Below are 50,096 nucleotides of genomic sequence, written 5' to 3'. Positions count from 1 at the left end.
CAACGCCGTACGCATCTCCGCACTGCGCAGCATCGGCGGCCTGCAGGACTCCATCACCGAGGACATGGCCACCAGCCTGGTGATGCACAGTGGACACAACCCGGAGACCGGCAGGCGCTGGCGCTCGGTGTACACGCCCGACGTGCTCGCCGTCGGCGAGGGCCCGTCCTCGTGGACCGACTACTTCACCCAGCAGTACCGCTGGTCGCGCGGCACCGACGAGGTGGCCGTCACGTCCTTCGGCAAGGTCGTGCGCCGGCTCGGCGTACGCCGTTCGCTGCACTACGGGCTGCTGCTGTCCTACTACCCGCTGACCGCCCTGGCCTGGCTGCTCGGCGCCGCGAACGCCGCCTGCTACCTGGTACTGGGCGCCAAGGGCGTGCAGGTGCCACAGGAGGTGTGGCTGATGCTCTACGTCGACGCGGCCCTCTTCCAGATCGGCCTCTACGTCTGGAACCGCCGGCACAACATCAGCCCGCACGAGGAGGCCGGCTCGTCCGGCCTCGCCGGCATGCTGGTGTCCACGCTGTCCACGCCGATCTACGTGTCGTCTTTCGTCGGCGCCGTGCTGCGCCGGCGCAGCAACTTCGTGGTGACCCCGAAGGGCGACTCGGCCAGCCCGGACCGGCCGCACACCTTCCGGCAGAGCCTGCGCTGGGCGGCCTTCTTCGCCGCGCTGCTGGTCATCGCCCCGTTCGCCGGGCATGTGCACGGCGCGATGTGGGCGTGGCCCGCCCTCAACCTGTTCATCTGTCTCCTTCCGCCGGCCATCTGGCTGGTACAGGGCCGGCGTCGCCGCGGGGTCCCGCCCCGCCCCGCCGGATCCGACCGCCCCGGTGCCGACGTCGGCGCCACGACCGAGCCCGCCATCAAGCCCGTGGAGTCGTACGCATGAGTCCTCGTCCCCGTCCGACCGCGGCCCGCCGCCTGCTCAGCGGATTCGTCGCCCTGCTGGTCCTGACCGTCGTGGTCGTCGTCAACCGGCCCATGGTGGCCTTCGGCGCCGACACCCTGCACGAGTTCCAGATCAACCGGCTGTCCTACACGCAGAAGTACGGACACTGGTCGCGCCTGCCGGTGCCGGCCGACTTCCGGGTCAACGCGATCCACGCCGCCCTGCTGCGCACCGGCAAGGTGCTGATCGTCGCCGGCAGCGGCAACAACCGCGACAACTTCGAGGCCGGCACGTTCCGCACCGTGCTCTACGACCCCGCCCACGACAAGTTCACCGAGGTGCCGACCCCCACCGACGTGTTCTGCGCCGGGCACACCTTCCTCGCCAACGGCAACCTGCTCATCGCCGGCGGCACCAAGTCCTACGAGGTCCTCGAGAAGGACATCGACCACCCGGCCGGCGTCATGAAGATCAAGAACGAGTCGGCCGTCGGCGGCAACCGGTTCTTCCCCAAGGGCACCCGCCTGACCGGCAAGAACGGCCTTGTATACCTGACCCGTGCCGACGTGACGGTTCCCGCCGCCACCACCATGAAGCACGGCGACGCCGTGATGACCCACGCCGGCGAGGCCGAGGTCTGGGTCGACGCCGAGCTCGCCGGCGACACCGCCATCGTGCGGGGCCCGGCGCAGTACACCCTCGCCGGCCTCACCGGCGCCGATCGCCGCAACCTCTACGGCCTCGCTGACAAGATCACCCGGGAGAAGCAGGAATACGGCGGCGACAACACGTCCTACGAGTTCGACCCCGCCACCGAGCGCTACCTGCGCACCGGCGACATGGTGAAGCCGCGCTGGTACCCCACCCTGGCCGAGACCCCGAACGGTGACGTCCTCGCCGTCTCCGGCCTCGACGGGTTCGGCCGGATGCTGCCCGGCAACAACGAGCGCTACCTCACGGGGCAGCGGCGCTGGGTCGACGCGCCCGAGCTCAAGCGGGTCTTCCCCACCTACCCCGCCCTGCACCTCATGCAGGACGGCCGGCTCTTCTTCTCCGGCTCGAACTCCGGCTACGGCTCGGACACCGAGGGCCGCACGCCCGGTCTCTGGAACCTGACGAACAACAGGTTCCAGGTCGTGCCCGGGCTGCGGGACGCCCGGATGACCGAGACGAGCTCCTCGGTGCTGCTGGCACCGGCACAGGACCAGAAGGTCATGATCTTCGGCGGCGGCGAGGTCGGCGAGTCACCCGTGTCCACCGCCCGTACGGCCATCGCCGACCTCGACGAGCCGGCGCCGAAGTACCTGCCCGGCCCCGACCTGCCGGCGCCCGCCCGCTACCTGAGCACCGTGCTGCTGCCCGACGACACCGTGCTGACCACCGGCGGCTCGTCCGGTTACCGCGGCGGCGCGTACCGCGGCAAGACCCGCAGCGACCTGTTCAACACCCAGATCTACGACCCCGTCGACAACCGCTTCGCCGGCGCCGCCGACTCCACGATCGGCCGCAACTACCACTCGGAAGCGATCCTGCTCCCCGACGGCCGGGTCATCACCATGGGCAGCGACCCGCTGTACGACCCGACCGGCAAGAACCCCGGCACGTTCGAGCAGCGCGTCGAGGTCTACTCCCCGCCGTACCTGTACAAGGGCGACCGTCCCACCGTCGACGGCGGGCCCAGCTCCGTACAGCGGGGCACGACGGTCACGTTCGCCACCGCCGACGCGGCCGTCATCCGCAGCGCCCGACTGATGCGCCCCAGCGCCGTCACCCACGTCACCGACGTCGACCAGCGCTCCGTCGCCCTCGACATCACCCACGCACCGGGCGGGCTGGCCCTGTCCATCCCGAAGGCCAAGGGTCTCGTCCCCTCCGGCTGGTACCTGCTCTACCTCGTCGACGACAAGGGTGTGCCCTCCGTCGGCCGCTGGGTGCAGGTGCTCTGATCCATGCCCCGCCACGCCCGAGTGCCGCCACGCGTCCGCCGGCCACCGTTGTTGGTGGCCGCCCTGTGCGCCGTGCTGCTGCTCGGCGCGGCCGCCTGGTTCGTCCCGGGAGGGGACGGGACGAACCAGGCCGGCGGGCCGGCACCGGATCCGTCAGGGTCCGGTGCCGCCCCGGCCGGCCGGCTCGCCGGCTGGCCGCTGTTCGTCGAGCGGTCCGGCCTGGCCACCGATCACCTGCGTAGCCTCGAGGCCGCGAAGCGCACCGGCGAGGCCGCGGCGATCCGCCGGATCGCCGACCAGCCGACGGCCGCCTGGTTCGCCGACGACGCGCCCGGATACGCCGACCGCGCCGGCCGGCTGGTACGCGAGGCCGACGCCGCCGGGCAGGTCCCGGTGATCTCCGTGTACTTCGTGCCGGGGCGCGACTGCTCGGGACAGTCCACGGGCGGCGCCCCGGATGCCGCCGCGTACCAGCGGTGGGTCGGCGCCATCGCGGGCGCGCTGGCCGGTCACCGGGCGATCGTGGTGCTCGAGCCGGACGCGGTCGCCCAGGCCGCCGAGGGCTGCCTCGACGCGACCGCGGCGGCCGCCCGCTACCGGCTGCTCGGTGCCGCCGTCGACGCGTTCCGGGCCGTGCCCGGCGTGCGGGTCTACCTCGACGCCGGCAACCCGACCTGGATCGAGCCGGACCGGATGGCCCCGGCCCTGCGGGCCTCGGGCATCGACCGGGCGCACGGATTCGCCCTCAACGTCGCCAACTTCGAGCACACCGCCGACAACATCGCGTACGGGACCAAGCTGTCGGGCCTGCTCGGCGGCGCGCACTTCGTCATCGACACCAGCCGCAACGGCAACGGGCCGGCACAGCGGGGCGCCGGCGACCGGCACTGGTGCAACCCGCCCGGACGCGCCCTGGGCGCGGCGCCCACGGTCGAGACCGGACACCCGCTCGTCGACGCCTACCTGTGGATCAAACGGCCGGGCGAGTCGGACGGCGCCTGCACCGCGGGGGCCCCGGCGGCCGGCCAGTGGTACGAGCGGTACGCCCTGGAGCTGGCGGGTCACCGGGGCTGACCCCGGTAGCGGTGACGAGGCCCGGTCTGCCGCGGGGCTGACCGGTCGCGGCTTATGCCGCCGAGCGTAGAAGGACACTGCCTCCCGACCATCCGTACGGGTGACGGCGATGCCCGGCACCTCGGAAGACCCGCCCTCCCTGGGGTGCAGGCCTTCGTCACGACAGCGGCAGCGGTACGCCGATCGGGCAGACCACACCGCCCATGTCGCTTACCGGCTGGCGGCGCCACCACCGCTACCGTGTGCGATGCCCTGTCGACTCTACGTAGGAGATCCGCGATGGCCCTCCCCGGCATCACTCCGATCGCTGCCGCCGCCCTGCTCGCCTTGACCGCATGCAGCGCCGGCCCTGAGCCGACCGCGGCACCCCCGCCCGCAGTAACCACCGCAGCCATCCCGGCCACCGCCATGAGCTCGCGGTCAGCCGCCGCATCACCCACGCCGTCACCGACCCCGACAATGACCCGCAAGCAGGCGTGCACGCAGGCCGCCGAAGCCGCGGTTGACTGGGTGCACCTGATCTCCCGCTTCTCCGAAGACCCGTCCGGTGCCAGCACCGACGCTTCCGAGTTCGAGGACCTCTCAACAAAGATCGGGGAGGCGCTGCCTCACCTGCCCAAGGACACCAAGGCCGCAGCCGAGAAGCTCATCGACCCCCTTGACGCCATCTACGGCGTCCTGGTCACGGGCGAGAACACCACGATCGAGTTGGAGAACGCCCGTAACGCCGTCCCTGATGCAATGCAGTGCGCCGGCAAGGGCAGCCTCAAGGGCTACCAGTCGCAATGGGAACAGTGACTCGACGCAGATGCGGGCCGGCGACGCCCCGTACCGGGTGGACCGGGCCGGTCACAGCCGGGAGTTCGACACTCGGGCAAGCCAGGCTGCGAAGGGTGAGTGGTGACGAGGCCCGGGGATATGGCCAATCCCCGGGCCTCTGGATACCACCGAATTGCACACACCAGCACGTTTAAGGGCCTGGATCATTCGTCACGACATCGGGTTTTGCCATTAAACTACCGCCGCTCGAAGCGCGGCGGACCGGACTTGAACCGGCATCCGCTGTCATCGTCCGTACCCGGTCGACCTGGTGATCGGTGGTGAATGCTGACATTGGAGCGATAGTCTGAGTCTCATACCGGCTGCCTCTGCCAGTTGGGCTACCCCCGCGCGGTGGTGCGGGGGGCGGGACTCGAACCCGCACTGTCACCGGTGGATTCAGCTTCAGCCTCAGCTGTCAGCTTTCGCGCCGTTTCCGGCGCACCCCCGCGCTCCCACGGGGGAATCAGTGGCGGCTACCCGAACAGGTAGCCGAAGACGGCCGCGCCGACCCGCTGGTCGGCGACCTCCGTGTTGTTGGCCTCCTCGCGCGCGAACTTGACCGCGGTCTGCAGCGCCAGCACCCGGTCGAGGATCTCGTTGACCCGCTTGGCCGGCAGCGCGCCCGAGAACTTCACGGTCGTCCAGTAGCCGACGGTGACGTCCTCGTAGTAGACCTCGACCTGTGCGGGGTGCTTCTCGGTCGCCTCGGCCTTGACGTGGTTGCGCGGCACCTTGCGGGTGCGGTTGGTCCGCACCGGCTCCGTGCGCCAGCTGTCCGTGGAATCGTCACGCAGCCAGGACTCGGCCGCATCGAGCACGGGCAGCTTCTTCACGAACGTGTGGAGGTCGACGAGCTGCTTCTCCAGGAACAGCAGGTACGTCACGGGCACCTGGGCGGCGATGGTGCGTCCGTCGACCACCACGTCGGCGCGGGCCACGCAGTTCGTCCAGTCCTTCGTCGCGGTGACGTCGAACAGCCGGGTCAGCGTGCCCGCGACACCGCGCAGGATGTCCTCGGCCTTGATCTGCACCCGCGTCGACTCGGCGGGCAGCTGCTCGCCCTCCTCGTCCTTCGGCTGGTACGTCCGGGAGATGCCGGCGAGCGGGCCGGTCTTCTGCACGGCGTGGTGAGCCTCGCTCAGGTCGGCGAACGACTTGCTCTTGACGCCCTTCTCCACGGCGATGATCTGGTTGAGCTTCGGCACGGTGTCCCCTTTCGGCGTGGGGAACCGTAGCACCCGTCGATCATTGTCTCCGACCCCTTTTCCACCGCATTCCGGGGTTGCGACGGAACATCGGCGGCGGCCGGCGCCGTACGATTCCGTACATGTTGGGAGTGCACTTCGCGATCACGCCCGGCCAGGAGCGCGCCCTGCTCGAGGCGGCCGACAGCGGCGACAATGACGCGGTCGCCGGGCTCATCGAGGACATCGAGGAGTCCTGGGACGACGACCAGCTGAAGGTCGACACCGACAAGGCCTGGGACGCGATCCACCGCTGTCTGACCGACGGCACGCTCGATCCCGACGGCGGCGAGTACCCGCTGTCGCATGCGGTGCTCGGTGGCCGGCACCTCCACGACGACTACTACGCGGTCTACGTCAAGGCCGCCGAGGTGCGGGACCTGGCGCCCGCCCTGCACGACATCGACCGTGAACGGCTCCGGCGGCGGTTCGAGGCGATCGACGACCCGGACTACCGCGGCACGCTGGACGACGACGACTTCGGTTACACCTGGACGAACTTCGTCGACGTCCGGGCGTTCTACGACCGCGCCGCCGAGGGCGGGCTCGCGGTGCTCTTCACCGCCGCCTGAGGCGGGCGATTCCAGCAGGTGGACGCCGGGATCCGGTTCTGGACGGTGCAGTGGCGGGAGCTCGGGGTCCTGCTCGCCCCGGCCGCGGGACCTCGTGGTTCTCCCCCTGGTGGATCCGGCGCAGGCTCACGTAGGCCTGCGGGTGCGCGGCCTTGAGAGAATGCCCGGATGAGCAGCGCGGACGGTGTGGTGCAGGTGGCCGAGGCCCGCGGAGCGGACGCGGTGACGCAGTCCGCCGGGATCTGGGCCCGCGCGAAGGCACGCCGCGACGACGACCCGGAGCCGGCCGGCGTCGAGGAGACCGTCCCCGGCATCCAGCGACGCCTCGCCATCGACGGGGCGAGGCTGCTCCTGGCCCGGAGCGACGGCCACCCGGTGGGTTTCGCCGTGTTCGCGCCCCGCCCGCAGGCTCTGGAGCTCTTCTATCTCGGCGTGGACCCTCCGGCCTGGGGCGGCGGCGTGGGGAGCCGGCTGCTTGTCGGCGTGGCGGACCACGCGCGGGCGATCGGCCGGGAGCGGCTCGAGCTGTGGGTGATCGACGACAATGAGCGGGCCATCCGCGTCTACGAACGATCGGGCTGGGCCGGCACCGCGACGGTGAAACGGGATCCGTCCTCGGGACGGCTCGAACGGCGTTTCGTCCGGCATGTTCGCTGATCTGTGGGTGGCGCCGCCGACGCTGTGCTCGTCCGGCTTGTCGCGGTACTCCTCGATCGCGGCGGTCAGCGCGGTCGCCAGGTCCTCGATGCTGAGCGCCGGCTGGTTCGGCTTGTCGGCGACCTGCTGGGCGATGTACGGCACGTGGACGAAACCGCCCCGCTTTCCGGGGAACTCGCGATCGATCATGTACAGGATCTGGTACCGATGTGATTGCAGACGTAGGTACCGGCGGTGTTCGAGACGGCGGCCGGGACGCCGGCCCGCCGAATGGCCGTGACCATCGCCTTGACCGGCAGTGAGCTGAAGTAGGCCGGCGGGCCGTCGGCGCGGATCGGGGTGTCGATCGGCTGGTAGCCGTCGTTGTCGGCGATGCGCCCGTCGTCGAGGTTGATCGCGACGCGCTCCGGGTTGACCCCGAACCGCCCGCCCGCCTGCCCGACGCTGACCACCACGTCCGGATCGTGCTCCACGATCACGTCCCGGACGAATTCCGGCGAGCGGGCGAACGACGTGGGAATCCGCACCTTGACGATCTCGGCGTCCGCGACCCTCTCCGGCAGGCGCTTCACCGCCTCCCAGGACGGGTTGATCGGCTCGTGCTCGAACGGATCGAAGCCGGTTACCAGGATTCTCATGGCGTCTTCCCTCGTAAGTGGTTGCGCGGGATCAGAAGAAGATCGCGCCGATCGCACCGCCGGCGGCCACCGTGGTGACCGAGAGAACCAGGTTCGGCACGAAGTAGCTGTGGTCGACCAGCTTCGTTCCCAGCTTCGTGGTTCCCGAGAGGTCGAAGTTCGCTCCCGCGATCTGCGGGCCGCCGGTGGGCAGCGCGTAGACGCCGGCCAGGCCGATCGGGACCATCGTCCGCGTCGCGACCGACTGGCTGGTCGTGAGCGCCACGACGATGAAGACCGAGACGGCGAAGGAGGGCCGAAGGCCGGAGAAGGAGGGCCGAAGGCCGGAGAACAGCCCCAGCACCACGATCAGCAGGACGCCGGTCAGGAACGCCAGGGCGGAGTTGCGCCCCTGCCTGGTCGCCGTCAGGCCCGCCGAGACCGGAGAGGCGGCGAGCGCGATGCCCGACTGTACGACCGCGACCGTCATCGGCCGCGACGGGTGGATCCCGTGCCGGTAGGACACGTCGTAGATCACCGGCATCAGGGGGTAGAGGATGTTGCTGGTACCCGCTCCGATGGTGAAGGCGAACGCGGTCAGCGGCGCGATCAAGGTGATCTGCCGCGGGTGGCGCTCGATGATGTGCGCGGCTTCTATCTCGATCCCCCTCGGCCCGCGCCGCCTACCGTTGGGCACACGATCACGCCCGCGCCACGCGCGGGGATCATCCGAAACGGATGATCGATCGGCGAACCCCGGCCCGGGGCATCGTGCCGCTCAGTACGGCGTGGGGATGTGCCGGACCATCAGGTGATCGGCGTCGTAGCCGTGCGCCTTCTGCCGTTTCGGCAGGCTCACGTCGCGGTGCACCAGCGGGGTGTAGGGGATGCTGCTCAGCAGGTGGCTGATGACGTTGAGCCGGGCCCGCTTCTTGTCGTCGCTGTGCACCACGTACCAGGGCGCCCAGGGCGTGTCCGTGGCGCGGAACATCTCGTCGCGGGCGCGGGCGTAGTCGTACCAGCGGCTGTACGACTGAAGGTCCAGATCGGACAGTTTCCAGACCTTGCGCGGGTCGTTGATGCGGCTCTCCAGGCGGCGGGTCTGCTCGTCGGGTCCCACCTCGAGCCAGTACTTGAGCAGGATGGTCCCGGAGTCCACGATGGCCCGCTCGACGTCGGGTGCGGCCTTCAGGAACTGCTTGACCTGGTCCTCCTCGCAGAAACCCATCACCCGCTCGACGCCGGCGCGGTTGTACCAGCTCCGGTCGAAGATGACCACGTCGCCGGCGCCGGGCAGGTGCGGCACGTACCGCTGCAGGTACAGCTGCGACCGCTCGCGCTCGCTCGGCGCGGGCAGGGCGACCACCCGGAACACCCGGGGGCTCACCCGCTCGGTGATCGCCTTGATGGTGCCGCCCTTGCCGGCCGTGTCGCGTCCCTCGAAGAGGATGCAGACCTTCGCACCGGTGCTCTTCACCCACTCCTGCATGGCGACGAGCTCGCCGTGCAGGCGGCGCAGCTCGCTGAGGTACTTCTTGCGCTTCATCGGGGGTTGCGGCTTCTCGCCGTCCCCACCGGACACCAACTCGGCCAGCAGGCCGGTCTCGTCGGCCCGGTGGTCGGTGGTCGGCTGGTGCTTGCCCATGTCGCTCCTTCGTTGATCAGCCGGCTGCCGTCGCGTCGTCCGGCCGCGCGCGCTGCGGTTCGACGGCCCGGCGGACGTCGAGCTCCGCCCGGGGCGAACGCGAGCGACGGATCCACTTGACCGTCTCGACGACCGCCGGCAGCGCCAGCGCGAGCCCCAGGCAGGCAAGCCACTGCGGGCCGGTCAGCGGCTGGGTCAGCATGCTGTGCCGCAGGTAGTCGACCTGGGTGGCCAGTGCGACGAGGAAGACGGTGATGAGGCCGATCGCCGTTGCCTTGAGGATCGGCGGGCCCAGTCCGGTGGCCGGGTCCCGGCGGTTGGTCAGCGCGTTGCAGACCGTGCCGAGCCCCATCACCACGAACGACATGGTCAGCGCGGCGCTGGGTGCGGTCGTGCTCGGCTCGTCCGGGCCGGCGACGAGCGGCACCAGGGCGGCCACGAACAGCACGGAGGCGTAGAGCAGCCAGAGCAGGACGGCGCCGCGGTTGGTGATGGTGACCCGCGGATCGCGCGGCGGCCGCTTCATGACCTCGGGATCGCCCGGGTCGACGGCGATGATGATCACGCCGACCACGGTCGCGCAGAACAGCAGGTAGAGCACCATCGACGGGGTCAGCGCCACGCCCTGGTTGATGTTGAACGCGGTGGCCGCGACGAACAGCAGCACGAGCCCCAGCAGCTGCGTCATCTGGAACCGGACGTACGCCACGATCTTGTCGTAGACCCGCCGGCCGATCTCGACGGCGTGCACGAGCGTGCCGAAGTTGTCGTCGGTGAGGATCATCCGGGCGGCCTGCTTGGTGACCTCGCTGCCGCTGCCCATCGCCACGCCGATGTCCGCCTGCTTCAGCGCCGCGGCGTCGTTGACCGCGTCGCCGGTCATCGCGACGATCAGGCCCTGCTCCTGCATTGCGCGGGCGAGCCGCAGCTTGTCCTGCGGCGAGACGCGGCCGAAGACGTGCAGCTGCGGCAACCGCCGGGTCAACTCCTCGTCGGAGAGGGCCTGCAACTCGGGACCGCTGATCCCGCCCGGCCCGAGGCCGAGCGTCTCGCCGATGGCCTGCGCCGTGACCGCGTGGTCGCCGGTGATCATCCGGACGTCGATGCCGGCGCGCAGCGCGATCGCGACGGCCTGCTTGGCCTCGGCGCGCAGCGGATCCACGATTCCGACCATGCCGACGAAGCCCAGCCCCTCGGTGAGCGACATCGGGTCGGCGGCCACCGCCGGGAGTTCGTCCGGCTCGATGAACCGCGCGGCGAACGCGAGCACCCGCAGGCCCCGGCCGGCCATGCGCTGGTTGGCCGCCTCGACGGCGCCGCGGGCGTCCGCGATCGGCGACCGCGCGTCGCTCAGCGGCCCACCGGCCCAGCCGCAGCGGGCCAGCACGACGTCCGGCGCGCCCTTGACCAGTTCGATCACGCGTTCGGTGCCGTCCACCTGGATCCGGTGGAAGGTGGCCATGAACTTGTAGTCGGAGTCGAACGGCACCTCGGCCAGGCGGGGATAGGCGCGCCGGGTCTCCTCGGCGTCGACGCCGAGCTTGGCCGCGAGCACCACCAGGGCCGCCTCGGTCGGATCGCCGACCACCGCGCCGTCGTCGCGCACCGTGGCGTCGCTGTCCAGGGCCACGCCCATGGCCAGCCGGGTGAAGTCCGGCACCGGCGTACCGGCGACCGACGTGATCCGGCCGGACTTGCGGTAGCCCTCGCCCTCGACGGAGTACCAGGTGCCGTCGGCGTAGATGACCGACACCATCATCTCGTTCATGGTGAGGGTGCCGGTCTTGTCGGTGTTGATCACGCTGGTGGCGCCCAGCGTCTCCACGTCGGTGAGGTTCTTGACCACGGCCTTGGCCTGCGCCAGGTCCTTGGCGCCGGCGGACAGCAGGCCGGAGACGAACGCCGGCATGCCGGTCGGGATGGCCGAGATGGCCATGGCGGTGCCCAGCAGCATCAGCTCGTCGAGCCCCATGCCGCGCAGCCAGCCCACCACGACGATGAAGGCGACCGCCGTCCAGGCGACCACGCCCAGCACTTTGGTGAGCGAGTCGAGTTCGCGCTGCAGCGGCGACCGCGTCCGGGTCACCCCGGTCAGCAGGGTCGCGATCTGGCCCATCTGGGTGCGCATCCCGGTCTCGGTGACCACCATGGCGGCCGTTCCGCGGGTGACCGAGGTGTTCTGGAACGCCATGTTGGCGCGGTCGCCGAGCGCGACGTCACCGGGCGGCAGGGTGGCGGCGTTCTTGGCCACCGGCGCGCTCTCCCCGGTCAGCGCGGCCTCCTGGGTCTCCAGGGTGGCCGCGCGCAGCAGGCGCCCGTCGGCCGGCACCAGGTCGCCGGCCTCGAGGTGCACGACGTCGCCGGGCACCAGGTCGACGGCTGGGACGATCACCGTCTCGTCGTCACGGAGCACCCGGGCCTCGGGCACCTGCATCCTCGACAGGGCGTCCACGCTGGCCCGCGCGGTCAGTTCCTGGCGGACGCCGAGGATCAGGTTCAGCGCGATGAGCAGGCCGACGATGACGGCCGTGGACACCTCGCCGATGGCGAGGCTCACCGCCACGACGGCGATCAGCATGAGGTTCATCGGGTCGCGCAACAACTGCAGCGTGATGGCCCACACCGACGGCGGCTTCTCGCGGGCGATCTGGTTCGGTCCGTACCGCGACAGCCGGGCGGCCGCCTCGGCGCGGCTCAGCCCGTGCCCGGCGTCGCTGCCCAGCGCGGTCAGCACGGCGGCGGGGTCCCGTGCGTACCAGGTCTGCTGCCCGCCGGTCGTCTCGGACGGATTCTGCTCGATGATGCTGGTGCCGTTGGTCACTGAGGTGCCCCCTCGCAGTGTCGGCAGGGTGGGTCCCACCGGCATGCCCGCCAAGAGTCACCCGAAAGTGGCGGGCGCTCCTCATCCGGCTGGGATGGTTTCCGGACCGGCCGGAAGGGCGGATCATCGGCGGGGCGGGCACCGGGATTCCGGCGCCGCTCCCCCGCTGATGCCCGGTTCCCGGCCTACTCGGCGCTGGCGTTCTTCGCGTCCTGCTCGATCGCGGCCGTGTCCGCCTCGAGCCGGCGGGCCTCCACCTTCGCCGCGCGCTTCATGGCCCGCTCGACCTTGGCGCCCATGTCGGAGACCGCCACGACCACCAGCCCCGCCTGGCCCTCGTCGAGATGCTCGCCGAGGTCCTTGAGGTCCTTGCGGCTCATCCCCGCCGCCGCATGGCCCGCCACGGACCCGAGCACGGCCCCACCGGCCGCGGTCGCCGCCAGCAGGCCGCCGCCGATGGCCGCGAACGGGAACAGCGCGACGACCAGGCCGGTGGCGAGCCCGACCCCGCCGCCCAGCACCCCGCCGACCCGGGTCGGCGTCTCGTGCTTCTTGACGATCTTCGTCTTGCCGTCGGTGCGCCGCTCCACCACGGCGGCGTCGTAGGCGTCGATCAGCCTCGCCTCGGTATGCAGGTCCTTCACCAGCTCGTAGTCCGCCTCGGCGGCTGCGACGTTGGGGTACACCCCGACGAAGACCATGAACGTGTCGATAGCCATGCTCGTCCCCTATCCGGCCGATCTTCCTGTCCACCGATGACAATGGCCCGGCAAAACGGACACCGCCTCACTCCCGGCAGATGAAAAGCGACAGGAGGTGACCCCGCTCGGACGACGGCGGTACCCATCGAGCACTGACTATGCTGATGCGCCTGGGATCCGTTGCGCCGGAGGTACCCGATGAGTGCTGATCTGGACGAGAAGCTGGTACGCGAGCTGGCGGAGCCGCTGGTCGCGGAGTTCTCCCCCGCCGAGCAGGGCGACCTGTTCCTGGTCCTCAGCGACGCGTACTTCGCCGATCCGCACGGGTTCACCCGCCGGGACCGGGACAAGGCCATCGGGCCGCTGGCGTTCGGCCTGCCGGAGCTGACCGTGCTGCTCACGCCGGTGCTGCTCGCGGCGATGAACGAGACGGTCCGCTACCTGGTGGAGAGCGCCGCCGCGCAGGGCACCAGGGTCACCGCCGCGGCCCTGCGGCGGCTGTTCAGGCGGGGCCCGGCCGGGAGACCGGGCCCGGAGCCGGAGCTCGTGCTCACCGCCGAGCAGTGGTCGCAGGTCCGGCAGATCGTCCAGCGGGTCGCGCTCAAGGGTGGCGTGCCCGCCGACCAGGCCGAGCTCATCGCCGCCGCCGTCGCCGGGCAGGGCCGGACGCGCGACGGATCGTGATGCCGACCGCGGCCGACCGCGGTCCGGGCACCGCGCCGACCGCATCGCTGTTGCGCTTCCTGCTGCTCATCGCCGCCGTGGTGGCCACCAGCGGACTCGCCCTCATCAGCATCTATCTCCTCCTCCCGGACAGGGCGGCCCGCCTCAGCCGGACCATCGATGCGTGCCTGGCCGACCCCGGCCGCCAGTCGGCGCTGGCCGCGGCTGACGTCGACAGAATCAACGCGGCCAGCCGGCGCCTGCAGGCGTGCACGAATCCGGTCATGCTCGATTGGGCGGCATTCGTCGGCGTGGGCCTGGTGTTGCTGTTCGGCGCGGCCACCGCCGTCTACCTCACGCATCCGTGGTGGATCGTCCGACGACGGCGGCTCAGGCGGCTGACGGCCGATCGGCAGAGCTCCCTGGTCGGTGACCTGGACCGGCTCAGTCGACAGACGGGGCTGCCCCGCACGCCGGACTGGCGACTCGCGCCGTACGCCGCAACCGCCGGCGGCCAGGCGTTCGGTCTTCCGTGGCACCGGTACGTCCAGATCGACGCCGGGCTGGTGGTACTGCGGGCGACGAGGCCCGCGGAGTTCCGCGCCGTGGTGCTGCACGAGCTGGCTCACCTGCGCAACCGGGACGTGGACAAGACCTACTTCGCGGTCGGCATCTGGAGGGCGTTCGCCGTCGTCGTGCTGCTTCCGTACCTCGTACTCATGCTGCATCCGCGCCTGCTCGCGGCGCCGCTGGACTGGCGCTGGGACGAGTTCCCGTTCGCGGTCGACCCGGTCCGCGACGCGCACCGGCTCGGTTCCCTGGCCGCGCTGACCGCGATGGTGTACCTGACCCGCAACGCCATCCTGCGGGTCAGGGAGACCCATGCGGACGCGACGTCCGCGGCGGTCGACGGCGCCGGCAGCGCGCTCTCCACGGTGCTCGGCCGGCTGCCCGCACCGCCGGCGTGGCGCCGATGGGGCACCCACCCACACCCGCAGCGCCGCCTGGACGCGGTCCGCGACCCCGGCCTGCTGTCCACGGCCGGCTTCTGGGAGCCGGCCGGCGTCGGCATCGCGGCCGGCGTGGTCTGCGCCAACGTCGGCCTCCTGGCCGGCACGATCATCCTGGTCGACAGCGGTCTGGCCGTGTCGGCGGTGGGGCTGGTCGTGGGCGGGCCGGCGGCCGGGCTGCTCGCCGCCGCGATCTGGCGGACCACGGCGCGGGATCCGGCGGCGACGCCGTCGTGGCGGACGTGGCTGCTGTACCCCGTCGCCATGGTCGGCGGCTACCTGGCCGGATCGTTGCTGAACCTGCGTGAGGCGGCCGCCTCCGGACTGTCGACGGGCCTGTCGTCATCGCTCGTCTCGACGTCGGTGCTGGCGATCGGCGCGGTGTTCCTGGCCGTCTGGGCCACGTCGGCGACCCGGGGCGTGCTCGGCCGGCCCGACCCGCCACGCTGGGCGATGCCGGCCATCGTCGCGATCACGGTCCTGGTGGGCGCGGTCTGGTTCGCCGTGTGGTTGCGCGCCGCCCAGCTCGAGGCCGGCTTCGCCGACGGGTGGGGCGGCCCGCCCGCGGCCGGCGCGCAGATCGGATGGTACGCATGGACGACGGCGATCACCGGTGCCGACTACGGGCCCATGAATCTGCTGGTGTTCAACCCGTTCACGCTGCCCGGCCTGATGCTGATGTGGCTGGTACCCGTGCTGGCCGGTCTCGGCCGCCGCCCGCGGTACCCGCTGAGCCCGGCATTCATCTGCGCCGCGACCTGCGGGACGGGCCTGGCCGTCGCCGTTGCGGCGCTTCCGTTCGCGACCAGGCGGGTGCTGCCCGGCTGGGTGCGGGCGGCGGACGACGGCGGAGTCCCCTTCGTCACCGTCTACGACAACGCCACCCTCGCCCTGGCCTCCGTCGCCGTCGCCGTCGCAATGACCGCGGTGGCGACCCGCCGCGGGCCGCACCGGCCGGTACTGGTCGTACTGACCGCCTGCCTGACGACGGTCGTCGCCGCGGCCGTGGTCACCTACGTCGCCGGTCCGGTCGCCTGCTACGCCGACGTCGCGGGGACCTCGCCGCCGAACTCGTCGTGCCTCGACGGTGCGACCGTGCGGCGGCTCAGCACCCGCGCACACTGGATAATGCTGCAGGCCGTCCTCGTCGCGGTTCCCGCCCTGGTCACCGGCAGCGCGGTCGCCGCTCTGCACCGCCGGTACCGGGCCCGGCGCCCCCCGGAAACCGCCGGTGAACCGGCGATCGCCGGGCCGGCCCGGACCCCGGTACCCGCGGCCGGCGTCGTGCTGGGGCTGCTCGCCGCGGCCATCGTGTTCCTGTCCGCGCTGATCGTGCCCACGGCCTACCGCGTCTGGCTGGAGCTTGCCCTGGGCTGACGCGGTCCTCAGCCGGCGTCGGGGCGGCGCGCAAGGCCGCTCATCTTCACGGCGGTGTAGACGGCTGCCGCGAGGGCCACGTCGGACAGCAGCATGAGTCCGATGGCGTAGGAGCCCTCGATGCCGTACACCCAGCCCATGATCAGGGGTGGCACGAAGCCGCCGAGCCCGCCGGCGGCGCCGACGACACCGGTGACGGTACCGACCTTGTCGGCCGGGGCGACCTTGCCGACGAGGGCGAACACGGCGCCGCTCGCCGCGCCCAGCAGGCCCGCCAGGCCGAGGAAGGCGATGGTGGCGACGGGCACCAGCGCCGGCTGAAACGCCTGGACGACGGCGAACGCGGCGGTACCGCCGAAGCACCAGACGAGTACCGGCACCGGGTGGAACCTGTCGGACAGCCATCCGCCGATCGGCCGGGCGACGACGGCGAGGACGACGAAGCCGGCGGTGCGCAGCGCGGCGTCGTTGGCGGTCAGACCGTAGACGGTGCCCAGGTACGCGGGCAGATAGACGCTGAAGGCGACGAAGCCGCCGAAGCCGACGGCGTAGAGGAAGCACAGCTGCCAGGTCACGGCGAGCCGGCCGACCGCGGCGGTGCGCGCCAACGCCGAGCCCGCAGGCCGCTGCCGGTCGGGCGCATCGCGGATGAACAGGAACGCCACCACGGCGTAGCCGGCGAGGATCGCGGCGACGAGCAGGAACGGGGTGTTCATCCCGTAGGCCTCGGCGAGCTTGACGGTGGTGAAGTTGGCGATGGCGGTGCCGCCCATGCCGATGCCGAAGACGCCGATGGCGAAGCCCCTGCGCGCGGGCGGGTACCAGCCGGACACCAGCGGCACGCCGACGGCGAACGAGGTGCCGCCGATGCCGAGGAAGAACCCGGTGACGATCAGCGCCGGGTACGTCGACACTACGGTCAGGGTGAGCACCGGCACGATGGTGGCGAGGCTGACGACCGGGAACATGATCCGGGCGCCGTACCGGTCGGTGAGCGCGCCGACCGGGATCCGGCCGAGCGAACCCACCACGACGGGCACGGCGACGAGCAGGGACTGTGCGGCGAAGCTGAGACCGAGGCGTTCCTTGACGCCGGGGCCGAGCGGGCCGAGCAGCGCCCACGCCCAGAAGTTGACCATGAATCCGGCGGTGGCCAGCGCAAGGTTCAGCGTGGCCGCATGCCCCGTCGTCGTCACGGGGCCGGACTTGACGGTCGTCGTCATCGCCGACCCCGGGAGTCGAGCCGGCCGGTCTTGGGACGCAAGGCCGGCGCGCGCGGCGGGCCCTCCCATCCGGGACGTGCCGGGCGTAGGCCGGGCCGGGTGTCGCGGCTGCGGTAGACGACGTACGGGCGGGTCAGATAGCCGACGGGCGCGCTGAAGGCATGCACGAGGCGGGTGAACGGCCAGAACGCGAACAGCGCGAACGCGGCGATGACGTGGATCCGGAAGCTGACCGGTACGCCGGCCATGACCTGCGGATCGGGGCTGAGGTAGAACAGTGAGCGGAACCACGGCGCGACGGTCTCGCGGTAGTCGTAGCCGTCGCCGATGACGTTGGCCCGCACCGTCGCCAGCAGCCCGAGGACGATCACCGTGGCTAGTACCAGGTACATGGCCTTGTCGTTCCTGGTGGTGGCGGCGAACACCGGGCCGGTCAGCCGGCGGCGGGCGATGAGGATCGCCATGCCGATCAGGGTGCAGCATCCGGCGACGGTGCCGACGAACACGGCCGTCAGGTGGTAGGCGTGCTCGGTGATGCCGACCGCCTCGGTCCACGACTTGGGGACGAGCAGCCCGCCGATGTGCCCGACGAGGACCATGAGTACGCCGAAGTGGAACATCGGGCTGCCCCAGCGCAACACCGCCGACTCGTACAGCTGCGAGGAGCGGGTGGTCCAGCCGAACTTGTCGTAGCGGTAGCGCCAGACGAGCCCGCCGACGAGCACGCCGACGGCCAGGTACGGGTAGACGACCCACAGCAGGGTGTTCATCGGCGACCTCCGGTGGTGTCGACGGGGCCGAACGGTTCCAGCCCGACCTGCTCGACCGGCGGCCCGGTCCGGGCCAGGCGGATCGCGGCGGCGACGTCGCCCGGCCGCGCGGGCGGCAGCATCGCCCGGACGGCCTCGATGACGTGGCGGTAGACGGAGTCCTCGGTGTCGAGGGCCTTGGCCAGCAGGTCGAGGCCGACGCGGTTCTCCCGCAGCAGCCGCCACCCGTCGTCGGCGGCGGCCGCGAGGTCGAGCACGGCCGGCAGGTAGTCCGGCAGCTCGCCGTCGACGACGCGCAGGCCGGCGGCCTTGTACGCCGCGGCGAACAGCACGAGGGCCTCACCGCGCTTGCGGGTGTCGCCGGCGGTGTAATAGGTCAGGTGCAGGCAGCAGCGGCGGCGGAAGTCGAACAGCTCCACGTACGCGGCGACGAGCCGCGCCGGATCGGTGTGGCCACGGTCGTGGGCGACCAGGCGCAGTGGATGGGCGACGGCGGCCGGCAGGCCGTCGAGTGCGGCCGTCAGGGTCGGCAGGATCGCCAGCATGTCCTGGTCCGGGTAGCGCAGCAGCAGCGACGCGGCGCGGGCGGCGACGGCCCGCCAGGCCGGCTCAGCGTCGCATGCCACGCCGGGTTCGGCGGCCTCGCTGGTCGCCGTCACGGCTCGCCTCCGTCCTTCCTCGGCGGGAACAGTCCGTCGGGGCGGCCCTTGCCGTCCCAGTTGAGCAGGTTGACCCGGGCCTCCCGGTCCTCGGGCGCGGCGACCGAGTCGGCGGTCTGCCGCTCGCGCAGCATGTGGAAGGTCTCGACCCCGATGGGCGCCGGGGTACCGGAGGACTCGCCGAACGGTCCCTGGCCGTAGGGACCGCCGCCGCCCATGCCGGGGCCGCCCTCGTAGTCGAGACTGCACTCGGTGGCGAGCTGTTCGAGCTGGTGTGCGTCCTCGGCGTGCGCGGCCGGGATGACGTACCGCTCCTCGTACTTGGCGATGGCCAACAGGCGGTACATGTCGTCCATCTGCTGTCCGGTCATGCCGACGGCGCTGGCGAGCGACTCGTCGCGTTCCTCGCCGAGGTTGATCCGCCGCTGGTAGGCGCGCATCGCGGCGAGGCGTTGCAGGACCGAGGTCACCGGGCCCGGGTCGCCGGCGGTGAACAGCCCGGCGAGGTAGTCGACCGGGATGCGCAGGGCGTCGACCGCGCCGAACAGGTTGTTCAGGTCCTCACCGTCGTGGCCGGTGTCGCGCAGGATGTCCACGACCGGGGACAGCGGCGGGATGTACCAGACCATCGGCATGGTCCGGTACTCCGGGTGCAGCGGCAGCGCCACCTCGTACTTCATGATCAGATCCCAGATGGGTGACCGCTGCGCCGCGGTGATCCAGTCGTCCGGGATGCCCGCCGCCCGGGCCGCGGCGGCGACCTCGGGGTCGTTGGGGTCGAGGAACACCGACCGCTGTGCCTCGTACAGTGCGCGCTCGTCCTTGACGGCCGCGGCCGGACCGACCCGGTCGGCGTCGTAGAGCATCAGGCCGAGGTAGCGCAGCCGGCCGACGCACGTCTCGGAGCAGATGGTGGGCTGCCCGATCTCGATGCGGGGAAAGCAGAACGTGCACTTCTCGGCCTTGCCGGTGCGGTGGTTGAAGTAGATCTTCTTGTACGGGCAGCCGGTGACACACATCCGCCAGCCCCGGCAGCGGTCCTGGTCGACGAGCACGATGCCGTCCTCGGCGCGCTTGTAGATCGCCCCCGACGGGCACGACGCGGCGCAGGACGGGTTGAGGCAGTGCTCGCAGATCCGGGGAAGGAAGAACAGGAACGCCTTCTCGTACTCCTGGCGTACCTGATCGGACAGGTTGCGCAGTATCGGGTCGCCGGCGGCGATCTCGTTGCCGCCCGCGAGGGAGTCGTCCCAGTTGGCCGACCAGGTGACCTTGGTGTCCTCGCCGGTGAGCAGCGACTTCGGCCGGGCGACGGGCGTATCGGTGCCGCCGGCGGGCGCGGTGAGCAGGTGCTCGTAGTCGTAGGTCCAGGGCTCGTAGTAGTCCTGCATGGCCGGCAGCTTCGGGTTGGCGAAGATGCTGAGCAGCTTCCTGATCCGGCCGCCGGCGCGGGGCTTGAGCCGCCCGGTGCGGGTACGGGTCCAGCCGCCCTGCCACCTCTCCTGGTCCTCGTACGTGCGCGGGTAGCCCTGCCCGGGGCGGGACTCGACGTTGTTGAACCACACGTACTCGACGCCGGAGCGGTTGGTCCACGCCTGCTTGCACGTGACCGAGCAGGTGTGGCAGCCGATGCACTTGTCGAGATTCATCACCATCGACATCTGGGCCATGACTCGCATCAGTACTCGACCTCCTGCGATCGGCGGCGGATGACGGTTACCTCGTCACGCTGGTTGCCGGTCGGGCCGAGGTAGTTGAACGCGAACGACAGCTGGGCGTAGCCGCCGATGAGGTGACTCGGTTTGATCAACAGCCGCGTCAGCGAGTTGTGTATCCCGCCGCGACGCCCGTTGACCTCGGCCTTCGGCACATCGATCACCCGCTCCTGCGCGTGGTACACGTACACCGTGCCCTCGGGCATCTTGTGGGTCACCACGGCGCGGCAGACCACGACGCCGTTGCGGTTCACCGCCTCGATCCACTCGTTGTCGGTCACGCCGATCTTCGCCGCGTCGGCCTCGCTCATCCACATCGTCGGCCCGCCCCGCGACAGGGTGAGCATGATGAGGTTGTCCTGGTACTCGGAGTGGATGGACCACTTCGAGTGCGGGGTCAGATAGCGGACGGTCAGCTCGAGTTCGCCGTTGCCGCCCAGCCGCGGCTCGCCGAACAGCTTGTGCATGTCCAGCGGCGGCCGGAACACCGGCAGCTCCTCGCCGAGCTCCTGCATCCAGTCGTGGTCGAGGTAGAAGTGCTGCCGGCCGGTGAGGGTGTGCCACGGCTTGAGCCGCTCGACGTTGATGGTGAACGGCGAGTAGCGGCGCCCGCCGTGTTCGCTGCCCGACCACTCCGGACTTGTGATCACCGGCACCGGCCGGGACTGGCAGTCGGCGAAGCGGATCTGTTTGCCCTCGTGCTCGGCGGACATGTCGGCCAGCTTCCGCCCGGTACGCCGTTCGAGGAAGCGGAAGCCCTCGGTGGCGACCCGGCCGTTGGTGGTGCCGGCCAGGGCGAGGATCGCCTCGCAGGCCCGGATGTCCGTGTCCAGGCGGGGCCGGCCGTCGGCGACGCCGCCGCGCACGGTTCCGTTGACCTGCCTGAGGAATTCGACTTCCGGACCGACGTCGACGGTGACCGCCTTGGTGGTGGTGCCGAGCCGGTCGAGCAACGGCCCGAGCGCGCCCAACTTCGCGCCGATCGCGCCGTAGTCGCGCTCCACGACGACGAATTTCGGCATCGTCCGGCCCGGGACCGCGTCGGCCTCGCCGGTCTTCCAGTCCCGCACGACCCCGCCGGGCGTGGCCATCGCGTCGGGTGTGTCGTGCAGCAGCGGCGCCGCGACCAGGTCCTTGCGTACACCCAGGCGCGGGCCGGCGAGCTCGGAGAAGACCTTGGCGATGCCGTGGAACGCGTCGAAGTCGGTGCGGGTCTGCCACGGCGGGCTGATCGCCGGGGTGAAGGCGTGGATGAACGGGTGCATGTCGGTGGTGTTCAGGTCGTGCTTCTCGTACCAGGTGGCGGCGGGAAGCACCACGTCGGAGAAGAGCGTGGTGGAGGTCATCCGGAAGTCCAGCGACAGCAGCAGATCGAGCTTGCCCTCGGGGGCCTCGTCGTGCCAGACGACGTCCCGCGGCCGCTTGTCCGGCGCGGTCTCCCGCGCGCGCAGGGACGAGTCCGTGCCCAGCAGGTGGCGCAGGAAGTACTCGTTGCCCTTGGCCGAGGAGCCGAGCAGGTTCGCCCGCCACACCGTCAGCACCCGCGGCCAGTTCCGCTCCGCGTCCGGGTCGGTGCAGGCGAACCCGAGCCGGCCGTCGACCAGCTCCCGCGCCACGTAGCCGGCGGGGTCGTCCGGATCGGCGGCCACGGCCTCGTCGGCGACGTCGAGGGGATTGCGGTCGAAGGTGGGCATCGACGGCATCCAGCCCAGCCGCGCCGACTTGGCGAGCAGGTCGGCGGTGTGCCTGCCGGTGAACTCGCCCTTGGCCAGCGGCGAGGTGAGGACCTCGGCGTTGTACTGGTCGTAGCGCCACTGGTCGGTGTGCAGGTACCAGAACGCGGTGCCGATCATCTGCCGCGGCGGGCGTACCCAGTCCAGCGCGAAGGCCAGATGCGACCAGCCGGTCACCGGCCGGCACTTCTCCTGCCCGACATAGTGCGCCCAGCCGCCGCCGTTGACGCCCTGGCAGCCGGTCAGCGTCGTCAGCGCCAGCATCGCCCGGTACGTGGTGTCGGAGTGGAACCAGTGGTTCGTACCCGCACCCATCAGGATCATCGACCGGCCGCCCGAGCGTTCGGCGTTGTCGGCGAACTCCCGGCCGATCCGCGCCACCGCGTCCGCCGGCACACCGGTGATCGGTTCCTGCCACGCCGGGGTGTACGGCACCTCCGGGTCGTCGTAGCCGGTGGGCCAGACCCCCGGCAGTCCGGGACGCGACACGCCGTACTGCGCGAGCATCAGGTCGTAGACGGTGGTGACCAGCTTCCCCGCCACCCGTGCCGTCGGGACCCCCCGGTGCATCAGCTCCGGCGTGTCGTTGTCGAAGCGCGGCAGCGCCACCTGCACCGCGGCGCCTCCCGCGCAGCCGAGCCGGGGAACGATCGCGCCGAGATCGAGGTTCCATCTGCCGGCCCCGGCCTCGCCGAACCGGTCCCCGAGCGACCCGTTCGGCACCGCCGGCGCGTCGGTCGCGGTATCCCACACCACGGGCCGGAACGCCGCCTCGGCGCCGGTCTCCCCCAGATCGGCGGCGGTGACGAACTTGCCGGGCCGGTAGCCGCCGCCGTCGACCGGCTCCAGCGTGATCAGGTACGGCAGGTCGGTGAACCGCGAGACGTAGTCGGCGAACCGCGGCGTGCTCCGGTCGACGAAGAACTCCTTGAGGATCACGTGGCCCATCGCCATCGCGAGGGCGCCGTCGGTGCCGGGCTGCGCCGGCAGCCACTCGTCGGCGAACTTCACGTTGTCGGCGTAGTCCGGCGACACCACGACGACCTTCTGCCCGCGGTAGCGGGCCTCGGCCATCCAGTGCGCGTCCGGGGTACGGGTGACGGGGACGTTGGAACCCCACATCACCAGGTACGAGGCGTCCCACCAGTCGCCCGACTCGGGCACGTCGGTCTGGTCGCCGAACATCTGCGGCGACGCCACCGGCAGGTCCGCGTACCAGTCGTAGAACGACAGCATCGACCCGCCGATCAACGAAAGGAACCGGGCACCGGTCGCGTGCGACACCATCGACATCGCCGGGATCGGCGAGAAACCCGCCACCCGGTCCGGTCCGTGCCGCGCGATCGTGTGCACATGGGCGGCGGCTACCAGCTCCTGCGCCTCGTCCCAGCTCACCCGCACCAGTCCGCCCTTGCCGCGGGCCTGCTGGTAGCGGCGCCGGCGCGCCGGGTCGGCCTGGATGTCGGCCCAGGCGGCGACGGGGTCGCCGCCCAGGCGCCCCTTGGCCTCGCGGAACATCTCGACGAGCACACCCCGCGCGTACGGGTAGCGCACCCGCGTCGGCGAATACGTGTACCAGGAGAAGGCCGCACCGCGGGGGCAGCCCCGCGGCTCGTACTCCGGCCGGTCCGCGCCGACGCTGGGATAGTCGGTCTGCTGCTGCTCCCAGGTGATGATGCCGTCCTTGACGTACACCTTCCACGAGCACGACCCGGTGCAGTTCACGCCGTGCGTGGAGCGCACCACCTTGTCGTAGGACCAACGGTCCCGGTAGAACGCGTCCGCCTCCCGCCCGCCGATCTGATGCAGCGTCCGACCGTCGGCGGACACCTCCGCCCGCCGCACCAGCCCGCCCACCGCCAGCAGCGCCCGTCCCGCACCATCGGTCGCGCCCATGTGCCTCGTTCCCCCAGCCCGTGACCCTTGTGATCACGTCTGCGCCCGCGGCGTGCCGCTGCGTCTCGACACGTGATCCGGACCCCACTGCACTCCGATCCTGCCGGAACCGCAGGGGCCGAAGGTCCCGATTCGACAGGTCGGCCGGGCCGCGGGACGTCATACCAGACCGGGCGATGAAGGGCGCCGCATTCACGCGAACGCTCCGGCGGTGGGTGCGTTCGGTAGGGTCCGGGGGATGACGGCCGTCCGGGGTTGAACGCCCGCTGGCGTTTCTCGATGTGGACGGCCCGCTCATCCCGTTCAGGGCCCGGCCGACCGCAGGCACGCGCGCCGGGAGGTCCGAGTCCGGGAACCCTCTGCTAGACCGGCTCGCGCCGCGCGACGGCCTCGATGAGGTCGCCCTCGATCAGCTCGGAGTTACGCCAGGAGAACTCCAGCGCCTGGCGGGAGACGTGTGTTGGACGCCGTCACCCGTCCACATCGATCGCCGGCGCCAGGAAGGGAATCCCCTCCGGGGTCCGCCGGATGATCTCCACGTACGGCCTGCGGATGCGGCCGTCGCGTCGAAAGATCCAGACGTCGCCGTCGTGCGGCTCCCGGAACGCGTCGAGACGCCACCGGCCGGTCGCCCTCTCGAGCGCCCACGTCTGATGGCTGACCCGCATCGTCTCCGCCGTGGCCGGCTTGACCTTGCCGTCGTGCACGGAATAGAAGTCGCAGTCGTCGAAGCGGGCGGCGACCCCGTCGAACCCTGCGGACGGAACGGCGATCTCCACATCGCCGTGCGGGCGGGTCTGCACGCCGAGAACAGATCGAGCGCCCAGCCGGCGGCCACGCACCAGGGCGGCTCGATGCCGGCGAGGCGGTCGGCGATCACCCGCGGACTCCACGCCTCCCACGCGGCGAGGTCAGGCGTCATCAACGGACCATAACCGTCGGGGCCCGGCACCGCGAAACACCCGCACGGGCGACGGCTTGACCTCAACCTCGGTTGAACTTGAACACTGGCCGGGACGCTGTCCCAGGTGAAGGGTGTTCCGTATGCGCGCGATTCAGGTGGCCTCGTTCGGCGGCCCGGAGGTTCTGACCCCCGCGGAGCTGCACGATCCGGTAGCGGGGCCCGGCCAGGTCGTCGTCGGCATGGCGGCCGCGGACGTCATCTTCCTCGACACCCTGCTGCGCAGCGGCTGGGGCCAGGACTTCTTTCCGCGGACGCCGCCGTACGTGCCGGGTGGCGGCGGTGCGGGCTCCGTGGTGGAGGCCGGCGAGGGGGTCGACCCGGCGTGGATCGGCCGCCGCGTGGTCGTGCGCGCCGAGGCCGGGTACGCGGAACGGGTCGTCGCGGAGATCGGTGCGATCGTGCCGGTGCCGGACGGGCTGTCCACCGAGGCTGCGGCGGCGCTGATGCACGACGGCGCGACGGCGCTGCTGATGGACCGGCTCGGCGGGCCGGAGAAGGGCGAATGGGTGCTGGTCTCGGCGGCCGCCGGCGGTGCCGGATCGCTGCTGGTCCAGCTGGCCGTCGAGGCCGGCGCCCGGGTGGTGGCGGCCGCGTCCAGCGACGCAAAGCTGGCGCTGGCCCGCAAGCTGGGTGCGGAGGTCGTCGTCGACTACACGCGCCCGGACTGGGTCGCCCGGGTGCGCGAGGCGACCGGCGGCGGCGCCGCGCTGGTCTACGACGGCGCGGGTGGACCGCTCGGCACGGCCGCGCTGAACGCGGTCGCCGACGGCGGCAGGTTCGTCACCTACGGCACCGCCGATGGTTTCGCCGCCCCGGACCCCGAGTCGGCCGCTCGCCGCGGCATCCGGGTGCACGCCCCGCTGCTGGACGGCCCGCCGGACCCTGCGACCGTACGCGAATATCTCGGTCTGGCACTGGAGCGTGGGGCGCAGGGACGCCTGGTGCCGGCGATCGGCGCCACGTATCCGCTGGAGCGGGCCGCCGACGCACACCGCGCGCTGGCCGCGCGCACCACGATCGGCAAGTCACTGCTGCTGATCGGTTGAACCGGGGCCGGTACCCGCACAATGGTGTGATGACGATGCCGTTCCCCTCTCCGATGGTCCCCGCGGCGGGGCGCGCCGAGGTGTTCCTGCGCTACCTCGACTTCTTCCGCGACTCGGTGCTGTCGAAGGTGTCCGCCCTGGCCGCCGACGAGCTGCGCCGCAGCCGGCTGCCGTCCGGTTGGACGCCGCTGGAGCTGCTCAAGCATCTGCGGTACGTCGAGCTGCGCTGGATCGAGTGGGGGTTCGAGGGGCGCGACGTCGGCGAGCCGTGGGGAGACCGGCGCGGAGACCGGTGGTACGTCGCGCCCGAGGAGACCCGCGATGACCTGCTGGCCGCGCTGCGTGCGCAGGGCGACCACACCCGGGACGCCATCCTCGGCAGCGAGTTGACGGCCGTCGGGGCGCCCGGTCCGCGATGGGAGGGCGCGCAACCGCCGCCGCTGGAGCGGGTGCTGTTCCACCTCCTGCAGGAGTACGCCCGCCACCTCGGGCACCTCGACATCGTCGCCGAACTCGCCGGCGGACCGACCGGCGAGTAGGCGCCGCCTTCTGGCGGGATCGGGCTGTCACGCCGGTCCCCGGCAGTATGGTCGGTAGATGATCAATGGCGCTCACGTGATCATCTACAGCCGCGACGCGGACGCGGACCGTGCCTTCTTCCGGGACACGCTCGGCTACCCGCACGTCGACGCCGGCCACGGCTGGCTCATCTTCAAGCTCCCACCGGCCGAACTCGCCATGCACCCGGCCGACGGCGAGCCCGTGCACGAGCTCTATCTCATGTGCGACGACCTCGAGGCGACCATGACGGACCTGTCCGCGAAGGGCGTCGAGTTCACCGTCGCGGTCACCGAGGAGCGGTGGGGGCTTCGCACCGCGGTGCGGCTGCCCGGCGGCGGTGAACTCGGCCTCTACGAGCCGCGGCACCCGACCATGGTCTGACGACCACCGCGGACGACGCCCGGCGGGCCCGGCTCAGGCCTGCGGGCCGTCCCAGGTCCATCGCGGGATGCGCAGGCCCGCGGGTACGTCGGCGGCAGACTCGGGGTAGCGCGCCATCGTCGTCGTGGTCGCCCAGGCGAAGTAGTCGTGCAGCACCTGGCGCAGCGGCTCCACCGAGAGCCCGGCATCCGCCAGGGCCCGGTCGAAACAGGCGATCGTGTGGAGGTCCATCTCCTCGTGCCGGCCGTTGCCGCTGTGCATCCGTACGACCGAGGTCTCGTCGCCGTAGGAGTCCGTGTACGCGGTGGGCCCGCCGAGGGCCTCGCCCCAGTATGCGGCGAGGCGCTCGGTGTGTCGCGGGTGGAAGCCGTGGCTGAACGCGTGACCGACGATCTCGTCGGCCATCACCCGGCGGTGCCACGCCCCGGCCAGCCGGAGCATGCCCTCGCCACCGCCCGCGGCCTCGTACACGCTCTGCATGACCCCAGCATGGCACCGTGACCCTGTGGGCTCAGCCCTTGGGTGCGTCGCGCAGCTCGGCGACGCTGTCGACCAGCTGACCGCCGCCCACCAGCCCGCACATCAGCGCGTGTTCCAACTGCTCGGCGGTGACGCCCTTCTCCCAGTCGACGACGTAGTCGCCGACGACGTTCACCAGCCCGTTGTCGGACACGTGCACGTACGCCTTGGGCCACAGGTTGTCGTGGTTCCACCCGTTGCAGAACCGGTACAGCATGGGCACGTCGTCCACGTCGAACGGCGGCATCACCATGACCCGCAGCTGCAGCATCTCGCCCAGCTGGCCGACGCGGAAGAAGAAGGCGGGGCTGCCCTGGACCGTCGTGACGAGCTCACCATCGTCGTCGACGAGGAAGTTGATACCGTGCGCCGTCAGAGCTTCCTTGATCATCTGCTTGCTGAAGGCTTTGGCCGGCTGGCCGGAGAATAGACGCATGCCATGATCGTAATCCGTGATCGCAATGCCGGACGAATTCGCTACGCCGGGCTCCATTTGCGGCATCCGTCCGCCGGCCCACCATTCGCCTCCCGGACCAGACCCACGATCGCAGAGTCGGGACCGCCGCTATCGGAGGCGGCGGCAGGGCGATCTCACGTGGATCGTCAGCTCGGCGACCGGGCGCAGTGGGTGGGCGCCGGCGGCCGCCGGCGAGGCGGGACGGCGCACGGCAGGCGTCAGGGCACCCGCCGGGGCGGCGCCGCATCGCCCCAGACGGCTATCTCGCCGCGGGCCAGGCACACGATCAGGTAGCCGTCCGGACCGGCGACCGCCCACGACTCGAAGTCGGCGTCCACGCCGACCGACAGCTCCGACCCGCTGGCGAAGGTGATCCGCAGCTCGCCGGTGTCCCGCGTCCACGCCTCCCGGACGACGTCGCCGAGCAGTACCGCGAGGACGTCCGAGGGATTCTCGCCCGGTTCGATGTCCACCCGGCCACCCGGCCCGTCCAGGCGGGTGAGGGTCTCGATCAGCACCTGACAGCGGCCCGAGAAGCTCAGGACGATGGCGTGACCGAGCCGCACGTACTCCAGCTTCCGCCCCACCAACCGGTCGATCGACCGCGCCTGCCGCGGACGCCGTCCCGCGTCCATGTCGGCGACCATGACTGGCAACATGCGTACCTCGATCGGCTCGTCGGACCCACTGACGGCAGGAACGTAGCCCGGGCTTTCATAAGAGAGCCTTAAAAGCGATCAAGGGCTCCGTGAATCGGAAACGGCCGTCGGTCGAAATGGTTCGGTACGGCGGTTGATCGTCTGCAGTGGCCGACTTCTGTTCCGGCATCCCCGGTGCCAGGCTCGGTGCGTTTCGGGCAGTTCGTCTCCGCCGAGGTAATCGCATTTGCGCCGAACCTCCGCGGTGGAGCCGGACGGCGGATTGTCGTACCCGCCCGGCATGATCTGGCGCACACGCAACGGGGAGGGTTCATGGCCGAGGTGGTCGTGCGCGACGAGACGATGGCCGGCCGGGCCATCGGTGAGTGGGTGCTGCCGGACCTGCCGGCGAGGGTGAGCGCCCGCGAACTGGTGCGCCTGCGGGTGCGTGAGGAGGTGGCCCGGTTCAACGCCGCACCGGCGCGGCACGACTCGTTCCGCGGGCTGGTGCGGCCGGCCGATCCGGCCCGCCCGCGGCTGGACTGGGAGGCGCAGGCCGACGCCGCGTGCGCCGGGTTCGCGAGCAATGCGTTCGTCATGATCGCCGGTGATCGGCAGATAGAGGATCTGGACGAGGTCATCGACCTGGAGCGCGCGCACGCCGTGGCGTTCATCAGGTTGACGCCGCTGGTCGGTGGCTGATGGGCGACCAGCGGGATGACGCGGCGCGGGCGCTCGCCGATCAGATCATCGGGGGCGAGAGCGGCCACGTGCTGGTCGGTCGGGACGGCGAGGTGCGCCGCCAGGCGCTGCGGCTCGTCCACGAGTTCGTGGTGCGGCACGACTCCTCCTACTTCGGCTACTTCGGCCGCGCCCTGGCGGTCGATGAGGTGCTGGACACACCCTGGACCAGGGACGACCTGGAATGGGCACTGCGCCTGCTGCTGCGCAAGGAGCCGCTGAGGACCATCTCGGACGCCCCGTTCTGGGTGCCGGCGTTGATCACCGCCGCGCTCGATCACGCCGAGCTCGACGGTCTCGAGGATCGACTGGCGACTGCGTTCGCCGCGCTGCACGAGACCGACGTCGGCGCGGCGGACGGACTGCGCCGGCTGGCCCGGCTCTACGGCACCGGGCTCGGTCACTTCAACCGGGGAGTGCCCGCCGACCTGTCGATCGCGGTGCGCCATGCCCGCGGTGACGCCGACGGCCTTCGGCCGCTGCTGGCCGACCCGCAGGTCCACGACGTGTTCCGGTTCGCCGCCGAGCTGGCCACACCGGCGCCGACGAAGGCCTGGTTGCGCGAGGCCGACGAGCGGCTGGCCGCCGCGCCGCAGGCGCAGGAGGCCTTGGGACTCCTGCTCGGCGCCTACCGCAGCGGGGCCGATCCGGTCTACGACTACGTCGACGCGCTGCTGCGCGGGCTGGTCTGGCTGCGGTCGCGCGTCCCCGGCGACCAGACCACCGCGTTGCTCTGCGACGTCGCGGCCACGGTGGCCACGCCGGTCCGGCGGGGCAGCGCTCGGCTCGTCGCGCCCAAGGCCGCGGCCGCCGTGGTCGACGTGCTGGCACAGCGCCCGGGCGACGCTCCGGTGCAGACACTGGCCCGGCTGAGCCTCACCGTGCGCAGCAGGTCGCTGCTGCCGCGGATCCGCACCGCCCTGGAGCGGATCGGCCGGGAGCGCGGCTGGACGCCCGGCGAGGCGCTGGAGCTGTCGGTGGACGACCACGGCCTCGACCGCGACGGCCGGCGCACCTGGAGCATGGGCGAGGGCGAGGAAGCCGTCGTGGCGATCGACGCCGGCCGGGCACGCCTGCGGGCGTACGGGAACGGGGTTGCGCTAAGTGCCGTGCCGCCCGCCTGGAAGGACTCGGTGGGCCCGGCACGCCGCTCGGTCACCGAGATCAACCGGACGCTGAGCGTGGAGCGGCTCCGCGTGGAGGGCCTGTTCTCGCAGGATCGGGTCTGGAACCGGGCCACCTGGGCGCGGCGATACCTCGACCACCCGATCACCGGCGCCACCGCCCGGCGCCTGATCTGGCAGGCCTCGCCGGACGGCACCACCTGGACGTCGGGGCTGCCCGAGCGGACCGCCGACGGCTGGACCCTGTCCGATCTGGACTCCCTGCCGGGCGAGGACTGGCGGGTGCGGCTCTGGCACCCGGCGCTCGTCGGCTCGGCCGAGGTGGCCCGCTGGCGCGGCCGCATCCTCGCGGCCGAGCTGCGGCAGCCGGTCAAGCAGGCGTTCCGCGAGGTCTACCGGTTGACGCCGGCGGAGGAGCAGACGAGCACCTACTCCAACCGGTTCGCCGCGCACATCCTGCACTACCGGCAGGCGAACGCGCTGATGCGCGAGCGCGGCTGGTCCGCCAACTATCTGGGCGGCTGGAGCGACGGCTACCACGGTGAGGCGAAGAAGGAGCTCGGCGGCGGCGAGTGGCAGGCCGTCTTCTTCCACGACTGGGTCGAGTCGAGCACCTGGGACCTGCCGTACTGCGCGACCGACCAGGTCCGCTTCGCCCGGCGGGACGGCCGGAGGTGGGCGATCACCCCGCTCGCCGAGGTGCCGCCGCTGGTGTTCAGCGAGGCCATGCGCGACGTCGACCTGTTCGTCGGCGTCACCTCGATCGCCGCCGACGACGACTGGCAGGACCGCGGCGAGGACCGCTTCGACGACTACCGCCGGCGGGCCGCGTTCGCCGGCCTGACCCCGGGCGGCGAGATGCGCCGCGACGCGCTGGCCCGCCTGCTGCCCAGCCTGGTCATCGGTCCCCGCTGCGAGCTGCAGGACCGCTTCCTGCGTGTGCAGGGCAGGCTCGGCGCATACCGCATCCACCTCGGCTCGGCCAACATCCTGATGGAACCCGACGACGCGTACCTGTGCATCGTCCCCGACCGCGCCAGGGCCAGGAAGGTCGCCCTGCCCTTCGACGACGACCCGGTGCTCTCCGTGATCCTGTCCAAGGCCATCATGCTGGCCGCCGACCACAAGATCACCGACCCCGCGATCACCGCCCAGCTACGCCGGAGCCGCCTCTGACCAGAACAGACCAGGGCCCCACATCATCGGTCCGGTGCACCCCGGTCCGGTCCCGGGTCGCTCGACCAACGGCAGCCACCGGCCGGTGTGACGAGCGGGTCGCCTCGCTCTCGCCGAGCCGGTACCCGCCGATCGGTGACACGACGTGTGCCCGACCTCGAACATCCGCCTGCGGATCAGCACGGCGGCCGATCACCCGCTGCGGCGGCTCGCGGCCGCGGGCGTCCGCTGTTCGATCTCCACCGATGACCCGGCGTTGTTCGACACGGACCTGTCGGCCGAGTACGCGCTCGCCGCGACGCTCGGCGTCCCGGCGCAGGCTGCATACCGGGCCGCACTGCACGGTGCGCTCTGCGACGCGGCGACCAGGAGCACATGGCCGGCCGGGCGCCGGATCCGGCGTGATAGCGTCGCCGTGCGCTGCCGCGAACTGAGGAGGTGAGACCGATCAACGCTGTGACTCGGGGCTCCCTCCCTCGCGTGGTCTAGGGAGTGCCCGCAAGAGGCATCCCGAAAGGCTCGACACCATGCGCTTCACCTCCGAGACGTCGTCCGACGGCGTCCGCGAACAACTCTTCACCCTCGACGAGATCCCGGGCGAGACCTCGTCCGAGACCCCGGGCAAGACCCCCGGCGGGATTCCGGGCGTGCTGTGGACGCCGGTCGGCGTCGGCGGCACCCGTCCGCTGATCCTGATCGGACACGGCGGCGGCCGGCACAAGCGGGCCCCCGACATCGTGGCCCTCGCCCGCCGCTTCGTCGCCGAGTGCGGCTTCGCGGTCGTCGCGGCCGACGTCCCCGCGCACGGCGACCGGCCGGAGGACGCGGAGTACGACCGGATCGCGCGCGAGAACCAGGCCCGGGTGGAGGCCGGGGAGGAGCTCGCGCCGCTCATCGCCGGCTTCCAGGCGCTCGTCGCTCGCCGGACCGTCCCGGAGTGGCGGGCGGTCCTGGACGCGGTCCAGGAACTCGACCACGTCGGCGCCGGCCCGGTGGGCTACTGGGGTGTCTCCCTGGGTTGCGGGCTCGGCGTTCCCTTCGTCGCCGCCGAGCCCCGGGTACGCGCGGCCGTGCTGGGCCTGGGCGGGGCGTCGGCATCGGCCGGGTCCGCCGCGCGGATCACCGTACCCGTGGAGTTCCTGCTGCAGTGGGACGACGAGCGGGTGCCCCGCGCACAGGGCCTGGCGCTGTTCGACGCCCTGGCCTCGGCCGAGAAGACGCTGCACGCCAACCCCGGCCGGCATGGGGAGCTCCCGGAATTCGAGCTGGACAGCAGCGTCCGATTCTTCGCCCGGCACCTGCGCTGATCCGGGAAATCGGCTGGCACCGGGCGTCCCGCGGCGCAAGGATCCGGGCGTGATGCTTCACGAGAACGAGATCCCGATCGACGAGGCCGTAGTCGGGTCGCTGCTGCGGGCCCAGCGCCCCGACCTGGCCTCGCTCCCGCTGTCGCCGGCGGGCGCCGGCACGGACAACGTCATGTACCGGCTGGGGGAAGAGCTGCTCGTGCGGCTGCCACGGACGGCCGACAAGGCGCCTTCGCTGCGCAAGGAGCAGACGTGGCTCCCCCGGCTGGCGCCGTTGCTGACATGCCGGGTGCCGGAGCCGGTGCACGCGGGCACGCCCGGCGCCGGGTTCCCGCTGCACTGGTCGATCTACCGCTGGATCGACGGTGCCGAGCCCGGGCCGGGCACCGTCCGGGACTGGGCCGCCCTCGGGACCGACCTGGCGACGTTCGTGCGGGAGCTGCACGGCATCGACCTCATGGGCGCCACCCGCGCCGACGAGCTGAGCTGGTACCGCGGCGGCAGCCTCAACGCCTGCGACGAGTGGATCAGCGCCGCCTTCGAGGACTGCCGGGCCACCGCCGACGCCGGACTCGACGTCGACGCCCTGGAACGAATCTGGCGCGCCGCGATCGCGCTGCCCGAGCCCTCCGGCCCGCACGTGTGGCTCCACGGCGACCTCAAACCCACCAACCTCCTGGTGGCGCGCGGCCGGCTGGACGCCGTCATCGATTTCGGGGCGCTCTCCGTCGGCCACCCGGACGCCGAGCACGCCACCGTCTGGGACCTGCCGGCGCCGGCGCGACGGGCCTACTGGGACTCCCTGAACCTCGACGATCACACCTGGGCCCGCGCCCGGGCCTGGGCGGTCGCCGTCGGCGTCAGCGGAGTCTCCTACTACCGCAACACCTTTCCCGCCTTCGTCGCCGAGTGCCGGGCCAGGCTCGAAAACATTTCGGGTACGGCGGCAGCCGCGCCGTGAGGACCTACCGCCCTGGGTGTTCGGCGGCGCCGATGGCCGGGTACGGGATCGGGCAGTCGGCGCAGGTGCAGTCGGTGAGGCTGTCGCAGCGGGCGTCGACGACCTCGGTGAGCGTGCGGCGGATCGCGGTGAGGTCGCCGATCTTCGCGTCGATTTCGGCGATCTTGTCGATCGCGCTTTGCCGCAGGTCCGCGGTGGGATGCCGGCGGCGGCCGGCGGCGAGCAGGTCGGCGACCTCGTCGAGGGTGAAGCCGAGCCGCTGCGCCGCCTTGATCACGTTGAGCAGGTCGACGGTGCCGGGCGGATAGAGGCGGTGCCCGCCGATCGACCTGGCCGGCTCGGCGAGCAGCCCGCGGCGTTCGTAGTAGCGCAGGGTCTGGATGTTGACGCCGGCCTGTTCGGCGACCGCGCCGGCGCCGTCCACTCGACGGTGAGCCTGTACCCGGGTACCGGATGCAACCCCCGCCGCGCCCGGCGTTCCGGATCAGACGAGGTCCCGCTCCGTCGCGATGGTGACGCAGCAGCGGCCGGGCGCCGGGTCGAGCCGCGCGCACAGGCCGCCGGCCTCGACCGCGTCGAGGACCCCGCCGATGAGGTCGAGGTTGATGCCGCAGACGAGCTCGGTGTACTCGGCGGCGAGGCTGTGGAAGGGGCAGTTGGCGAGGACGATCTCGTGGTCCGCCGGGCGTGGCTCGTAGCCGTGGCGCTCCAGGACGTCCGTGACCACCTCCGCTGCGGGCCGCTCCGCGCCGTCTGCGGCCTCGCCGAGGCGGCGGCCGGTCGTTCGCGCCGCTTCGGTCAGCGCCTCGGCGAGCGGAACCCGTTCGCGGCCGGCGATGGTGATCGCCTCGGCCATCACCTGCCCGGCGAGGTGGTACCGGCGCCCGGGCAGGCTCACCGCGATGTCCCGGTTCGCGCGGCGGTAGAGCTTGGCGGGCCGCCCCGCGCCGGGGCCGCCGCGGCCGGGCGGCCGGCTGTACTGGACCTCCAGCAGGCCGTCGGCGACGAGCCGGTCGAGGTTGAACTTGGCCACGTGGTGCGCGACGCCGGTCCCCGCGGCGGCGTCGTCCCGGCTCACCGGCGCGTCCCTCGAGACCACGTAGCGGTAGAGCCGGCGGCGCACCGGCTCGCTCAAGGCCGCGACGCTGGTCACGTCGGCCACGAAGTCGTCGGTCACGGCACACCTCCCAGGGCACTCACGGCTGCACCCATTCTAACGGACATGCGTCTTGACGAAATCCCTTCGGCGGTTCTAACGTCAACGAAACTTTCCGTTAGAAGGGAGCTCGACATGACCCGCATCGCCGCCGGCGACGGTCCCGCGCCGTCCGCCACCTCCGCCGGGACCGAGCGACTCAGGCACGACCCGGTGTTCCAGGCCTTCTGGATCCTCCGCGTCGGGTTCACCGTCGCGCCGGCCCTGTTCGGCCTGGACAAGTTCGCCGGCCTGCTCACCGACTGGGACGGCTACCTCGCCCCCGCGTTCGACCGGCTCGTGCCCGGCTCGGCACACCAGGCGATGCTCGCGGTCGGCGTGATCGAGATCGTCGCGGGCATCGTCGTCGCCGTCCTTCCGCGCTTCGGCGGATACCTCGTCGCGGCCTGGCTCGGCGGCATCATCGTCAACCTGCTGATCCTCGGCGACTACTACGACGTGGCGCTGCGGGACTTCGGCCTCCTGCTGGGCGCGCTCGCCCTGGCCCGCCTGGCGGCGGGCGTCGCGGCCGACCGCCGCTGACCATCGACCGTCGACCCGCCGGGCCGGCGCCGACCCGGCCCGTTCCGGCGGCGCCGACCCGGACGACAAGGAGACCGCAATGACAAGCACCGCCCGGTCAGCCGAGGACCACCACGACGGCGCGCCGCGGACCCCGCAGCTGCGGCTCGTCCACGACGCGGTCCCGGTGGACGTCGACGCGGCCGCCGACGCCGTGCGAGCGCTGCTGCGGGCCCTCGGGCAGGACATCGACTCCGAGCACCTGGCGGACACGCCGAGACGGGTCGCCGCCGCCTACGCCGAGCTGCTCACCTGCGGGCCGTTCACCCTGACGACCTTCCCCAACGACGACCGGTACGACGAGCTCGTCCTCGTGCGCGAGGTGCCGTTCCGGTCGCTGTGCGAACACCACCTGCTGCCGTTCCACGGCGTGGCGCACGTGGGCTACCTGCCCGCCGAGCGCATCGTCGGGCTGTCGAAACTCGCGCGCGTCGTCGAGCACTTCTCCCGCGGGCTGCAGGTGCAGGAGCGGCTGACCCAGCAGATCGCCGACTGCCTGCAGAGCAACCTGCACGCCCGGGGCGTCGCGGTCGTGCTCGAGGCCGAGCACATGTGCATGTCCCTGCGCGGGGTCCGGGCCGCCGGCACGAGAACGGTCACCTCGGCGCTGCTCGGCCTGCACCGCGAGCACCCCGCGACCCGGGCCGAGTTCTTCGCCCTCGCCGGCATCGGGCGTTGAACGCCCCGCCGGCTCCGGGCACCGCCGATCCTCCGCGCGGTGCCCGGAACAGGCGCTAGTAGCGGTAGTGGTCGATCATCGCCTGCAGGTCGGAGCCCATCCGGGCCAGTTCGGCGGTCGCGCGCTTGGCCTCGGCGATGCCGTCGGCGACGCCTTGCGCGGCCTGGGAGACCCCGGCGAGGTTGGCTGCGATCTCGCCCGATCCGGTCGCGGCCTCGGAGACGCTGCGATTGATCTCGTTGGTCGTCGCGGTCTGCTCCTCGACCGCGCTGGCGATGATCGTCTGGTATTCGTTGATCTTGTCGATGACGTGGGTGATCTCCGCGATCGCCGCGACCGCACCCTGCGTGTCGGTCTGGATGGTGGTGATCCGCAGCGAGATGTCCTCGGTCGCCTTCGCGGTCTCCTGAGCCAGGTCCTTGACCTCGCTGGCGACAACCGCGAAGCCCTTGCCCGCGTCGCCGGCGCGGGCGGCCTCGATGGTGGCGTTGAGGGCCAGCAGGTTGGTCTGTTCCGCGATCGCGGTGATCACCTTGATGACGTTGCCGATCTCCCGCGACGACTCGCCGAGCTTGGAGATGGTCTGGTTGGTCGACTCGGCGAGCTCCACGGCGTTGGTGCCGATCTGGGCGACCTCGTTGGCGTTCTCGGCGATCTCGCGGATCGACATACCCATCTCCTCGGACGCCGCCGACACGCTCTGCACGTGTCCGGCCACGTCGTCGGCCGCGCAGTTCACCACGCCGACCTGGGTGCTGGCCTGCTCGGCGTTGCTGGCCACGAGTTCGCCGGTGGCCGACAGCTCCTGGGAGGCCGATGCCAGCGCGTTGACGCTGTCGGCGACACCGCGTACGAGCACGAGTTTGCCGGCCAGTTCCTCGTTGAGGGCCTCGGCCAGGGCGGACAGTTCCCGGGTACCGGCCGGCTCGAGCCGGAAGTTCAGGTCGTCGGGGTCCCGGACGCGCAGCGCGTCGGTGTACGCGACGATGACGCGACCGACCTTGGACTGCAGCAGGTACAGCACCGCACCGATCGCCAGGGGCAGCAGGACGGCGAGCGCGATCAGCAGCGCGACCGACCCGGCGGTCTTGGCGGTGGCGCCGGAGACCGCCTGCGCCGAACGCTCGTTCAGCATCTTCTGGAACTTCTCGATCGGTTCGGTGATGACCGCCTTGTTGGCGGCGTAGGCGTCGTCGAACATGATCGTGCGTCCGACCTCGCGCTTGGCGGCCGGGCTCAGCGCCGCGTCGGCGGCGGAGAGCCTGGTCTGCGCGATCGCCGGCGGCATGTCGGCCTCGGGCGTCCCGGCGGCCTCGAGCACCAGGCGCTGGGAGCGCGACTCGGTCTTGACCAGCGCGTCGGAGTTGGCCTTGGCCTGGTCGATGAGCGCGAACTCGTCCGCGGTGGCACCGAGCGCCTTGAGCTGCGCGAGAACGTTGTCCCGCGTCTTGGTCACGGTGATCTCGTCCCAGTACTTCGAGAGGTGGGCCCGGTCGGCCGTGGCCGAGTAGAGGCGGGCCTCGTTGGTGAGATGGTCCGAGGCGGCCTGGAGCTGAATTCCCAGCGCCTTGAATTTCGCCTGCCGCTCGAACGCCCGCTTTTCGGCGCCGACCGCCGAGCTCACCAGCGTGACCGCGAGAACCAGCAGGCCGGTGATGAGGACCAGCGTTCCGATGGCGGCCTTGTTGATTGTCGATTGCCGCAGTCCTCGGCGTTGGCGTGCAGACATCATCCGTGCCTTTCGGTAGGCGCACCCGCCGGACCAGCGAGGTACGTGGCATTTCGGCACGACGGCACATCCCCTGAACGAATGCCACCCATTGGGACGACCGACGGGCGGGACGGAAAAGGTCTGACGCACGAGGTCGAAATCCGTGCTCGGATACCGCCTGTTTCGCGGCGAATGAACACCCACCGGCCGGGTAACCGATGCTCCATGACCGCTCGACGACAGGCGTCCCACGACCTGGATGCCGAAGACCGCAACGCATTGTCCGACAGCGACTTCGCGTTCCCGGAGCCCTTTAGCGACGCCGGGCACGTCCGCACGCCGCGCTCGAAAGCGGACCTCTACGCCGAGGCGCGGCGCCGGCGGGTGCGGGGCCGCGCCAAGGTGACCAAGGCGGAACCGCAACAAGCCCTTGACTGACGGCGAGCCGTCCATTTCGAACGCCGGGGCCTCACCGCGCATCGCGGCCGCTCGAGCAAAGGGCGGGTCAGGACCGACATATTGATCAACTTCGCACTATATGTATTCATGCGAGCCGATGGTCGGTTTTACGGATCTTCGCTCGGGCACCGGTGGCGCGACGACGTTTATCGATGGAAGGGAAACGATCATGCGCCTAACCACAATCCCGAAGGTGCTGCTGGCCGGCGCGCTGGCACTCACCACTGTCGGCGCCGTCGCGGCACCCGCCGCGGCCGCACCCGCTCGACAGCCCACGGCGTCGGCCGCCGAGGGGACGATGACCTCCGGCGTCCAGGGCACCTTCACCGATGCGGTGGGAGGCATCGGGCAGGTCACCGGAACGTTCGACCCGACGGAGTTCGCCGTCCAGGACGACACCCTGGTGGCCGTCGGCACCCTGCACGCGGTGCTGACCGACTCGACCGGCGCCCCCGTCGGCACCGCGGATGAGACGGTCACGCTGCCGGTGCAGCTTCCCGGCTCGGGCGACGTCAGCGCCCTGGCGCCGTGCAACATCCTGCACCTGGTGCTCGGCCCGCTGGACCTGGATCTGCTCGGGCTGAAGATCCACCTCAACACCGTGGTCCTCGACATCACCGCGCACTCCGGACCCGGCAACCTGCTCGGCAACCTGCTCTGTGCGATCGTCGGCCTGCTCGACGGCGGCCTGCCGTTCCCGCTGGCCCAGCTGGCCGACCTGCTGAACCAGGTCCTGGCCATCCTGGCTCTGTAGTGGAACGGCCGGGGCGGGAGATGCCTACCCGGCATCTCCCGCCCCGGCGCGGCGCGGTGGTTCAGCCGCCGTCGCTGACCTGCTCGTCCTCCCGCTCGGCGTCCTCGTCGATCCAGTTGCGCCGGTACCAGGGAATGCCGGCCCAGAAGACGAGGAAGACGACCGCCGCGAAAGCGCTCAGCGCGATCGCCATCGGGCGACTGAGCAGGAAATCGACGATCAGGAATATGCTGCTGACCATCGAGATCAGCAGGAAGGCGAGCCCGCCGGTGGCCATCCGGTGCGCGTACCGGACGAGTTCGGGTTTGCGCCCCTGCCGGAACAGCGCCCGGTGGAACGCCACCGGCGAGATGATCATCGCGGTGGAGACCGCCGCGGCCAGCAGCGCCACGATGTACGCGTCCTTCTGCACGGCGGTGGTCTGTGGGAAGCCACTGCTGAAGGGCATGGTCAGCAGGAACGCGAAGAAGATCTGAACGCCGGTCTGCGCCACCCGGAGTTCCTGGAGCAGGTCGGCGAAGTTCCGATCCCAGCGGTGCTTGTCGTTCTCGTTCGAGATCTGGTTCTTCTCTGCCGTCATGACACCCGGATTCCCCGGGCGCGGCGACCAGCAAACGCGCAGGCGCGCGCCCGGAACGGGCGTCAGGCGATGAAGCGCGTCCGGCGTCGCCGGGCCACCACGTAGCCGGCGCCGCCCGCGAGGAGCAGCGTCGCGCCGGCCCCGGCGACGGTCGCGGCGCCCGCACCCGTGACCGGAAGGCCGCCGCCCTCGCCGCCCGCGGCGACCGCACCGGTGGACGTCGGCGTCGCGGCCGGCGTCGCCGGGGTGGTGGTCGCGGGACCGGTGGACGGCGTGCTCGCGGCCTGCGGCAGTCGCACGTATGCGAAGCCGAGCGAGTTCGGCGAGGCGGGCATCGGCAGCGGCCGGGCCTCGAGGGCGACCGCGCCCTTCGAGCCGGGCGTCGACTCGCCCCGCAGGCTCTCCGCCTTCGCCAGCGCCTCGATGCCGCCCTTCGCCCGGGCGTCCTCGGCGGTCGTCCACCCGAAGACGATGGCGCCGATGTTCTTCTGCACCGCGGCGGGCGCCACCGCGACGAGCGGTTCCGCGATCGCGTACGTGGCGCCGGGCGCGAGCTCCTGGTCGAACTCGCACCAGGCGCCGTCGAGGTTGCTGTCGACGTAGTACCGGCAGTTGCTGAACGTCCGGGGCAGGTCGAGGTCATTGAGCACCCGGATGTGCACCACGACGCCGTCGACGGCCTCGTCCGAGTTGTTGGCCACCCCGAGAACGGCGGGGGACAGGTCTCCGGGCTTCACCGGGTACACCTTGGTCTTGCCGGTGACCGGATCCGTCTCGGTGACCGCGACCAGGTCGGGGCCGTCCGAGTCGGTCGCGGACGCGGCCGCCGGGAACGACATCGCGCCGAGTGCCACGACGGCGGCGCCGAGTCCGAGCAGTCTCTTCACGTGCACTCCCCCGTCGATGGATGACCGGGACACGATACAAGATCATCGACGGCCTCGATCCAGGCGGCAGTGGGTGCCTGTTCTTCGTCCGCGGGCGGTGGTGATCCGCCCGGGCGGATGGTCCCGGAATGCCCGGTCCGACCTCCGAGCCTGGAGGGGCACCGCGATGCGATGTGGTCGTGGCGCCGGTGCTGCCGAACCGGGTAGCCACGGTGAGTGGCGTGGTCGTCACCGAGGCGGCGCTGCGTATCGGCTGCGTTCTCGTCCTGATCGCCCGCGTGCTCCGGGTCGGGCGCGAGACCGGTCAGTCCGCCGCGGCCGGCGGGTCGGCGCTGGTCACCGGCGACGACTGGGACGCCTCGTCGTGGGATCCGGAGGTGATGCGCGACATCGACCGCAGGCGGCGCTCATGAGCGCCGGCCGCCGCTCCGCGGCGCCGGAGCCAGAAGGTGACGGCAACGGTCGCCCACAGCAACGTCGCCACCGCACCCTTCCACGCACGCTCGAACGGCGGCCGCGCCTCGCCCAGCGCGGCATCCCCCGTCCACACGACCAGAATCCCGAGCCACGGCCAGTCCGCACGCGTCACCGTCGCCTCGCCGGGTTTCGACCGGACGGCCGATCCCAGCAAGGCCAGACTGGCGAGCACCAGGAACGCGGGCGGCCCGTACTGCCACAGCCACGCCCAGGGGAGATCCACGAAACGGAGTATCGGGTACAACGGCGTCCGGTTGCAACGAAAGCGGTCCGCGCGCAGCCTGCCGGCGGTCGGCCAACCGGGCCGTGATGCACTGGGCGTCCCCCGGTTCCGGCTGGAGACGGTGTCACCGGAGAGCACGGACCGCCCGGTGTGCGCGGCGACGGCGTTCGGAGTCAGCCGCACCGGGCTGCACGTCCTGTTCGGAGAGACACGGGTCTTCGCTCACGTACGTTGCGTCTGGGTTCCGCCGGGCGGCGCGACGGATCCGTTCGGCACCACCACCGGTCTCGCCGGCCCCATCGCGGCCACCCTCGGCGACTCGTCCGGCTACGAACTGCCGGCGGACGGCGAGAGCTATCCGGACAGCCTGCGGCGGATCTTCCCCGGCCGGCTTCTCTCCGAGGCGCGGGACGGCACCGTGACGGCCGAGGCCGAGTCGGAGCTCAGGCGCCGGTACTCGCTGTAGCGGTAGGGACCGGCGCCCCGCCGGAGGCCGATCGACCGGGACGAGCCGGCGTGAACGGCACCAGCGCGGCGATCGCGATGGCCAGCAGCAGGCGCGCGTTGCTGAACACGGGTGGACCCAGCGCGGTGACCGGCAGCAGCATCACCGCCACCACCGCGACCGGCCAGGCGCGGCGCGCCCAGGCCGGGCCGCGTACCGGGAGCAGCGCCGCCGCCACCAGCCACACCTGGTGGTGCGTCCAGGAGACCGGCGACAGCACCACGCTTGCCGCGCCCACCACCACGAGCGCGCAGAGCCAGTCCCCGCGGCGGCCGTGCCGGGCGGCCCGGAACAGGGCCAGCGCGGCGACAGCGCCGCCGAGCACCAGCACGACCGCGGACCGGGTCGGTGCGGCCAGGTCGAGACGCATCAGGGCGCCGTTGAGCGACTGGTTGCCGACCGAGGTGATGTAGCCGAGTCGGCTGACGTGCGAGATCTCGATGGCCCAGAAGCGCACCGAGTCCGCGGGCAGCGTGACCGCGGCGAGCAGGCCGCAGGCGGTGAAGGTCGCCGTGGCGAGCACCGCCGCCCGGCGCCGCCCGGCGAACCACAGCATCGCGATGAAGATGAGCGGGGTCAGCTTGATCGCCGCGCAGAGGCCGATGAGCAGGCCCTGCCACCGGCTCTCCCGCAGAAGCAGGACGTCGGCCGCCACCAGGGCGGCGAGGAAGATGCTTACCTGCCCGTACTTGAGGTCGCAGGAGACCGGCGCGGACAGGACCAGCACCAGCGCGTACCAGGGTGCGTGGGCCCGGACGCCCGGCAGCAGGGCCAGCCCGGTGACGGTGACGACCGTGGCGAGGGTCCAGCCCAGTTGCAGGGGCAGCGGACTCAGGTCGGCGAGCGGCAGGAAGACCAGGCCGGCGAACGGTGGGTAGGTGAACGGCGCGTTGCTGGCGCTGATGAAGTCGTACAGGCTCGCCCCGTGCAGCAGGCCCTCCACCGCACCGGTGTAGACGCCGAGGTCGGAGAGCCGGACGCCGGCGGGCCGGTCGAGTACGAGCCAGGCGGTGATCAGTGCGGCGAGGGCGGCCGGCAGCCAGTGCGCCGGCACGGCGTGCCGGCGGTGCACGGCCTGCCCGCGGGCGAGGCGGTAGGTACGGCGCCCGTTCTCCCAGCGGGCCTCGATCTGCCCGGACCGCAGCAGCCGGACCAGTGCGCGATACAGCGATCCGCTGGACAGCCCCGCTCCGCGTGCCAGGTCGAGACCGTGGTGCCCCCGGCCCGGATCGGCCGCCAGGCTGTTCAGTACCGCTGTCGTCGAGCTCCCCATAGTCGGAACTCTACATAGGGGTAGCCCGCCACGAGAAGGCCGACCAGCAGGGCGAGTGCGGTACGCCCCGCGGGATGGGCGAGGAAGCCGAACCCGAACACCATCGGGTCGGCCCCCGAGGCGCCGCGGCGCAGCAGCTCCCCGACCGCCAGCCCGCCGAGCCCGGCGACGATGCCGAGGGCGCCGCTGCCGAGGGCGTCCCGCGACCCGGGCGCCCGCGACACCGGCGCGGCGCGGCGCAGCAGACCCGCCACGACGGCGACCGTGCAGAGTGCGATCGGGCCGATCATGGCCGCCGCATTGCCGAGCAGGACGCCGGACGGGCCGTTGCCCGGCGCCGGGAGCAGCGCCGCCGGCAACCAGGCCGGCGCGGAGCCGGCGTGCACCCCGAGGGCCGTGGCGGCGCGCAGGGAGCCGGCGATCGTCGCCGCCTCCAGCGCGACGACCCCGCCGAGCACGGCGACCGGGGCGGCGAGCCGGTGCCGGGCCGAGGCGCGCAACCGCGACGACACCCGTACGGTCAGCGCCAGCGCCGCGGTCCACACCGCGACCGCCGGAGCGATGTCGCGCCAGCCCATGAACGGCATGACGGCCACCTCGTTGCCGGCGAGCAGGAACGCGTAGAGCGCCGCGCCGAACAGGACCACGCGGCCGACCGTCGCGCGCCGCCCGGCGTAGGCCATCACCGCCGCCGCCACGGCCAGCGCCGCGGCACCGGCGGCCGGGCCGAGACCGCCGTACAGCAGGCGCACGGCGTTGATCAACGCCGCGGCCAGCAGGGTCAGCGCCACCGGCACCGCGCCGCGGGCGAGCCGGGCCGGCCAGGTCACCGGCTCCTCCCCCGCCTCCTCGACGGCGGGCGAGAGCGCGAGGCTGCCGGCGAAGGTGAGCCGCCGCCACGGGCGCCCGCGGAGCGCTTCGAGCTCCGCCAGCCACTCCCGGCTGAGATCGTCGGCGATCTCCGCGGGCCAACGCCGTGCGGTCGCGACGATCAGCGCACCAGCCAAGCGATCAAGCCCGCTCATGCCGCCCCTCCGCCGACGCTCGATGATTCGCTCGCAGGCTCGCTCATGCCATCGCCTCCGCTGGCGCTCCGGCGACGACATGAGTCAGACACTGAGCTGATGATTCGCTCGCAAGCTCGCTCATGCCGGCCGCGGCCGGGTGCCGGGCGCGGTCGCGCGGGACATCTGTAGCTGCATCGCGGCGACCTCATGCCGCGCCTGGGTGACCCCGTCCGCGGTGAGGCGGTAGTAGCGGCGGTTCGGCCGGCCCTCGGCGGCGGGGTCCGCCTCCTCCCAGCGCGACTCGACCCAGCCGGCCCGTTCGAGGCGGACGAGGATCGGGTACAGCGTGCCGCTCGGCAGGCCGGTGTCCTGCATGAGCCGCAGGCCGTAGCGCTCGGCGGCCGGATCGGCGAGCAGCGCGGCGACCACCTTCAACACCGACGTCGTCATGCGGGGGGTCATGTACGTATCCTACATAGGGTCGGCGAGGCCGGTGCAGTACGCGATCGTCGCGTCGTCCGCCGCCACCGCGTGGCGCGCTTCCGCCTGCCGGACCCGATGGATGATCTCGGCGGGCCCGCTCGACGCCAGGACGGCCAGGACTCCCGGCCAGTCGGCGAGCCCGAACCGGTCCACGATGCGGCTCGCCCCGTTGCTGAGCAGCACGGCACCGGCCAGCCCGGAGACCGGGAGGCTCCCGGTGATCGCCTCGTCCGCGGCCCGCGGGTCGTCCTTGGCCACCCAGAAGCCGCCCGGCCGGTTCCGGTTGGCGCGCAACTCACCCAGGACCCGGCGGTACTCCTCGCCATCCCCGGCGGCCGCCTCGAGCGCGGGCAGGTACGACCGGCCGATGACCACCTCCCGGGTGTCGGAGACGACCAGCGGCGCACCGTCCGCCCTGTCGAGCACGAGGACCGCGTCGCCGAGCACCAGGTGCTCGATGCGGTCGCCGTACAGGCGCAGGACGGCCACCGCCGCCGACGGGCTGATGGGATCCGCGACGTCGCAGGTGTGCCGGTGCTCGTCCGTCACCCGCACGATGGCCTCGGCGAGCACCGCCTGGAGGCCGCGGTCCGGCGCGGATGACAGCAGGTCGAGCAGGGTGCCGCCCAGGCGCCGGGCATACCAGGCGACGCCGTGCCGGCAGATCGACTCGGCACCGGGGATGCCGGCGCCGTCGACCAGCACCACCGCCGTCCGCACGGCGCCGACGAAGTCCTCGTTCGTGCGCCCGGCCCGTGCCGCGGCGCTCGCCGTCGTCACCCGCATGCCCGGACTCCGCCCAGCGTCCCGGCATCGGCGGGGCCGAACGCGGGCGTCGCGTGCCGTACGAGAGACAGCATCATCACACCGTAGGAGACGGGTCGGCCGGCGCGGGTTGCGTAGCGGCGGATTAGTGCGTACAGATGCAGCGATGAAGATGATCGCGCGTGCGGCGGTGGCCGGCGGCCTGGCGCTCACGCTGGCCGCGTGCTCCGCCGACCGGCCGGCCGAACCTGCGCGGCCCGGCACGCCGCCGGGCGGGGCCGTGCCGCCCTCGGCGTCGTCCGGGGTGCCGGCGCTGGCCGACACCGTCGTGCGCCCGCTCCCCGGCACCGGCGCGGCGCCGTTCGACCGGGACCGGCGGGTGCAGGCCCCGCCCGGCTGGACGGTCACCGTCTGGGCGCGGGTGCCCAGCGCCCGGCTGCTGGCCTGGACGCCGGACCGGCGGCTGCTGGTGTCGCGGCCCAAGTACGGCGACGTCGTCGAGCTGATACCGGGCCCAGGTGACGCCGCGCCGGCCCAGCGCACGCTGGTCAGCGGGTTGCACCAGCCGCACGGGCTGGCCTTCGCCGGGGACACGCTCTATGTGGCCGAGAGCGACCAGGTGAACGCCTTCACGTACAGGGCCGGGGCGGTGTCGGGCAGGCGGGTGGTGGTCGACGGGCTGCCCGACGCGCGGAGCCCCGAGCTGGGCGGCGCCTACGCGCACGCGTTGAAGAGCGTGGCGGTCGGCGAGGACGGCGAGCTCTACGTCTCGGTCGGCTCGACCGGCAACGTGTCGGCCGAGGACCGGGACGCGCAGCCGGAGCGGGCCGCCATCCTGCGGGCGGCGGCGGGCGGCGGGAAGCCGACGGTCTTCGCGCGCGGCGTACGCAACGGCACCGGGCTGGCGGTCGACCCCGACGGCGGGGTGTGGACCGCGGTCAACAACCGGGACAACACCGCGTACCCGCACGACGGCGACTACGACGGCGACGGCGGGTCGGACAAAGGCCAGGTCATGCAGGCGTACGTGAACGACCACCCGTTCGAGCCGCTGGCCCGGCTGGAGCAGGGGCGCGACCTCGGCTGGCCGTACTGCAACCCGGACCCCGACCTGAGGCCGGGCGAGAGGGACTCACCGCTGAGCTACACCCGGCGGCCGTTCGTGCGGGACATCCAGACCAACGCCGACGGCAACCGGCTCGACTGCGCGGCGCTGCCGCCGGTGGAGCAGGGCATGGGCGCACACTCGGCGCCGCTGGGGCTGAGCTTCGCCACGTCGCCGGGGCTGGCCGGCGCGTACGGGCCGGGTGCCCTGGTCGGCGTGCACGGCTCGTGGAACCGTAACCCGCCCCGGGCGCCGGAGGTGTCGTTCTTCGCCTGGCGCGACGGCACCCTCGGCCCGCAGCAGACGCTGCTCACCGGGTTCCAGGGCGGGGACGGTTCCCGCTGGGGCCGGCCGGTCATGGCCGTGCAGGGCCCCGACCGGGCCCTGTACGTGAGCGACGACTTCGCGGGTGCCGTCTACCGCGTGACCGCGCCGTGATGGGCCCCGACGATCCCGCCTTCCTCGCGGCACGCCGCCGCGCGACCGCCCGGGACGGCGTGCTCTCCGGCCGGTACGCGCTGGTGGACGGGGAACTGCTGCCGGAGGCGTACCCGTCGTGGAGCCCGCAGGGCGGCCAGGTGCCGCCCGCACAGGTGACCATGTCCGTCTCGTTCACCACGGTCGCCCGGCACCGCGAGGGCGGCGTCCTGGAGCTGAGGGCAGCCGAGGGCGACGCCGTCCGCGCGGTGTGGTGGCGCGGCCCGAACGACAGCCGGGGCGAGACCATCCCGGACGGGTTCGTGTGGGAGAAGAACGACGACTACTACCACGGAACCGTCGGCTGGGCCGACCTCCACGAGGTCTCCGTCGAGGTTCGTGTCATACCCCGGTGACAGGATCGGGCGGTGGATCCCGACAGGACGGTGAGGCCGCTGCGTTCGCGGCGGCGCTCGCCGGGCTCCCTCGACCTGCTGCGCAGGTCCATGCGTGACCGCGGGGTCGGCCCGGCACGCCGGCGGCGCATCCTCGATCGGCTCGCACAGCGAGAGCCGCCCGGCCGGGCGGCTCTCGGACGTGGTTCAGATGAGCCAGCGGTGCTTCTGGACGAAGGACAGGTTCACCCACCGCCGGCCGAGACCCCAGGTGTGCCCGGCATAGGTCAGCGCCGCGACGATGGCGCTGAGCGCGTAGACGACGTGGTAGTCGACGATCGGGTTGGTCGAACCGCTCGGCTCGCCCGCGCTCGTCTGCTGGGCGAGCGGCCATTCGGCGGCCCACATCATGGCCATCATCAGGGTGGCGGCGCCGGCCGCGATCCGCAGGCCGATGCCGAGGATGAGGGCCAGGCCCATGCCGAGCATGCCGAGCATGAAGCCCCAGTCGGCCCAGGTGTCGCCGGCGATGCTGTGGTAGAACCCCTGCAGCGGTCCGACCTCTACGTTGGACAGGAAGCCGTTGGTCGGCGAGCCGCCGTTGATCCACGCCCGTTCGGACGGGGTGGAGTAGCCGAAGCCGAACAGCTTGTCGAGGAACGCCCACAGGAACACGAAGCCTACGGAGATCCGCAGGACGGCGAGGGCCCTCGCGGCTGCCTTGGTGAGCATGTGGCCGGGCGCCTCGACCTGTTCGAGGTGGGCCGCATGCCGGCTGGTGGTTGTCATTACGTCCTCCTCGGTCGATGTCTGCACCTCTGAGGTCCTCTACCGGCGGCCGCGGCACCCGAGTCCGGCATCCCGTCAGGCCGGGACCAAGGTCCCCGGCCGATGCGTAGCTGGATGATCGATCCTGCAGGCGACGCCGCGTTCAGCACGTCCCGCGCCCCGGTCCGCCGCCTCGTCGATCGCGGCGTCCGTGTCATCGCGGGCGGACGCTGGCGCCGGGCTGACGATCCATCGCCGTCCGAACGGCCAATTTCCCATGATATCCGGCTACAGACGCCCACCGCAGACGAATCGGGATAGCGCGTCCGCGCGCCTCACCGCCCGGGCGGCGGCAGCAGCACCTCGGCCACGTCGCGGCGGGGTGTCGGCCGGCCCGGCCCGCCGTAGCCGAACCGCAGGGCGAGCTGCGGGACGCCCGAACGGCCGAGCGAACGGCGCAGCTGGTCGCGGGCCGCCGGAACCTCGATCGGCTGGGATAGCATCGACGCGGCCAGCCCGGCGTCGGTCGCGGTCAACAACACCTTCTGCAGGGCCTGACCCGCAACGATCTGATCGACCGGCAGGTCGCCGACGACGCCGAGAATGCCCACCAGCGGTTCCGGCTCATAGTCACGGCCGGGACCACGCCGGCGATCGGAGAACGACCGCTGCGGCAACAGATCCTGCGGCTCGGGAACCGGGGCCCCCGCCGTGACCGGGACACCGTCCGCCGCCGCGTCGGCGTGCGTCCAACCCGCCATCTCCGACTGGTAGCCGGCATCGCGGCGCAGCACCCGGTCGGCGCTCCGGGCGATCTCCGCGAAGCCGCTGAGCGCCGTCATCCCCACCAGCAGGTCGAGCCACGCGCCCTCCGAGCGGGCCGCGTCGATCAGCCGCAGCCGGGCCTCGGCCGCCACCGGATCCGGCCAGAACGGCGCCCGGTTACTGAATCGGCGCGGCACCGCCGCGAACAGGTCCGCCTCCGAGTACGTCGCCGGCCGCGCCGGACCGGGGCTGAGCCGGGCGATGACCTCCGGCTCGGACCGGTCCGGACGCAACTCGACAAGCGCCGGCGTCCCGGCGACGGCCAGGGCCAGGCGCGCGTTGTACAGCGCCGCGCCGCAGGCGAGCCGGACCGCCCAGCCGGCCCGGTCGGCGACCGGGAGCTGCCGGGCCGGGTCCGCGAGCACCTCCACCGCGCCGCCACGCAGCCGGAACAACCACGGCTGCGTGTTGAGCAGGGAAGGCGCACGGATACCGGCGGCGGCCGCCCGCAGCAGGTCGGCCTCGGAGTAGGCGTCCACGGCGGTTCTCCTTCCAGCTGACGGCGGGGCACATGCCTCTACCACCACACTGCCGGGCGCCGGCGGGGGACGGTCAGGGCCGAAGGTCCCGGCATCAGCCGGCGACCGGCACCCGCCAGGTGACCGTCGTGCCCCGGCCGCCGGGACCGGGGCCGTCCTCGAAGGAGCCGCCCAGGTCGTGTGCGCGTTCGCCCATGTTGACGACGCCGCCGCGGGCCAGCGCCGGGTCCATGCCGACGACGGCGTCGAGCAGGGCGCGCAGCCGCTCCCGGCTGGTCATCACCTCGCCGACCCGGTCGAGCATCTCCTGCAACAGCTCGTCCCGGCGGACCCGCGACAGCGGCGTGAGCCCGAGGGACGGCTGCTCGTTGGGGCGCCCTCCGGCGGATCGCGCGGCCATGACGGCCAGGCTAGACCCCGCGCCGTTCCGGCGACACCGGCCGGGTGGACGGCGCCGGGACCTTCGGCCCTAGGTGGACCGGTCCGCCGGAGGTAGAAAGGACGGGTGATCCGAGTCTTCCTTCTCGACGACCACGAGGTCGTCCGCCGTGGCCTGATCGATCTGCTGCAGGCCGACGGCGACATCGAGGTGGTCGGCGAGTCCGGCTCAGC

Annotated in this window: 51 protein-coding genes, 1 tRNA gene and 2 pseudogenes; 25 read left to right on the top strand and 29 right to left on the bottom strand. The window is 72.0% G+C overall.

The window, feature by feature from the left end; all coding sequences use genetic code 11:
* The 4 genes from AB0B58_RS40435 to AB0B58_RS40420 all read left to right on the top strand — a co-directional run.
* Positions 1 to 895, top strand: an 895-nt coding sequence (locus tag AB0B58_RS40435; RefSeq protein ID WP_360236024.1) for a glycosyltransferase family 2 protein, incomplete at its 5' end; no start/stop codon positions are given.
* Positions 892 to 2,841 (top strand): galactose oxidase-like domain-containing protein, encoded by a 1,950-nt coding sequence (locus AB0B58_RS40430; RefSeq protein WP_360236021.1) that lies wholly within the window; start codon positions 892 to 894, stop codon positions 2,839 to 2,841. The genes AB0B58_RS40435 and AB0B58_RS40430, both read left to right, overlap by 4 nt.
* 54 nt (positions 2,842 to 2,895) lie before the next feature.
* Positions 2,896 to 3,915, top strand: coding sequence for a glycoside hydrolase family 6 protein (locus tag AB0B58_RS40425; protein ID WP_360236019.1), 1,020 nt, complete (start codon positions 2,896 to 2,898; stop codon positions 3,913 to 3,915).
* A 459-nt stretch (positions 3,916 to 4,374) separates the two neighbouring features.
* Positions 4,375 to 4,713: a hypothetical protein gene (locus AB0B58_RS40420; RefSeq protein WP_360236016.1), complete on the top strand. Its 339-nt coding sequence runs from the start codon at positions 4,375 to 4,377 to the stop codon at positions 4,711 to 4,713.
* Positions 4,714 to 5,089: 376 nt separating this feature from the next.
* Here AB0B58_RS40420 and AB0B58_RS40415 read toward each other — a convergent pair.
* Both AB0B58_RS40415 and AB0B58_RS40410 read right to left on the bottom strand, forming a co-directional pair.
* Positions 5,090 to 5,185, bottom strand: a tRNA-OTHER gene (locus AB0B58_RS40415).
* Positions 5,186 to 5,210: 25 nt separating this feature from the next.
* Positions 5,211 to 5,942 carry a hypothetical protein gene (locus tag AB0B58_RS40410; protein ID WP_360236013.1) on the bottom strand — a complete coding sequence of 244 codons (732 nt, stop codon included), beginning with the start codon at positions 5,940 to 5,942 and terminating at the stop codon, positions 5,211 to 5,213.
* Positions 5,943 to 6,064: 122 nt separating this feature from the next.
* Here AB0B58_RS40410 and AB0B58_RS40405 point away from each other — a divergent pair, with 122 nt between their 5' ends.
* A complete protein-coding gene (locus AB0B58_RS40405) occupies positions 6,065 to 6,553 on the top strand; it encodes a YfbM family protein (protein ID WP_360236010.1) in 489 nt (162 codons plus the stop codon).
* A gap of 168 nt (positions 6,554 to 6,721) precedes the next feature.
* On the top strand, positions 6,722 to 7,210 hold the full coding sequence (locus AB0B58_RS40400) for a GNAT family N-acetyltransferase (RefSeq protein ID WP_360236007.1): 489 nt from the start codon (positions 6,722 to 6,724) through the stop codon (positions 7,208 to 7,210).
* A 108-nt stretch (positions 7,211 to 7,318) separates the two neighbouring features.
* On the opposite strand, the pseudogene AB0B58_RS40395 reads toward AB0B58_RS40400, so the two are convergent.
* From AB0B58_RS40395 to AB0B58_RS40370, 6 genes and pseudogenes are all read right to left on the bottom strand, one after another.
* Positions 7,319 to 7,399: pseudogene (locus AB0B58_RS40395) on the bottom strand (pyroglutamyl-peptidase I); the annotation flags it as partial.
* Positions 7,396 to 7,848, bottom strand: coding sequence for a pyroglutamyl-peptidase I (locus tag AB0B58_RS40390; protein ID WP_360236004.1), 453 nt, complete (start codon positions 7,846 to 7,848; stop codon positions 7,396 to 7,398). The pseudogene AB0B58_RS40395 and the gene AB0B58_RS40390, both read right to left, overlap by 4 nt.
* Before the next feature lie 31 nt (positions 7,849 to 7,879).
* Positions 7,880 to 8,524, bottom strand: coding sequence for an anaerobic C4-dicarboxylate transporter family protein (locus AB0B58_RS40385; protein WP_360236001.1), 645 nt, complete (start codon positions 8,522 to 8,524; stop codon positions 7,880 to 7,882).
* An 81-nt stretch (positions 8,525 to 8,605) separates the two neighbouring features.
* Entirely contained in the window at positions 8,606 to 9,472 is an 867-nt protein-coding gene (ppk2, locus tag AB0B58_RS40380; RefSeq protein WP_360235998.1) for a polyphosphate kinase 2, read from the bottom strand.
* Positions 9,473 to 9,488: 16 nt separating this feature from the next.
* A complete protein-coding gene (locus AB0B58_RS40375) occupies positions 9,489 to 12,293 on the bottom strand; it encodes a cation-translocating P-type ATPase (RefSeq protein ID WP_360235995.1) in 2,805 nt (934 codons plus the stop codon).
* 185 nt (positions 12,294 to 12,478) lie between these two features.
* Complete coding sequence (locus AB0B58_RS40370) at positions 12,479 to 13,012, bottom strand: hypothetical protein (RefSeq protein WP_360235992.1); 534 nt, start codon at positions 13,010 to 13,012, stop codon at positions 12,479 to 12,481.
* 180 nt (positions 13,013 to 13,192) lie between these two features.
* On the opposite strand from AB0B58_RS40370, the gene AB0B58_RS40365 reads away from it, so the two are divergent.
* On the top strand, positions 13,193 to 13,678 hold the full coding sequence (locus AB0B58_RS40365; RefSeq protein ID WP_360235989.1) for a hypothetical protein: 486 nt from the start codon (positions 13,193 to 13,195) through the stop codon (positions 13,676 to 13,678).
* Entirely contained in the window at positions 13,678 to 16,044 is a 2,367-nt protein-coding gene (locus AB0B58_RS40360) for a M48 family metalloprotease (RefSeq protein ID WP_360235986.1), read from the top strand. Before AB0B58_RS40365 ends, AB0B58_RS40360 begins: the two co-directional genes overlap by 1 nt.
* An 8-nt stretch (positions 16,045 to 16,052) precedes the next feature.
* Here AB0B58_RS40360 and AB0B58_RS40355 read toward each other — a convergent pair whose 3' ends face one another.
* The 6 genes from AB0B58_RS40355 to AB0B58_RS40330 all read right to left on the bottom strand — a co-directional run bounded on the left by AB0B58_RS40355 (position 16,053) and on the right by AB0B58_RS40330 (position 24,843).
* Positions 16,053 to 17,267: an MFS transporter gene (locus tag AB0B58_RS40355; RefSeq protein WP_360235983.1), complete on the bottom strand. Its 1,215-nt coding sequence runs from the start codon at positions 17,265 to 17,267 to the stop codon at positions 16,053 to 16,055.
* Entirely contained in the window at positions 17,264 to 18,037 is a 774-nt protein-coding gene (gene narI, locus AB0B58_RS40350; protein WP_360235980.1) for a respiratory nitrate reductase subunit gamma, read from the bottom strand. The genes AB0B58_RS40355 and narI overlap by 4 nt, the downstream gene beginning before the upstream one ends.
* Positions 18,034 to 18,663, bottom strand: a complete 630-nt coding sequence (gene narJ, locus AB0B58_RS40345) for a nitrate reductase molybdenum cofactor assembly chaperone (protein ID WP_360236030.1) — start codon at positions 18,661 to 18,663, stop codon at positions 18,034 to 18,036. Before narJ ends, narI begins: the two co-directional genes overlap by 4 nt.
* 29 nt (positions 18,664 to 18,692) lie before the next feature.
* Positions 18,693 to 20,375: a nitrate reductase subunit beta gene (gene narH / locus AB0B58_RS40340; RefSeq protein WP_360235977.1), complete on the bottom strand. Its 1,683-nt coding sequence runs from the start codon at positions 20,373 to 20,375 to the stop codon at positions 18,693 to 18,695.
* Positions 20,375 to 24,040 carry a nitrate reductase subunit alpha gene (locus AB0B58_RS40335; RefSeq protein ID WP_360235974.1) on the bottom strand — a complete coding sequence of 1,222 codons (3,666 nt, stop codon included), beginning with the start codon at positions 24,038 to 24,040 and terminating at the stop codon, positions 20,375 to 20,377. Before AB0B58_RS40335 ends, narH begins: the two co-directional genes overlap by 1 nt.
* 470 nt (positions 24,041 to 24,510) lie before the next feature.
* Entirely contained in the window at positions 24,511 to 24,843 is a 333-nt protein-coding gene (locus AB0B58_RS40330) for a hypothetical protein (protein WP_360235971.1), read from the bottom strand.
* A gap of 241 nt (positions 24,844 to 25,084) precedes the next feature.
* Between AB0B58_RS40330 and AB0B58_RS40325 the strand changes: the two genes are divergently transcribed.
* Genes AB0B58_RS40325 through AB0B58_RS40315 form a run of 3 tightly spaced genes read left to right on the top strand, consistent with a single transcriptional unit; the run spans position 25,085 to position 26,992 of the window.
* The gene (locus AB0B58_RS40325; protein WP_360235968.1) at positions 25,085 to 26,050 is read left to right on the top strand and encodes a zinc-binding dehydrogenase; all 966 of its coding nucleotides are present in this window, start codon (positions 25,085 to 25,087) and stop codon (positions 26,048 to 26,050) included.
* 29 nt (positions 26,051 to 26,079) lie between these two features.
* A complete protein-coding gene (locus AB0B58_RS40320; protein ID WP_360235965.1) occupies positions 26,080 to 26,589 on the top strand; it encodes a DUF664 domain-containing protein in 510 nt (169 codons plus the stop codon).
* Between the two features lie 58 nt (positions 26,590 to 26,647).
* Positions 26,648 to 26,992 carry a VOC family protein gene (locus AB0B58_RS40315; protein WP_360235962.1) on the top strand — a complete coding sequence of 115 codons (345 nt, stop codon included), beginning with the start codon at positions 26,648 to 26,650 and terminating at the stop codon, positions 26,990 to 26,992.
* A gap of 33 nt (positions 26,993 to 27,025) precedes the next feature.
* Here AB0B58_RS40315 and AB0B58_RS40310 read toward each other — a convergent pair whose 3' ends face one another.
* The 3 genes from AB0B58_RS40310 to AB0B58_RS40300 form a co-directional block, all read right to left on the bottom strand.
* Complete coding sequence (locus tag AB0B58_RS40310; RefSeq protein ID WP_360235960.1) at positions 27,026 to 27,472, bottom strand: group II truncated hemoglobin; 447 nt, start codon at positions 27,470 to 27,472, stop codon at positions 27,026 to 27,028.
* 31 nt (positions 27,473 to 27,503) lie between these two features.
* A complete protein-coding gene (locus AB0B58_RS40305) occupies positions 27,504 to 27,947 on the bottom strand; it encodes a YbjN domain-containing protein (RefSeq protein ID WP_360235957.1) in 444 nt (147 codons plus the stop codon).
* A 239-nt stretch (positions 27,948 to 28,186) separates the two neighbouring features.
* Positions 28,187 to 28,615: a DUF6188 family protein gene (locus tag AB0B58_RS40300; protein WP_360235954.1), complete on the bottom strand. Its 429-nt coding sequence runs from the start codon at positions 28,613 to 28,615 to the stop codon at positions 28,187 to 28,189.
* 324 nt (positions 28,616 to 28,939) lie between these two features.
* Here AB0B58_RS40300 and AB0B58_RS40295 point away from each other — a divergent pair, with 324 nt between their 5' ends.
* The 5 genes from AB0B58_RS40295 (at position 28,940) to AB0B58_RS40275 (ending at position 33,915) form a co-directional block, all read left to right on the top strand.
* Positions 28,940 to 29,308, top strand: a complete 369-nt coding sequence (locus tag AB0B58_RS40295) for a hypothetical protein (protein WP_360235951.1) — start codon at positions 28,940 to 28,942, stop codon at positions 29,306 to 29,308.
* Positions 29,308 to 31,647: a DUF4132 domain-containing protein gene (locus AB0B58_RS40290; RefSeq protein WP_360235948.1), complete on the top strand. Its 2,340-nt coding sequence runs from the start codon at positions 29,308 to 29,310 to the stop codon at positions 31,645 to 31,647. The genes AB0B58_RS40295 and AB0B58_RS40290 overlap by 1 nt, the downstream gene beginning before the upstream one ends.
* 145 nt (positions 31,648 to 31,792) lie before the next feature.
* Positions 31,793 to 32,089: a hypothetical protein gene (locus AB0B58_RS40285; RefSeq protein WP_360235945.1), complete on the top strand. Its 297-nt coding sequence runs from the start codon at positions 31,793 to 31,795 to the stop codon at positions 32,087 to 32,089.
* An 85-nt stretch (positions 32,090 to 32,174) separates the two neighbouring features.
* Positions 32,175 to 32,954: an alpha/beta hydrolase gene (locus tag AB0B58_RS40280; protein WP_360235942.1), complete on the top strand. Its 780-nt coding sequence runs from the start codon at positions 32,175 to 32,177 to the stop codon at positions 32,952 to 32,954.
* Between the two features lie 52 nt (positions 32,955 to 33,006).
* Positions 33,007 to 33,915 (top strand): aminoglycoside phosphotransferase family protein, encoded by a 909-nt coding sequence (locus AB0B58_RS40275; RefSeq protein WP_360236027.1) that lies wholly within the window; start codon positions 33,007 to 33,009, stop codon positions 33,913 to 33,915.
* Between the two features lie 4 nt (positions 33,916 to 33,919).
* On the opposite strand, the gene AB0B58_RS40270 is transcribed toward AB0B58_RS40275, so the two are convergent.
* Entirely contained in the window at positions 33,920 to 34,339 is a 420-nt protein-coding gene (locus AB0B58_RS40270; RefSeq protein WP_360235939.1) for a MerR family transcriptional regulator, read from the bottom strand.
* A 60-nt stretch (positions 34,340 to 34,399) separates the two neighbouring features.
* Complete coding sequence (locus tag AB0B58_RS40265) at positions 34,400 to 35,092, bottom strand: helix-turn-helix domain-containing protein (RefSeq protein WP_360235936.1); 693 nt, start codon at positions 35,090 to 35,092, stop codon at positions 34,400 to 34,402.
* Between the two features lie 114 nt (positions 35,093 to 35,206).
* Between AB0B58_RS40265 and AB0B58_RS40260 the strand changes: the two genes are divergently transcribed.
* Both AB0B58_RS40260 and folE read left to right on the top strand, forming a co-directional pair.
* Positions 35,207 to 35,653, top strand: a complete 447-nt coding sequence (locus tag AB0B58_RS40260) for a hypothetical protein (RefSeq protein ID WP_360235933.1) — start codon at positions 35,207 to 35,209, stop codon at positions 35,651 to 35,653.
* Between the two features lie 79 nt (positions 35,654 to 35,732).
* Positions 35,733 to 36,371: a GTP cyclohydrolase I FolE gene (folE, locus tag AB0B58_RS40255; RefSeq protein ID WP_360235930.1), complete on the top strand. Its 639-nt coding sequence runs from the start codon at positions 35,733 to 35,735 to the stop codon at positions 36,369 to 36,371.
* 55 nt (positions 36,372 to 36,426) lie between these two features.
* Here the strand turns inward: folE and AB0B58_RS40250 are convergent, their stop codons facing one another.
* Positions 36,427 to 38,100: a methyl-accepting chemotaxis protein gene (locus AB0B58_RS40250; RefSeq protein ID WP_360235927.1), complete on the bottom strand. Its 1,674-nt coding sequence runs from the start codon at positions 38,098 to 38,100 to the stop codon at positions 36,427 to 36,429.
* A gap of 207 nt (positions 38,101 to 38,307) precedes the next feature.
* Here AB0B58_RS40250 and AB0B58_RS40245 point away from each other — a divergent pair, with 207 nt between their 5' ends.
* Positions 38,308 to 38,520 (top strand): hypothetical protein, encoded by a 213-nt coding sequence (locus AB0B58_RS40245; RefSeq protein WP_360235924.1) that lies wholly within the window; start codon positions 38,308 to 38,310, stop codon positions 38,518 to 38,520.
* Positions 38,521 to 38,710: 190 nt separating this feature from the next.
* The gene (locus AB0B58_RS40240; protein ID WP_360235921.1) at positions 38,711 to 39,295 is read left to right on the top strand and encodes a hypothetical protein; all 585 of its coding nucleotides are present in this window, start codon (positions 38,711 to 38,713) and stop codon (positions 39,293 to 39,295) included.
* A gap of 61 nt (positions 39,296 to 39,356) precedes the next feature.
* On the opposite strand, the gene AB0B58_RS40235 is transcribed toward AB0B58_RS40240, so the two are convergent.
* Positions 39,357 to 39,875, bottom strand: a complete 519-nt coding sequence (locus AB0B58_RS40235; RefSeq protein WP_360235918.1) for a DUF6328 family protein — start codon at positions 39,873 to 39,875, stop codon at positions 39,357 to 39,359.
* A 62-nt stretch (positions 39,876 to 39,937) separates the two neighbouring features.
* On the bottom strand, positions 39,938 to 40,762 hold the full coding sequence (locus AB0B58_RS40230) for an LPXTG cell wall anchor domain-containing protein (RefSeq protein WP_360235915.1): 825 nt from the start codon (positions 40,760 to 40,762) through the stop codon (positions 39,938 to 39,940).
* 179 nt (positions 40,763 to 40,941) lie between these two features.
* On the opposite strand from AB0B58_RS40230, the gene AB0B58_RS40225 reads away from it, so the two are divergent.
* On the top strand, positions 40,942 to 41,175 hold the full coding sequence (locus tag AB0B58_RS40225; RefSeq protein WP_360235912.1) for a hypothetical protein: 234 nt from the start codon (positions 40,942 to 40,944) through the stop codon (positions 41,173 to 41,175).
* Positions 41,176 to 41,211: 36 nt separating this feature from the next.
* Entirely contained in the window at positions 41,212 to 41,928 is a 717-nt protein-coding gene (locus AB0B58_RS40220; protein ID WP_360235909.1) for a hypothetical protein, read from the top strand.
* Here AB0B58_RS40220 and AB0B58_RS40215 read toward each other — a convergent pair.
* The 4 genes from AB0B58_RS40215 to AB0B58_RS40200 form a co-directional block, all read right to left on the bottom strand.
* Positions 41,906 to 43,240: a glycosyltransferase 87 family protein gene (locus AB0B58_RS40215; RefSeq protein ID WP_360235906.1), complete on the bottom strand. Its 1,335-nt coding sequence runs from the start codon at positions 43,238 to 43,240 to the stop codon at positions 41,906 to 41,908. The two genes, AB0B58_RS40220 and AB0B58_RS40215, sit on opposite strands and share 23 nt — an antisense overlap.
* A complete protein-coding gene (locus AB0B58_RS40210; RefSeq protein WP_360235903.1) occupies positions 43,213 to 44,265 on the bottom strand; it encodes a hypothetical protein in 1,053 nt (350 codons plus the stop codon). The genes AB0B58_RS40215 and AB0B58_RS40210 overlap by 28 nt, the downstream gene beginning before the upstream one ends.
* 120 nt (positions 44,266 to 44,385) lie before the next feature.
* Positions 44,386 to 44,709 (bottom strand): PadR family transcriptional regulator, encoded by a 324-nt coding sequence (locus tag AB0B58_RS40205; RefSeq protein ID WP_360235901.1) that lies wholly within the window; start codon positions 44,707 to 44,709, stop codon positions 44,386 to 44,388.
* A 9-nt stretch (positions 44,710 to 44,718) separates the two neighbouring features.
* Positions 44,719 to 45,516 (bottom strand): hypothetical protein, encoded by a 798-nt coding sequence (locus AB0B58_RS40200; protein WP_360235899.1) that lies wholly within the window; start codon positions 45,514 to 45,516, stop codon positions 44,719 to 44,721.
* 145 nt (positions 45,517 to 45,661) lie between these two features.
* Here AB0B58_RS40200 and AB0B58_RS40195 point away from each other — a divergent pair, with 145 nt between their 5' ends.
* Positions 45,662 to 47,038, top strand: coding sequence for a gluconolaconase (locus AB0B58_RS40195; RefSeq protein WP_360235897.1), 1,377 nt, complete (start codon positions 45,662 to 45,664; stop codon positions 47,036 to 47,038).
* Complete coding sequence (locus AB0B58_RS40190; protein WP_360235894.1) at positions 47,038 to 47,433, top strand: hypothetical protein; 396 nt, start codon at positions 47,038 to 47,040, stop codon at positions 47,431 to 47,433. The genes AB0B58_RS40195 and AB0B58_RS40190 overlap by 1 nt, the downstream gene beginning before the upstream one ends.
* 186 nt (positions 47,434 to 47,619) lie before the next feature.
* Here the strand turns inward: AB0B58_RS40190 and AB0B58_RS40185 are convergent, their stop codons facing one another.
* From AB0B58_RS40185 to AB0B58_RS40175, 3 genes are all read right to left on the bottom strand, one after another.
* A complete protein-coding gene (locus AB0B58_RS40185; protein WP_360235891.1) occupies positions 47,620 to 48,201 on the bottom strand; it encodes a DoxX family membrane protein in 582 nt (193 codons plus the stop codon).
* Between the two features lie 314 nt (positions 48,202 to 48,515).
* Positions 48,516 to 49,484: an Acg family FMN-binding oxidoreductase gene (locus AB0B58_RS40180; protein WP_360235888.1), complete on the bottom strand. Its 969-nt coding sequence runs from the start codon at positions 49,482 to 49,484 to the stop codon at positions 48,516 to 48,518.
* Positions 49,485 to 49,578: 94 nt separating this feature from the next.
* Positions 49,579 to 49,884: a hypothetical protein gene (locus tag AB0B58_RS40175; RefSeq protein ID WP_360235885.1), complete on the bottom strand. Its 306-nt coding sequence runs from the start codon at positions 49,882 to 49,884 to the stop codon at positions 49,579 to 49,581.
* A gap of 105 nt (positions 49,885 to 49,989) precedes the next feature.
* Here AB0B58_RS40175 and AB0B58_RS40170 point away from each other — a divergent pair.
* A pseudogene (locus AB0B58_RS40170) lies at positions 49,990 to 50,096 on the top strand (DNA-binding response regulator); the annotation flags it as partial.

Source organism: Actinoplanes sp. NPDC049118 (assembly GCF_040648555.1).
Classification (GTDB): Bacteria; Actinomycetota; Actinomycetes; order Mycobacteriales; family Micromonosporaceae; genus Actinoplanes.
The sequence above is the reverse complement of the archived record's forward strand: the minus strand, read 5'-3'. Positions and strand labels throughout refer to the sequence as shown.

Excerpts from the sequence above, each read along its gene's own strand:
- AB0B58_RS40430 (WP_360236021.1), top strand. The coding sequence starts at position 892 with ATGAGTCCTCGTCCCCGTCCGACCGCGGCCCGCCGCCTGCTCAGCGGA.
- AB0B58_RS40420 (WP_360236016.1), top strand. The coding sequence starts at position 4,375 with ATGACCCGCAAGCAGGCGTGCACGCAGGCCGCCGAAGCCGCGGTTGAC.
- AB0B58_RS40405 (WP_360236010.1), top strand. The coding sequence starts at position 6,065 with ATGTTGGGAGTGCACTTCGCGATCACGCCCGGCCAGGAGCGCGCCCTG.
- AB0B58_RS40400 (WP_360236007.1), top strand. The coding sequence starts at position 6,722 with ATGAGCAGCGCGGACGGTGTGGTGCAGGTGGCCGAGGCCCGCGGAGCG.
- AB0B58_RS40390 (WP_360236004.1), bottom strand. The coding sequence starts at position 7,848 with ATGAGAATCCTGGTAACCGGCTTCGATCCGTTCGAGCACGAGCCGATC.
- ppk2 (WP_360235998.1), bottom strand. The coding sequence starts at position 9,472 with ATGGGCAAGCACCAGCCGACCACCGACCACCGGGCCGACGAGACCGGC.
- AB0B58_RS40370 (WP_360235992.1), bottom strand. The coding sequence starts at position 13,012 with ATGGCTATCGACACGTTCATGGTCTTCGTCGGGGTGTACCCCAACGTC.
- AB0B58_RS40365 (WP_360235989.1), top strand. The coding sequence starts at position 13,193 with ATGAGTGCTGATCTGGACGAGAAGCTGGTACGCGAGCTGGCGGAGCCG.
- AB0B58_RS40360 (WP_360235986.1), top strand. The coding sequence starts at position 13,678 with ATGCCGACCGCGGCCGACCGCGGTCCGGGCACCGCGCCGACCGCATCG.
- AB0B58_RS40355 (WP_360235983.1), bottom strand. The coding sequence starts at position 17,267 with ATGACGACGACCGTCAAGTCCGGCCCCGTGACGACGACGGGGCATGCG.
- narI (WP_360235980.1), bottom strand. The coding sequence starts at position 18,037 with ATGAACACCCTGCTGTGGGTCGTCTACCCGTACCTGGCCGTCGGCGTG.
- narH (WP_360235977.1), bottom strand. The coding sequence starts at position 20,375 with ATGCGAGTCATGGCCCAGATGTCGATGGTGATGAATCTCGACAAGTGC.
- AB0B58_RS40335 (WP_360235974.1), bottom strand. The coding sequence starts at position 24,040 with ATGGGCGCGACCGATGGTGCGGGACGGGCGCTGCTGGCGGTGGGCGGG.
- AB0B58_RS40325 (WP_360235968.1), top strand. The coding sequence starts at position 25,085 with ATGCGCGCGATTCAGGTGGCCTCGTTCGGCGGCCCGGAGGTTCTGACC.
- AB0B58_RS40320 (WP_360235965.1), top strand. The coding sequence starts at position 26,080 with ATGACGATGCCGTTCCCCTCTCCGATGGTCCCCGCGGCGGGGCGCGCC.
- AB0B58_RS40315 (WP_360235962.1), top strand. The coding sequence starts at position 26,648 with ATGATCAATGGCGCTCACGTGATCATCTACAGCCGCGACGCGGACGCG.
- AB0B58_RS40310 (WP_360235960.1), bottom strand. The coding sequence starts at position 27,472 with ATGCAGAGCGTGTACGAGGCCGCGGGCGGTGGCGAGGGCATGCTCCGG.
- AB0B58_RS40305 (WP_360235957.1), bottom strand. The coding sequence starts at position 27,947 with ATGCGTCTATTCTCCGGCCAGCCGGCCAAAGCCTTCAGCAAGCAGATG.
- AB0B58_RS40300 (WP_360235954.1), bottom strand. The coding sequence starts at position 28,615 with ATGGTCGCCGACATGGACGCGGGACGGCGTCCGCGGCAGGCGCGGTCG.
- AB0B58_RS40295 (WP_360235951.1), top strand. The coding sequence starts at position 28,940 with ATGGCCGAGGTGGTCGTGCGCGACGAGACGATGGCCGGCCGGGCCATC.
- AB0B58_RS40290 (WP_360235948.1), top strand. The coding sequence starts at position 29,308 with ATGGGCGACCAGCGGGATGACGCGGCGCGGGCGCTCGCCGATCAGATC.
- AB0B58_RS40280 (WP_360235942.1), top strand. The coding sequence starts at position 32,175 with ATGCGCTTCACCTCCGAGACGTCGTCCGACGGCGTCCGCGAACAACTC.
- AB0B58_RS40275 (WP_360236027.1), top strand. The coding sequence starts at position 33,007 with ATGCTTCACGAGAACGAGATCCCGATCGACGAGGCCGTAGTCGGGTCG.
- AB0B58_RS40260 (WP_360235933.1), top strand. The coding sequence starts at position 35,207 with ATGACCCGCATCGCCGCCGGCGACGGTCCCGCGCCGTCCGCCACCTCC.
- folE (WP_360235930.1), top strand. The coding sequence starts at position 35,733 with ATGACAAGCACCGCCCGGTCAGCCGAGGACCACCACGACGGCGCGCCG.
- AB0B58_RS40250 (WP_360235927.1), bottom strand. The coding sequence starts at position 38,100 with ATGTCTGCACGCCAACGCCGAGGACTGCGGCAATCGACAATCAACAAG.
- AB0B58_RS40245 (WP_360235924.1), top strand. The coding sequence starts at position 38,308 with ATGACCGCTCGACGACAGGCGTCCCACGACCTGGATGCCGAAGACCGC.
- AB0B58_RS40240 (WP_360235921.1), top strand. The coding sequence starts at position 38,711 with ATGCGCCTAACCACAATCCCGAAGGTGCTGCTGGCCGGCGCGCTGGCA.
- AB0B58_RS40235 (WP_360235918.1), bottom strand. The coding sequence starts at position 39,875 with ATGACGGCAGAGAAGAACCAGATCTCGAACGAGAACGACAAGCACCGC.
- AB0B58_RS40215 (WP_360235906.1), bottom strand. The coding sequence starts at position 43,240 with ATGGGGAGCTCGACGACAGCGGTACTGAACAGCCTGGCGGCCGATCCG.
- AB0B58_RS40210 (WP_360235903.1), bottom strand. The coding sequence starts at position 44,265 with ATGAGCGGGCTTGATCGCTTGGCTGGTGCGCTGATCGTCGCGACCGCA.
- AB0B58_RS40205 (WP_360235901.1), bottom strand. The coding sequence starts at position 44,709 with ATGACCCCCCGCATGACGACGTCGGTGTTGAAGGTGGTCGCCGCGCTG.
- AB0B58_RS40200 (WP_360235899.1), bottom strand. The coding sequence starts at position 45,516 with ATGCGGGTGACGACGGCGAGCGCCGCGGCACGGGCCGGGCGCACGAAC.
- AB0B58_RS40195 (WP_360235897.1), top strand. The coding sequence starts at position 45,662 with ATGAAGATGATCGCGCGTGCGGCGGTGGCCGGCGGCCTGGCGCTCACG.
- AB0B58_RS40190 (WP_360235894.1), top strand. The coding sequence starts at position 47,038 with ATGGGCCCCGACGATCCCGCCTTCCTCGCGGCACGCCGCCGCGCGACC.
- AB0B58_RS40185 (WP_360235891.1), bottom strand. The coding sequence starts at position 48,201 with ATGACAACCACCAGCCGGCATGCGGCCCACCTCGAACAGGTCGAGGCG.
- AB0B58_RS40175 (WP_360235885.1), bottom strand. The coding sequence starts at position 49,884 with ATGGCCGCGCGATCCGCCGGAGGGCGCCCCAACGAGCAGCCGTCCCTC.